The sequence below is a fragment of the Sphingosinicella microcystinivorans genome (assembly GCF_003634215.1).
GTDB classification, from domain to species: domain Bacteria; phylum Pseudomonadota; class Alphaproteobacteria; order Sphingomonadales; family Sphingomonadaceae; genus Sphingosinicella; species Sphingosinicella microcystinivorans.
The window spans coordinates 283,347-341,017 of record NZ_RBWX01000010.1; the positions used below are offsets into that span (position 1 = coordinate 283,347).

Here is a 57,671-nt window from a genome sequence, read left to right on the forward strand (position 1 = left end):
AGCGCCCCAAAAACGCGATGCAGAGCGGCAAGGCGCGCACGCAGGAATGGGTGCTGGAGTTCGAGCGGGCAGACCCGCAGCGCCCCGATCCGCTCACCGGCTGGGCAGGCTCCGCCGACACGCGCCGCCAACTGACGCTGCGCTTCGACAGCGCAGAAGCCGCCAAGGCTTATGCCGAGCGCGAGGGTTTCGCCTACACGGTGCTGCCCCCGCGTACGCACCGCCTGAAAATCCAGACGTACGCCGACAATTTCAAATAGCGCGCATTTGCGCTAAGGCCCCTCGCGGGCGCCCGTAGCTCAGTTGGATAGAGCACGAGCCTTCTAAGCTTGGGGTCGCAGGTTCGAATCCTGCCGGGCGCGCCATGATTTCGGAAGGTATTCCGCATGAATCACAAGCGCGGCAGGCCCAGAAACCGTCGTGCGGGCTGCAAGATGTGCAAGCCCTGGAAGGTCAACGGCTATCGCACCGAGTGCCGTGACGGGGAAAAATTCAGCGACCACAGGCGTCGCACGCGTGCGGGCGACGCAACGCGCGGCGAATAGCGTCTCCCAGCGGCTAGTTTGACCTCTCGCGCGAATTGTCGCGACGGTCCCGTCGATCACCCCAATCACCGCGATCACGGTTGGGCCGGGTCATACGCGGGCTTTCGCGATCCCGATCGGCGTGTACGCGTCGATCCCGATCCCGATCCCGATCCCGATCACGCCATTTCTGACGATCGGATCGATCCCACTTTCCATCATGGCGATCGCGATGACCCGCGTAACGGTCGCGCTGGCGCTCTATCCAGTAATCGCGTTGCCGCGTGTTCCAGCGATGGCGTTTTCCGGCGCGGTCGAACACGTAGTAGCCGTTGCCGGGGTAGTAATAGCCATCGTACCAGCCATACCCGTAGCGGGGATAATCATAGCCGTAGCGGTCGTAGTAGCCGCCGTGACCCACCGAAACACCCGCGCTGCCGTAACCATCGTACATGCAGCCGCCGAGGGCGACTGCCGATAGCAGCACAAGTGCGCTCGTTACGCCTCTTCGAATAGTATTCATGGCCTTCTCCTGCAGTACAGTGGGCCATGAAGCGCCTGAACCCTAGGTGAAGCCGCGCGCCAAAAAAGACGCCGGCTCCATTCAGGAGGCCGGCGTTCAGGTGTTGCATTGGGGTCAATGCACTGAGCCTGAACGCCTATTGGAGGAAATGTTTCCGCCGCCTCAGATGGTGAGGCAGAGGTACTTCATCTCGATATATTCATCGATGCCGTAGCGCGAGCCTTCGCGGCCTAGGCCGGACTGCTTGACGCCGCCGAAGGGTGCGACCTCCGTGGAGAGGATGCCCGAGTTGACGCAGACCATGCCCGACTCGATCGCCTCCGCCACGCGCCAGACGCGCGAGAGGTTGTTCGAGAAGAAATAAGCGGCGAGGCCGAACTCGCTGTCGTTCGCCATCGCGATGGCGTCCTCTTCGGTTTCGAAGCGGATGACAGGGGCGAGCGGCCCGAAGGTCTCTTCGTGTGCGACAAGCATGTCCTGCGTGACGTTCGCGAGCACGGTCGGCTCGAAGAAGGAGCCCCCGAGCGCGTGGCGCTTGCCGCCGGCGAGAATCTTCGCGCCCTTGCCGGTGGCGTCGGCGATGTGCTCCTCGACCTTCTCGACAGCGGCTTCGTTGATGAGCGGTCCCTGTTCGGTGCCGTCTTCAAGCCCGCTACCGACCTTGAGCTTCGCAGCGGCGGCGGCGAGCTTCTGTACGAATTCATCGTAAACGCCCGCCTGCACGTAGAGACGGTTTGTGCAGACGCAGGTCTGGCCCGAGTTGCGGTATTTAGAGGCGATGGCGCCGACAACGGCCGCGTCCACGTCCGCATCATCAAACACGATGAAGGGCGCATTGCCGCCAAGTTCAAGGCTGAGCTTCTTGATGGTCTCCGCCGACTGTTTCATCAGCAGGCGGCCGATCTCCGTTGACCCCGTGAACGACAGCTTGCGGACGATGGGGTTGGAGGTGAGTTCGCCGCCGATCGCGGATGCCTTGCCGGTCAGCACGTTGAAGACGCCCTTTGGAAGTCCCGCCTCCTCAGCCAGTACGGCGAGCGCGAAGGCGGAGTAAGGGGTTTCGGTGGCGGGCTTCAGCACGATCGGGCAGCCGGCGGCGAGCGCCGGGCCGGCCTTGCGCGTGATCATCGCGTTCGGGAAGTTCCAAGGCGTGATCGCGGCGGCCACACCGATCGGCTGTTTCAGCACCACGATGCGCTTGTCCGCCATATGGCCGGGGATGACGTCGCCGTAGAGGCGCTTTCCTTCCTCGGCGAACCATTCAATGAACGCGGCGCCGTAGGCGATCTCGCCGCGTGATTCGGCAAGGCTTTTGCCCTGCTCAAGCGTGAGGAGGCGGGCGAGTTCCTCCTGATTGGCCATGATGAGCTCGTACCAGCGGCGAAGGATGCTCGCGCGCTCCTTCGCCGTCTTGGCGCGCCATGCAGGCCATGCCCGGTTTGCGGCCTCGACGGCGCGCTTCGCTTCGGCGGCGCCACAGTTCGGAACGGTGCCGAGAACCTCGCCGGTGGCCGGATTCGTGACCTCTATCGTTTCCCCGCTGTCTGCCTTCACCCATTCCCCGTCGATGTAACAGGCTTCGCGAAGCAGCGGCGAACGGGTCATGGAGGCTCTCCTTTTACAGGGCTTTCAGTTTCGGCATGGCCAAATCGAGCGAACGGCGGATGATGTCAACCAGATCGTCGATTTGCTGGCGCGAGATGATGAGCGGCGGCGACATGACGATGGTGTCGCGAATGCCGCGCACCATCAGGCCGTTGTCGATGCAGAAGTCACGCACGACCGGGCCGGCATTGCCTTCCTTGCCACCGAAACGCGCGGCAGTTTTCTTGTCGGCAACGATCTCAACCGCGCCGAGCAGGCCGATCGAGCGCGTTTCGCCAACGAGCGGATGCTCTTCCAGACGCTTCAGCGCGGCGTTCAGATAAGGGCCGACATCGTCGCGAACCTTGCCGACGAGGTTTTCACGCTCGATGATCTCGATGTTGCGCAGCGCCACGGCAGCGCAGACCGGGTGGCCGGAATAGGTAAAACCGTGGACGAAATCGCCACCGGTTTTGAGCACTTCGACAACGTCCGAGGAGACGGCGACGGCCGAGATCGGGAGATAGCCCGATGAGAGTCCTTTGGCCATCGGGACGAGATCGGGTGTGAAGCCGAGCGTCTGGTGACCGAACCATTCGCCGGTGCGCCCGAAGCCGCAGATCACCTCGTCGGCGACGAGCAGGATGCCGTATTTGCGGCAGATGCGCTCGACCTCCTGCCAATAGCCTTCGGGGGGGATGATGACGCCGCCTGCGCCCTGCACCGGCTCGCCGACGAACGCGGCGACGTTTTCGGGGCCGACTTGCAGGATGCGGTCCTCAATCGCCTGCGCGCAGAGCTTGCCGAATTCGCGGGGCTCCATATCGCGGCCCTCGCCGAACCAGTACGGCTGGCGGACATGCTCGATGCCGGGGATGGGGAGATCGCCCTGCGCGTGCATCGCCTTCATGCCGCCGAGACTGACGCCCGCAACCGTCGAGCCGTGATAGGCGTTCCAGCGGCTGATGAAGATCTTGCGGTTCGGCTCGCCCTTCACCTTCCAGTAGTGGCGCACCATGCGGAACACGGTGTCGTTCGCTTCGGAGCCCGAGGCGTTGAAGAACACGTGCTGGAGCTTGCCGCCGGTTAGGCCGGCAATCTTCGCGGCGAGTTCAACGGTGGGCGGCGTCGCTGTCTTGAAGAAGGTGTTGTAAAAGGGAAGCTCGCGCATCTGCTCGGCGGCGACGTCCGCAAGCTCTTCGCGGCCATAGCCGATGTTGACGCACCAGAGTCCCGCCATGCCGTCGAGGATGCGGTTGCCGTCGCCGTCCGTGATGTAGCACCCCTCTGCGTGCGTCACGATGCGGCTGCCGCCCATGTCCTCTATCAGCTTGTAATCCTGCTGCGCCGGGAGGTGATGCGCGACGTCGAGACGGCGCAGGGCGGGAATGTCGTAGTTTTTGCGGACGGCGGTCATGCTGTTCCCCTGAGAGTCTGGCCAAGGAGTTTGAAGAAAGTCTGGCTGTCCGGGTTCGATTCCGGGTGCCATTCGGGATGCCACTGGACGGCGACGACGGACGAATTGCCGATGGTCGCCGAGTAAGCCTCGACGAGCCCGTCCGGCGCGGTCGCTTCGGCGGTGAGGCCGTCCGCGAGGCGTCCAATACCCTGATAATGAACGGAGTTCACATCGAGCGACGGCGTATCGTAAGTGCGCGCGAGGATGCCGCCGGGGACGAGATCGACGCGGTGGCCATGATCGAACATCGCGTCAAACGAAACGCCGTCGGGTGAATGGTGGCGGATGAGATCGTCGCTCGCGGAGGTGTCGCGGCGCAGCGTGCCGCCCAGCGCGACATTGATCTCCTGGAAGCCGCGGCAAATGCCGAACACAGGGCGCCCGCGGCCGATCATCGCGTCCACCATCGACAGCGCGATCTCGTCGCGACCGGGATCGAACGGTCCATCGCCGGCATCCTCCGCATAGCGGTGGCCTTCGACGTTGGAGGGGCTGCCGGTGAGCAGCACGCCGTCGAGACGCGGGGCGACCTCGGCGGCGGTCATCAGATCGGGCAATGACGGGATCAGCAGCGCGGCAACATCGGCATAGTGCATCGCCGCGCGCACGTAGCGCTCCATGACGGCCTGCGCGGGCTCGGTGCCCACGGCGCGCTGACAGCAGATGATGCCAAGAACGGGACGAGTGGTGGTCATACCTAGTGCTTTATCATGACATGCCGCGTCGCGAGATAGTGTTCGAGGCTGTAAACCGAAAGATCGGAACCGTAACCCGAGGCCTTCACGCCGCCGTGCGGCATTTCGGTGGCGTTCACCGAGTGCGTGTTGATCCACGTGACGCCATATTGCAGGCGCGCCGCGAACGCCGCGGCCTTGCCGACATCGCGCGTCCATACCGAGGAGGCGAGGCCGTATTCGCTGTCGTTCGCCCAGTCGAGCGCCTGCGCGTCCTCATCGAAGCGCGTGACCGAGACGACCGGGCCGAACACCTCTTTCTGCACGATCTCGTCGCTGTTCTTCGCGCCCGCGATGAGCGTCGGCTGATAGAAGAAGCCGGGGCCGTCGGGCGCCGCGCCGCCGGTGACGACCTCCGCATCCGTATCGGCGGCGGCGCGGGCGACGAAGCCGTCCACGCGGTCGCGCTGGCGGGCGGTGATGAGCGGGCCGAGCGCGGTGCCGGGCGCAGACGGGTCACCCATCGGGATCGCCTCGACGGCGCTTTGCAGTTCGGCGATCAGACGGTCGTGGATGCTCGCATGGGCATAGACGCGGCAGGCGGCGGTGCAGTCCTGACCAGCATTGTAGTAGCCGCCTTCCGCGATAGCCTCGACGGCGGCGGCAATGTCCGCATCCGCCAGCACGATCACTGGGGCCTTGCCGCCGAGTTCGAAATGCGTGCGCTTGATGGTCGGCGCGACGGCTTCCATGATCTTCCGGCCCGTTGCGACATCGCCTGTAAGCGACACCATCCGCACGCGCGGATGTGCGACGAGGCGCGCGCCGACGTTCGGCCCGTTGCCGGTCACGACATTGACAACGCCCGCCGGCAGAAACTCGGCGCACACTTCGGCGAGCCGCAGCGCGGTCAGCGGCGTGTGCTCGGAGGGTTTGAGCACGACCGTGTTGCCTGCGGCGATGGCGGGCGCGATCTTCCACGAGGCCATCATCAGCGGATAGTTCCACGGCGCGATGCCGACGACGACGCCAATGGGATCGCGGCGGATCATCGAGGTGTGGCCGGGCTTGTATTCCGCCGCCGCCTGACCGGGGATGGCGCGCGCTGCGCCCGCATAGAAACGGAACACGTCGATGGTGTTGCCCACATCGACCGCCCGCGCCGTGCCGATCGGCTTGCCGCAATTGCGCATCTCAAGCTCGGCAAATTCATCCGCCAGCGCCTCGATCCGGTCGGCGATACGGAGCATCCTCAGCGAGCGTTCCTTGGGTGACATTGCCGACCAGACCGCGAAACCACGCTCGGCGGAGGCAATGGCGGCATCGACCTGCGCCCGGCTTGCACTGTTCAGCGTGGCGAGCGTGGCGCCTGTCGCCGGATTGAAAACCGGCTCGTGCGCGTCTTCGCCGTCGAGGGCGTGTCCGTCGATAAACTGGCTGCTCCGGTCGGTCATGAGGGATCGGCTTTCCGCGTGAGAGATCGACTGGACGATAGGGGGTGGGGCTGCCTCATCGGAAATACGAAATGATACATGCTATCTATCGGTTTTCCCGATAGCCTAGGTGGCGTGGACAAATTTGAGCCAATATCTGGCTGTCGCGATATGAACCATTCCAAGGAAGCTGTTGGTTAGTTGATCGTAGCGCGTGGCAATGGCCCGGTTGACCTTCAGGTGGCCGAACATTCGCTCGATGCGGTTGCGCTGCCTGTAGATCGATCGGTCATGTTCGATCTTCATGCGGCGGTTTGATCTGCCGGGAATGACAGCCTTGATATTCCGTTCGACAAGGTCGGCGCGGATGGCATCAGCACATAGCCTTTATCGGCAAGCAAAGCATTCAGCATGCGCTCTGGCAGAGCAATTAGGGGGTCATAAGCTTTGCAATCTGCCGCCTCGCCGACCGTCAGATGGAAGGCGAGCGGTCGTCCGAGGGCATCGGCTAAGCAATGAAGTTTACTGGTGAACCCGCCCCGCGAGCGGCCAAGAGCGCGTCGATGAGTCCTCCTTTTCCGCCCGCTGCAGAGACGTGGGCGCGAACGGCTCTACTGTCGATGCTGTAGTGACCGCTGTCCGCCATGACCTCGGCAAGCGTCACTGCGACGGTCTTCCAGACCCCGGCTTCACTCCATCGCCGGCACCGACGATAGATGCTGTTCCAACTGCCGTATTTGGGCGGCACGTCGCGCCATGGAGCGCCGCAGCGAAGCCGCCATAAGATGCCATTTACGATTGCTCGGTTCTGCTCGGGCGGCCTGCCTCGACCACTGTTCTCAGGCTCTATGGGCAACAAGCCCTTCAGAACACGCCATTCCGCTTCGGTGAGATCGCCCCTGCTCAAGCCTGCCTCCAAAAAGCAGCCTTGAATCAATCCTTGCCATGCACGTCAATCGGATTTGAACTACAAAGCCATCAGAAACCCAGCGAGAGAATAACATTGGATATTCGGCCCTTATCCGACGACGAGGAAGTCTACAGGCAAGACGCTCTGGCCCTCGCCGCGCATTACCTTGATAGTGCCACCCCTTTGCCGATTGAGAAGGTGCAGGAACTCTATCAGGTCGTAGCGGAAAACTTCCGGCACTACGACAAGGCGCAGATCGCAGTCGGTATCGCGTTTGGCGAGACTATCGCAGAGAAGACAGGCTGGCAGTGGGTTCGGATCACCGATGAATATGGAGCTGAAACATCGTTATCTCCACCTGGCTACACGATCGCCTGCCACCCTATCAGCATGATCCAAAAGAGGATCGCTGACAACGAACAGGTTGATCTCGCCGAACTGCGCGACGAAACGATCAATGTCATCGAGCGTCGTATCGAAGAGGGCATGGCCGGAACACGAAAAACCTAACGTTTCTCAACATTTGCGCAGTAGCGAATTTGTCCACGCCGCCTAGCGATAATCCTCGCGCGCGATTATTCTGGCTCGCATCCCTGCGAGCCACGCTTTCGCTTCGGGCAGGCCGGGGACCTTGGGGCCGGTGTTTATCGGGACTGTCCGCCCAGTCTTTTCTTTCCCCACGGGCGGCGAATAGACCCACACTATGCCGCCACTGTCTGAAGCGGCCTGTTCATACAGACGTTTCGCCTTGCGATAACTTTGTGGAACGCCGAGCCCTGCTTCAAAGCGTTTTCCAAGCGCGAGTTGGGCATATTTGTCTCCCGCCATCGCGCGCCTGGCTTCTTCCTGGACCAAGGGCGATGCCGCCCCCGGTTGCAGCCTGATACCGGCATAGGGATCAACGGCACAGCCTACGAGCAGAGCCCCGACAACGATGGAAAGATGGTGGCGTTGCAGGACTGCGCGCCGGTTCAGGATAGCAGCACCACCGGGCTCGATCCGTGCCACGAAAGCCAGACCTTGTCGTCCCACGTGAAATCTTCCTGATCGTAGCGCGAGAGATTCGGACGGGAGACGCGGATAACGCGGCCCGAATCGAGCTTCACCTCGTAGATCGTGATGTCGCCGAGATAGGACATGCCGCGGATCTGGCCGTGGGCAATGTTGTCGCCTTCCGGGCATTCGGGGGCGGAGGGCTTGCCCTTTGCTTCGGGGATCATGGCGATCTTTTCGGGGCGGAGCGCGACGTGGATATTCGCGTCGTGGGGGCCGGTGACGCCGTGGTTCAAATAGATACGGCCGATCTCCGGGGAGTCGACGACAGCCCTGTCAGGCTCATCTACCACCAGTCGGCCGTCGAACAGGTTCACCGATCCGATGAAGTCCGCCACAAAGCGGTTCGTGGGAAATTCGTAGAGGTCGGACGGAGTAGCGAGCTGGGCGACGAGCCCCCTGTTGATGACGGCGATACGGCCCGCCATCGACAGCGCCTCGTCCTGATCGTGCGTCACCGTGACGAAGGTGATGCCGACCTGTTCCTGAAGATCGGCAAGCTCGAACTGCATCGCGGCACGGAGCTTCGCGTCGAGCGCGGAGAGCGGCTCGTCGAGCAGCAGCACCTTCGGGCGCATGACGAGCGAGCGTGCAAGCGCGACGCGCTGGCGCTGGCCGCCCGAAAGCTGATCGGGGCGGCGCGCGCCGAAGCCGTCGAGCTTCACGAGCGCAAGTGCTTCCTCGACGCGCGATTTAATCTCGGACGAGGGGACGCGCGCGATGCGCAGGCCGTAGCCGACATTCTCCGTCACCGTCATGTGAGGGAACACGGCGTAGGACTGAAACACCATGTTCACCGGGCGCTTGTTCGGCGGTACGTGCGCCATGTCCTGCCCGTCGATGATGATGCGGCCTTCGGTCGGCACTTCGAAGCCGGCGATCATCCTGAGCAGCGTGGTCTTGCCGCAGCCGGACGGGCCGAGCAGCACGAAGAACTCGCCGGGCATGATATCGAGCGAGACATTGTCCACCGCCGCCACCGCACCGAAGCGCTTGGTGATGTTCTGGATGCTGATGATGGGCTGTTTTGGTGCGGTCGCCATGGTGATCAGTGGCCTTGCGGGGTTCCGCCCATCCGGCTTTGCACCTTCAGGGCTATGGTCGTGAGAATGACGGTGAGGGCGATGAGCAGCGCCGAGGCCGCATTCACCTCAGGCGTCACCGAGAAGCGAACCATCGAATAGACCTTCACAGGGAAGGTGATGGTGTTCGGGCCGCTGGTGAAGAAGGTGATGACGAAGTCGTCGAGGCTGAGCGTGAAGGCGAGCAGCGCGCCGGCAACGAGACCCGGCTTCATGTGCGGCAGCAGCACATCGCGGAACGCCTGCCATTCGGTAGCGCCGAGGTCTTTCGCGGCTTCCTCTTCCTCGCGGTTGAAGCTGGTGAGGCGCGAGCGCACCACCATCGTCACGAACGGAAAGCAGAAGGTGATGTGCGCGATGATGATAGCGCCGAGGCTGAAGGGCCACGGCAGGTCTGTGGGGAAACCGATCTTCGCGAAGAACACCAGCATCGCCACACCCATGCAGATTTCCGGCACGACGATCGGCAATGCCATCGCTCCTTCGGTCGCGGTCTTGCCGGGGAAGCGGAAGCGCCAGAGCATTACGGCGGCAAGCGCGCCGATGACGACGCTGACAATCGTGCTGATGAAGGCGATGGTGAGCGAGTTGCCCATCGCGATCATGAGCGAGTCGTTGTCGAGCGCCTTCTTGTAATAGTCGAGCGTGAAGCCGCGCCACACGATGTTGCGCTTGCTGTCGTTGAAGCTGAACGCGACGAGCGTGATGAGTGGCGCGTAGAGGAAGAACAGCACGAGACCGACCCACGCGCGCATCCACAGACGCTTCGTGTATTCGAGTGGGGCGAGCGGAACGCGCGGTTTGAAAAGGCTCATTGGCGGCGCTCCGCCTGGCGCGATTTCATGGCCTGGAACGCGATGGCGATGAAGGTTGCGTACATCAGAAGGAAGGAGAGGGCCGCGCCGAACGGCCAGTCGTTGGCGCGCTTGAACTGACGCTCGATGACGTTGGCGATCATTTGGCTATCGGTGCCGCCGAGGAGGTCCGGGGTCAAATACGCGCCGAGCGCGGGCACGAACGTGATGATGATGCCCGAGATGATGCCCGGCGCGGCGAGCGGCGCGACGATGCTGAGCAGCGTGCGGAGGTGCCCGGCGCCAAGATCGAGGCTCGCTTCGATGAGCGACTTGTCGAGCCGGTCGAGCGCCGCGTAGAGCGGCAGCACCATGAAGGGCAGGTGAACGTAGACGAGGCCGAGCACGACCGCGAAATTATTGTAGAGGAGCGGGAGCGGCTCGAATTGCCCGAGCGGCTGGAGACCGGCGAAGGTCATGAGGCCGCTCCAATTGTCCCACATCCAGCCGATGGTCTGGTTGGCGTAACCTTCCTTCCGCAGCACCGCCATCAGCGCATAGGTACGGATGAGGAGGTTCGTCCAGAACGGCAGCATGATCGCGAGCAGCAGCCACGGGCGCCATTTCGGGGTTGCGAAGACAATGGCAAGCGCGACCGGGAAACCGACGACGAGGCAGATGATTGTGGTGAGCGCGGCGACGCCGACCGATTTCACGAAAATGCCCAGATAGAGGGGTTCGAGCGCCCGCGCATAGTTCGCGAACGTGCCGCTGATATCGATTTCGGTGAGGCCGACGTTGGTGCCGAAACTGTAAAGCCAGACGAGGCCTAGGGGGACGATGAAAAACAGGACCAGCCAGAGGATGGGCGCGCTCGCGATGCTCGCGAACAGCGCCCGGTTCAGCTTCCAGTCCTGCATCTCGCGCCCCCCTCGCGCTTCTATCCGCTAGGCCGCGCGAACGCGGGTGAAAGCTTCCTCGAAGATCGGCTGCATCTTGCCGTCATACGCAGCGTATTCGCACTTCGCGAGCGCTTCGGCAGGCGGGAAAATGACGGGGTTGTTCTTGTAATCGTCCGGCATCAGCGCCTTCGCCGCGTCATTCGGCGTTGGGTAGAGGATGTATTCGCTGATCTTCTTTCCGGCCTCGGCATCGAGCAGGTAGTTGATGAATGCATGCGCGTTCTGCGGATGCGGCGCGCCCTTGGGGATGCACAGCGTATCCGAATTGAGCTGACTGCCTTCCTTCGGAAGCACGAAGTCGATGTCGTCGTCCTCGGCCATGATCTGCGCGATGTCGCCGTTGTATTCGAGAACGAGATCGACCTCTCCCGACAGTAGAAGATCCTGGCCGTTGTCCTCGTGGAACGCCTTGATGTTCGGCTTCTGCTTGATGAGCATCGCTTCGATCTTCTGCACCAGTTCCGGGGTGATCCCGTTCACTGAATGGCCGAGATACTTGGCGGAAAGGCGGAACATGTCGCCGGCTTCCGACAGCACGGCGATCCGGCCCTTGTACTTGTCCGAATCGAACAGCCACTTCCAGCTGTCCGGCACGCCGTCCACCTTCGATTTGCGATAGCCGATGCCGAGCGTGAGCCATGTGTAGGGCATCGAGAACTTGCGGCCCGGATCGTAGGCGACATCCTTGAAGTCGGCGCCGATGTTCTTGAAATTCGGAATCTTGGCGTGATCCAGCGGCATCAGCATGTCTGCCTGCACCATGCGCTCCACGAAGTCGTTCGAGGGCACGATGACGTCGAAGCCGGGGTTGCCCGCGCGCAGCTTCGCGAAGAGTTCGTCGTTGGTGGCGAAGAGGCTCATGTTGACCTCGATGCCCGACGTATCCTTGAAATCGTCGAGCGTGGTTTCGCCGATGTACGTGTCCCAGTTGTAGAAGTTGAGCTTGGCCTCTTCACCGGTGGAGGACTTGGCGCCCTCCTTCTTCTCGCAACCGGCGAGCGCCCCGGTGAATGTGATGCCGATGGCAGCGGCGCCGAGCCCTTGCAGAAGCGAGCGGCGGCCGATGCGTTTGCGGATGCTGTCGAAGCTGTTCATGGTCCCTGTCTCCCGTTCGTCGCCCGCCAGCGATCATCCCCGGACTTCAACGCTCTGACGGCGCTCGGCGGATGCTAACGCAGCCGCGCATGGCCGCAAGCCCCTCAGTCTCCCGAGGGTCATCAAAACCTTCTACCGCCATGCGTGCAAATGCATTATGCAAACCGTGAGGTATCGAAAAAATCGATGGCAGAGATGAACATCACGTTCCGGCAGATCCGCTATTTCATAGCCGTTGCGGAGGCGCGCTCGGTATCCGGCGGGTCAAGCGCTGTCGGTATTTCGCAATCCGCGGTGACCGATGCGATCCGCACGCTGGAGGCGGAAACCGGCGTCATGTTGTTCCACCGCCACGCCAAGGGCGTGACGCTGACGCGCGAGGGGCACCAGTTCCTGCGCCACGCCCGATCGATCATCGATGCGATCGCCGACATGCAGGGCGGGGTCGGGCGCGAGCAGGATCTGACCGCAGGCAGCGTGCGCGTGGGCGTCACGCCGGTCGTCACGGGTTATTTCCTCTCGGACCTGCTCTCGCGCTTCCGGCGGATGTTTCCGCGTATCGAGGTGCAACTTGTCGAGGAACGCCGCGACTACATCGAGCACCTGCTCATCAACGGCGAACTTGATCTTGCCGTGCTGATGGTGAGCAACCTCGAGGAACGCAGCGCGATCGACCACGAGGTGCTGCTCCGCTCCGAATGCCGCGCATGGGTGGCACCATCGCACCCGCTCTCGGACGTGGACGGACTCAGCCTCGCCGACCTTGAAAACGAACCGGTGATCGCGCTGACGCTCGACGAACTCGAAGGGTTGATCGACGGCATCTGGTCCAAGTTCGATCATCCGCCACGCGTCGCCTATCGTACCTCCTCCATGGAAGGCGTGCGCAGCCTTGTGGGCACGGGGGCGGGGATCACCCTGCTTCCCGATCTCGTCTACCGGCCGTGGAGCCTGGAAGGCGACAGGATCATCGCGAAGCGCACGCGCGAGAGCCTGCCCACCGTGGACATCGGCATCGCCTGGCGCCGCCTGACGCGGCACAGCGAGGCCGCGACGCTGTTCATGGAGACGGTGCACGAACACCGGCGGTAGATTCAGGAAGGCCGCTTCGCGATCCAGATGATGTGGCGGGCGCCGCGGCGTTCGCCGTTGGTGCGGACGACGGTTTCTTCCACCTCGAAGTTCGCCTTGATGAGCCGGTTCTTGAATGCGTGGTCCGGCGCTGCGGACCAGACGGCAAGCACGCCGCCGGGGCGGAGCGCCTCGCGGGCGGCGATCAGGCCCTTTCGGCTGTAGAGTCGGTCGTTGTCCGGGTGGGTGAGGCCATCGGGGCCGTTGTCGACGTCGAGCAGGATCGCATCGTAATGTGATCGTACGTCACCGATCAGGTCCGCGACATCCTCCACGGCGACCGTGGCGCGGGGATCGTCGAGGCAGCCGTCGAAGATGTGCGCCATCGGCCCGCGCGCCCATGCCACGACCGACGGCACGAGCTCGGCGACTGTAACCGAGGCATCTGCCGGAAGTTTGGCGAGTGCGGCCCTCAGCGTGAAGCCCATGCCAAGGCCGCCGATCAGCATTCGCGGCTGCTGGCGCGGCAGGATCTTGCCGCACGACAAGCCCGCCAGCGATTCTTCTGAGCCTTTGAGACGGCTGTTCATCAGCTCGTTTGCGCCGAGCATGATGGAGAACTCCGTGCCGCGCTGGATCAGACGAAGCTCGCCGCCACCGGGTATCTTCGCGGTGTCAATCAGGACGCGAGGAAGCACGCGTTGACGATCAGCGCTTTACGCGCTGTTTCCGGGCGGCGTAGCGCGCATCGCGTGCGGCTTTCTTTTCAGCCTCGGTAAGAACGGGTGCTGCTGCGGCAGCAGTCAGTGCGGCTTCGCGCTTCTGCGCTTCCCGCTCGGCTTTGGCGGCTGCCTCGGCAGCGCGGCGCGCGGCGCGTTCTTCCGCCTCGGCGGCTTCGCGAGCAAGACGCGCGGCCTTGCGCTCTGCGAGCGCCGCCTCATCAACCGGAGGCTTGGCCTTCAACTTTTCGAGGGCTTTTTGTTTCGCCTGTTTAGCGAGGGCGGCGCGATCCTGGAAACTTGGAACCTTGAACGACGTCATATTGGGTGAAGCTCTATCCACTGTTGGGTTGAACGATCGGGCGGGCATCCGCTGGGGACACCCGCCCGAATACGCGTCAGGCGACCTGGAGGTTGACTGCCGAGGTCTTGCCGCGCTGGTCGGTTTCCAGCTCGTAAGAAACGCGCTGGTCCTTGTCGAGCGTGCGAAGCCCGGCCTTTTCGACTGCGGAGATATGGACAAACGCATCGTTTCCGCCCGTTTCCGGCGCGATGAAGCCATAACCCTTGTCTGCATTGAAGAATTTTACGGTTCCGGTGATCATATGGGTATCCTTTGGCCCAATGTTTGACGGGAACGCATCAACAGCGATGCTTCCCGGCTTCTGTAAGGCTAGGCAGGGACAAAAGAGACCGAATCTCGGCCCGATATCCGTCGCTCGCGACGTCAGCGGGTGGAGCTATAACCCAAAATCAACGGAAGCGCAAAACGTGCGCCTTTTCAGGCGTTGCGCAAGTACCAGTCGTAGTCGAGCTCTGTGACCTCGCCGTAGAAACGCGCCATCTCCGTACGCTTCACGATGGTGTAGTTCTTGACGAAGCGCTGCCCGAGATAATCGTTCATCAGCGGTGAGGCTTCGAAGGCGTCGTTTGCCGCGAACCAGTTGTTCGGAAGCTTCACGCCCGCGCTCGCCTCGTCCTCATAGCCGTTGCCGACGACGGCGGGGCCGGGGTCGATGCGGTTCGTGATGCCGTGGTGCATCGCGGCGAGGACGGTGGCAACGGCGAGGTAAGGGTTGGCGTCGGCGCCGCAGACCCGGTGCTCGACGTGGCGCGAGGCCGGGGAGCCGGCCGGGATGCGCAGCGAAACCGTGCGGTTGTTGACGCCCCATGTTGGCGCGACCGGCGCGTAGCTGTTCGCCTTGAAGCGGCGGTAGCTGTTGGCATTCGGCGCGAAGATCGCCATCGATTCGCCGAGTGCGGCCTTCATGCCGCCGATGGCATGGCGCAGGATCGGCGCGCCTTCAGGGTCTTCGCTGGCAAAGGCATTGTTGCCGCTTTCATCCGCCATCGAGATATGGAGGTGCATCCCGTTGCCCGCCTCGTGCGCGAAGGGTTTTGCCATGAAGGTGGCTTCGAGGCCGTGCTTGACTGCCACGCCCTTCACGAGCCGCTTGTACATCACGGCGTCGTCGGTCGCGCGCAGCGCATCGGGCTTGTGGCGCAGCGTCAGTTCGAACTGGCCGGGTGCGTACTCGGAAATCGCGGATTCGAGGGGGATGTTCTGGGCATCGCACGCCGCATAGAGATCGTCGAAGAACGGCTTGAAATCTTCGAGCTCGCGCAGGCCGTAGACCTGATTGTCGCCCGAGCGATGCGGTGTCAGCAGACCCTTCGCGGGTGCGGGCTTGCCGCTGGAAAGGTCGAGCAGGAAGAATTCGAGCTCGACCGCGACGACCGGCGTAAGCCCATCCGCCGCCAGTCGATCGATGACGCTGCCGAGAACGTGGCGCGGATCGAGATCGTTGGGTGTACCGTCGAGTTCATAGAAGCTGGTGAGGAACTGCCCCGCGTTTTCGCCGAGCCAGGGCGCGCGGACGAGCGTGCCGGGGATGGGCTTAACATAGCGGTCGGCGTCCCCGTCTTCCCAGACGAGGCCGGTTTCCTCTGTGTCGCGGCCCGTGATGTCGACGACGACGGCCGAGCCGGGCAGGAAACGGCCCGATTCATAAACGGCGATCACCTCGTGCTGGCGCAGGCGCTTGCCGCGCGGAACGCCGCACATATTGGTGAAGATGATGTCGACAGCGTCGATATCGGGGTTGGCCGCGAAGAAAGCGTGTGCTTCCGAAACGTCGGCGATCTTGTTCGATGAGAGAGGCGGCTTGGTCATGGGTTCATTCCATAAGGCTTGAAAGACATTCGCCCAAGATGTTGCCGAGACGGGCGACCTGATCTTCGGTCGTCGCCGGGCAAACGAGCGTCATGTTGTGGAAGGGCGCGATGAGCACGCCCCGGTTGATGAGATAGAGGTGGAGCGCGCGTTCGAGATCGCCCTGCATGGCGGCGCGCGCCTCTGTGCCGTTTCGCGGCGGTGTTCCGGTACAGATGAACTCGCCGCGGGCGCCGACGTGCGTGACGTGCCAATCGAGATTATGCGCGACGATTGCGGCGCGCAGCGTTTCGGCGAGGCGGTCAGCAAGTGGCAGCATGTGCGCGTAGGCAGCCGGGGTCATCACCTCGGCAAGCGCGGCGCGCATCGCAGCTAGCGCGAGTGCGTTGGCGCTGAGCGTGGTGCCGATGCCGGAATGGCCGCTTTCGTTTGCGGCGCGGGCGCGCTCCATGCGCTCGGCGACCTCAGCGGAAAAGCCGTAGACCGCGCAGGGCACACCACCGGCAACGGGTTTGCCGAGGACGAACAGGTCGGGCAGGGGCCCATGCGTTCCCGTCCAGCCGCCGGGGCCGGTGGAAATCGTGTGCGTCTCGTCGAAGACCAGCAGCGTGCCATGACGGTGCGTGAGGTCGCGGAGTGCTTCGAGGTAGCCAGGATCGGGAAGCACCATGCCGACATTGGTGAGCGCAGGCTCGGTGAGCACGCACGCGACGTCGCCAGGTGCGAGTGCGGCTTCGAGGGCGGCGAGATCGTTGAACTCGATGACGCGCGTGTGCTCGCGCATGTCATAGACCTGCCCGACGAGGCTGCGGCGGAGCTCTGGCACGCCATGTCGGAGATCGACGAACGCGTCATCGACCGCGCCGTGATAGCAACCGTTGAAGACGAGGGTCTTGTCGCGTCCCGTGATGCCCCGGCACCAACGGATGACGGCGCGGTTCGCTTCGCTGGCGGTGGAGGTGGTTTGCCAGAACGGAAGACCGAAGCGCTCCGCGAGCAGGTCTCCAACCGCGACGGCGTCTTCGGTCGGTAGCATGAAGGTGAGGCCGTGCGCGCCCTGCTGTGCGATTGCACGGGCGACAGGCGCCGGGGAGTGGCCGAACATCGAGCCGGTGTCGCCGAGGCAGAAGTCGTCGTACACATGGCCATCGACATCCCACAGCCGCGAACCCTCCGCCCGTGCGGCGAAAAGCGGGAAGGGGGTGCCCCAATCGAGCATCCAGTGGAAAGGCACACCGCGATGCCAGTGCCGTGCGGCATCCCTGGCGAGCGCGGCCGAGCGCGGGTTGGCGCTGGTGAAGCGCGCGGTCTCGTCCGCGATCATGCGCGCGATGGCGGTGGGCGCGATCACAGCCGGTCCCTCAGCGCGTACCACAGCATTCCGGCGACATAGAGCGGGTGGCGCAGCAGCGGACCGCCGGGGAACGGCTTCACGGGAAGCGACGCGAACAGGTCGAAGCGCTCAGCGGTGCCGCGCATCGCCTCCGTGATGAGTTCACCCGCGAGCGTGGTGAGCAGCACGCCGTGGCCCGAATAGCCGTGTGCATAGAAGATGTTGCCCTTGCGGCCGAAGTGCGGGAGGCGGTTCATGGTGACGCCCACGAGTCCGCCCCAGGCATAATCGATGCCGATGCCTTTCACGCCGGGAAACGCGGCCTCCATGTAAGGCCGAACGAATCCCGCGACGTCGCGGGGCGGGCGCGGCGTATATTTCTCGCCGCCGCCGAAGATCAGGCGATTGTCCGCGGAGAGGCGGTAATAATTGAGGACGAAGCGGCTTTCGGAAATTGCGGCGCCTGAAGGGATGAGCGCACGTGCGCGCTCCTCGCCGAGCGGCTGCGTCGCGATATTATAGTTCGCGACGGGCATCGTGTAGCGGCCGAGGTCGGCGTCGATCTCGCCCATGAAGGCATCGCAGGCGAGGACCACATAGCGCGCGGATACGCTGCCCTGCGCTGTCGCGACACTGGGGCGATCGCCGCCCGTGACGCGGACGACGGGCGAGCCTTCGTGGAGCCGGACACCCGCCGCGCGCGCGGCTTCGGCTAGGCCGAGCGCATAGTTCAAGGGATGGAGATGGCCGCCTGCCGAATCGTAGATGCCGCCGTGATAGCCCTTCGCGGAAACGATCCCGCCGGTCTGCTCAGGGCGCACAAGCTGCGCGCCGTCGTAGCCCATCAAATAGTCGAGACATTCAAGCTCGCGCTCCATGGCGGCGAAGTCGGCGGGTTTGCAGGCGGCGGTGAAGTGGCCGTGACGGAGATCGCAGGCGATGTTGTGCCGGGCAATGCGATCATGCACGCGGTTCCGGGCCGTATTGGCCACCGTGAAAAGGCGCTGGGCGGCTTCCTGGCCGAAGCGCTCGACGAGATCGGTCGCGGACCAGCGGAAGCCGGGGATCATCTGGCCGCCGTTTCGTCCCGAAGCGCCCCAACCGATACGGTGCGCCTCGATCAGGGTGACGGCGTAGCCGGCTTCAGCGGCAGAGAGCGCGGCGGAGAGGCCGGTGTAGCCGCCGCCGACGACGCATACGTCTGCGGCCACGCTGCCGACGAGCGGCGGCTGCGCCCGGAAGGCGTTTGCGGTCGCGGCGTAATAGGACGGCGCGTGCGGCTCGGCCAAGATCAGACCCTCAAGAGGAGGTGTTCGCGCTCCCAGGAACTGATCACCGACTGATACGCAAAGAGCTCGGATTCCTTGATCGCATAGAACACGTCGAAGAAATCCTCGCCGAGATGGTTGCGGACGGCCTTGCAGTGGCTGAAGCGATCGAGCGCGCTTTCGAGCGTGCGCGGCAGGGTGCGCGCACGGTTGTAGGCGCTGCCCTGCAGGCTTTTGGGCGGCTGCATCCGCTCCGTCATGCCGACATAGCCGCAGATGAGGGAGGCGGCGATGGCGAGGTAAGGGTTCGAATCCGCGCCGGGCAGACGGTTTTCGATGCGCCGGTTCTTCGCATCCGACACCGGGATGCGCAGGCCGCAGGAGCGATTGTCGCTGCCCCACTGCACGTTGATCGGCGCGTCGCTATCCGGCCGCATCCGGCGGAACGAATTGACGTTCGGCGCGAACATCGGCGTAATCTGCGGCAGCAGGCGGACGAGCCCGGCGATGTAGCTGCGGAAGAGCGCGCTGTCGCGGCCCTGCGGCGTGGTGAACAGGTTGCGGCCCGTATCGCTATCGAGCAGCGACTGGTGGATGTGCATCGAGCTGCCGGGCTGGTCCGACATCGGCTTGGCGAGGAAGGTGGCGTAAACGCCGTGCTCCAGCGCGACGTGCCGGACGATGCGCTTGAAGAGCAGCACCTGATCTGCAAGCGCAAGCGGATCGCCGTGCACGAAATTGATCTCGAGCTGCGCGGCGCCGGACTCGTGGATCATCGTGTCGATGTTGAGCTCGGCTTTCTCGCAGAAGTCGTAGATGTGCTCGATAATGTCCTCGAACTCGCCGAGTGCTTCGAGCCCATAGGGCTGGCTTGCGGTTTCCGAGCGGCCCGAGCGGCCTGCGGGGGGCGTCAGCGGAAAGTCGGAATCGAGGTTCTTCGAGACGAGATAGAATTCCAGTTCCGGTGCGATCACCGGCTTCCAGCCGCGCCTTTCATAAAGGTGCAGCACCTTCTTCAGGATCATGCGCGGCGCGATGGCGAGCGGCTTGCCCTCCCGCGTGTAAGCGTCCGCGATCACATAAGCGGTCGGGGTCTTGAAGCCGGGGGCTTCGCGGATCGTCGATGGATCAGGCACCATCACCATATCGGGGTCGTAGTCCGGGATGATCGAGTTGATCGTATCCGGATATTCGCCGGTGACGGTGACCGTGTAGACGCTGCCGGGAATGCGGAGCGTCTGGTCCGTAAGCGATTTCAAAAACTTGCCGGCGGGCAAGACCTTGCCGCGCTGAATGCCGTTCATATCGGGGACGATGCACTCGACCTCGCTGATACCGCGTTCGTTGATCCAGTTGGTAATTTCGGCTGACATGATCGGATAAACCCCCGTCTGGCCTCCATACTGCGCGGGCGTCAGGCACTTGGCCAGAGGGATTTGCTGGAGCAGGGGGTATCGGTTTTTCCGATAGGGCGGTGGGAGCCGAACGCCTCTTATTGACGGCTTGACCAGAAACGCGGGGCTCAGCAGGTTCACGCGCATGTCAACTGCTCCGAACCTGGCGGAACGCGCCGAACGTGCCCGCACTTTCCTGAAAACGCATCCCGGCAATGCCGATGCCCTGCGCGCACTCGGCGCCGCGCTTCGCGGCATGGGGGAGGCGGGGGCCGCTGAGAAAGCCGAACTCGGCGCGATCCAGGCATCGACGCGCGACCCCGTGCTTGTCGAAGCCGCTGCGGCGCTGCTCGACAATAATATCCCGATCGCCGAACGCATCCTCCGCGCGCGACTGAAGGAAAAGCCAACGGACGTTGCGGCGATCCGCATGATGGCGGAGATTGCCGGGCGGCTGGGGCGCTACGGCGATGCCGAAAAGCTTCTGCGTCGCGCGCTGGAACTGGCGCCCGCGTTCGTGGCGGCGCGCGCCAACCTTGCAACCGTGCTCTACCGGCAAAACAATCCCGCCGATGCCGTTGCGGAACTCGACAGGTTGCTGGCGGGCGACCCCGACAACGCCGCGCACCGCAACCTGAAGGCGGCGGCGCTGGGTCGGATCGGCGGCTATGAGGAAGCGATCGCGCTCTATGAATCGGTGCTTGCGAGCCACCCGGCGCAGCCGCGCGTGTGGATGAGCTATGGCCACGTGCTGAAAACCGTGGGCCGCCAGGCGGATTCGATTGCCGCTTACCGCAAGGCGATCGAACGTGCGCCAGGGCTTGGCGAGGTGTGGTGGAGCCTTGCCAACCTCAAGACCGTGCACTTCACGGATGCCGACATCGCGGCGATGCAGGGTGCGCTGGAGGACGGCGGCATCAGCGAGGATGACCGTTTTCATCTGCATTTCGCACTCGGCAAGGCGCTGGAGGATGCGAAAGATCACGAAGGCTCGTTCGGCCATTATCTGAAGGGCAACGCGCTTCGGAAAGCGATGCTCGACTACGATTCCAGTGAAATCACGAGCCTCGTTCACAGCGCGGCGGCGCTGATGGATGCGGCGTTCTTCGCTGCGCGCGAGGGACAGGGCCATTCGGCACCCGACCCAATCTTCATCCTTGGTATGCCGCGTGCGGGTTCGACGCTGATCGAGCAGATTCTCTCGTCGCACCCGATGATCGAGGGGACGCAGGAACTGCCCGACATCGCGGCGATGGCGCGTCGGCTCGGCGGCCGAAAGGGGCGCGATGAGGAGGCCGGCTATCCAGCGTGCCTTGAGGAGCTTTCTGCCGATGCATTCGCCGAACTCGGCGCCGAATATCTGGAGCGGACGCGCATCCACCGAAAGTCCGATCGGCCGCTGTTCATCGACAAGATGCCGAACAACTGGGCGCACATCGGCTTCATTCACCTGATCCTTCCGAATGCGAAGATCATCGACGCCCGTCGACATCCGATCGGCTGCTGCTTCTCCAACTTCAAGCAGCATTTCGCGCGGGGGCAGGGGTTCAGCTACGACCTGTCGGACGTCAGCCGCTACTACTCCGATTACGTGGCGATGATGGCCGTGAACGACGAAGCGCTTCCGGGGCGTGTGCACCGCGTGTTCTATGAGGACATGGTTGAGAATACCGAGGCCGAAGTGCGGCGGCTGCTGGACTATGTGGGTGTTCCATTCGATGCTGCGTGCCTGCGCTTTTTCGAAAACGAGCGGGCGGTGCGCACGGCCAGTTCCGAACAGGTGCGACGTCCGATCAACCGGGACGGCATGGAACAATGGCAGGCGTTCGAGCCCTGGCTTGAAACTTTGAAGGCCAGCCTCGGCCCCGTCCTCGATGCCTATCCGAAGGTGCCGCCGCTCGCTTCGCTGTTGCAATAATGTGACGCACAGCGCGCAATATGACATCTGTATAACAAAGCCGCGCAACCCGAATTGACCGCAGTTTCACGCGCCGCCAATCTTTGCCTGGGACAGCAATAGCTGAATAGGGGGATACGGGTGCAACTGCGAAATCATGCGAGGATCAAGGCAGCGCTAGCGAGTGGTGTTCTGCTCGGTTCAACGATGCTGACGGCGCCGGCTCTTGCCCAGGAGGCGCAAGATGCAATCGGCGACACCATCATCATCACCGCGCAGAAGCGCGAAGAAAATCTGCAGGATGTTCCGATCGCGGTCGTCGCGCTCGGCACACAGAAACTCCAGCAGCTTCAGGTGCAGGACTTCGACGATTACGCGCGCTACCTGCCGAGTTTGTCTTACCAGTCGCTCGGGCCGGGGTCTGCGAACGTCTATTTCCGCGGCGTCGCATCGGGTGAAAACGCCAACCATTCAACCTCGCTGCCATCGGTCGGTATGTACCTCGATGAACAGCCGATCACGACCATCCAGGGCAATCTCGACATCCACATCTACGACATCGCACGTGTCGAAGCGCTCGCGGGTCCGCAAGGTACGCTTTACGGCGCATCGAGCCAGGCCGGCACGGTGAAGATCGTGACCAACCGCCCGGACACGAGCGGCTTCTACGGCGCCGTCGATGCCGAGGTGAACACGGTTGCGCACGGTGAGGAAGGTTATGTCCTTGAAGGCTTCATCAACGCGCCGCTTTCCAGCAACGCGGCGATCCGTGTCGTCGGCTGGTACGACAAGGACGGCGGCTACATCGATAATATTCCCGGTTCCCTGACCTTCCCGACATCCGGCATCACCTTCGACAACACGCCGTATGTCGAGGACGATTACAACGACGTCGAGACCTACGGCGGCCGTGTCGCGCTTGAGATCGATCTCAACGAGAACTGGACCGTTCTGCCGACGGTGATGGGGCAGAAGCAGAAGAGCTATGGCTCGTTCGCCCAGGAAGCCGGACTCGGCGAACTTCAGGTGCAGCAGTTCAATCCTGAACGCTACAACGACCGCTGGTTCCAGGCCGCGCTCACCATCGAAGGCAAGATCGGCAGCTGGGATCTGACCTATGCCGGCGCCTACATGAAGCGCAAGATCAACAGCCAATCCGACTATGTCGACTACGCGTATTTCTATGATGCGCTCTACGAGGCCGGCGGCTCGTTTTACGATAATGATGGTGAGCTGGTGAATCCGAACCAGTATATCGTCGGCATCGATCGTTTTAAGAAACAAAGCCACGAACTGCGCATCGCATCTCCGGCCGATAAGCCGCTGCGGTTCATCGGCGGCGTGTTCTACCAGCGTCAGTCGCACAACATCGAACAGAACTACATTATCGATAATATCGCGGACGCCATCACCGTGCCGGGCACGGACAGCGATATCTGGCTGACCAAGCAGCTGCGCATCGACCGCGACTACGCGGCGTTCGGCGAACTTTCCTACGACCTCACGGAGAAGCTGACGCTGAGCGGCGGTATCCGCGTTTACAAATACAAGAACTCGCTGGAAGGCTTCTTCGGATACAGTGACGGCTTCAGCAGTCGTACGGGCGTCGCGGCGTGTTTCCGGGATAGCGGCGGTGCGTTGCTTCCACCCACGATCGATGGCAGCCCTTGCACCAACCTCGACAAGACAACGTCGGACACGGACTTCATCCATAAGCTGAACGCGACCTACAAGCTCACCGACGACGCGCTCGTTTACGCGACATGGTCGCGCGGTTTCCGGCCGGGCGGCGTCAACCGGCGCGGCACGCTGCCGCCATACGGGGCGGACGAACTCGACAACTACGAGCTTGGCTGGAAGACGACGTGGGCGGGCGGTGCGTTCCGCTGGAACGGCGCTGTCTATTACGAGAAATGGACCAACATCCAGCTCTCGTTCCTTGGCGCCAATGGTCTCACCGAGGTGCGCAACGCCGGCGATGCGCGCATCTGGGGTATCGAAAGCGATATCTTCATCCGCGCATCGGAAGGCCTGACCTTCAACGCCGGCTTCAGCTACAACGACGCGCAAATCACCAAGGACTTCTGTCTGATCGCCAACCCGCAGTTCGATTGTACGCTGCCGGGGCCGGAAGACGAGGATAATGCGTTGTTGGCACCTTCCGGCACGCGTCTCCCCGTTTCGGCGAAGTTCAAGGGCAATGCCTTCGCGCGCTACGAATTCCCGGTCGGGGAGCTGGAGGCACATTTCCAGGGCGGCCTCGTTTACGAGGGCAAGCGCACCAGCGATCTTCGTCTTTACGAGCGCGGCATCGTCGGTTCACTTCCGTCCTACACGACGGTGGACGTCAGCGCCGGGGTGACCAACGGATCGTGGTCGGTGGAACTCTATGCCCGCAACCTGTTCGACTCGCGCGGGCAGGTGACGCGCACGATCCAGTGCGGCGAGAGCGTTTGCGGCGACCCGGACGGCGTGACGGATATCGGCGGCAAATTCTATACGGTGGTGACGACACCGCGGACCATCGGTCTCAAGGTCGGTACCAAGTTCTGATACTGGGCGGCGGGGTCCAGGCATGAACCACAAGGCCCCCGCCGTTCCTCCCCTCGGTTTCTGGATGGCGCTCGCGCTGGTCATGGGCAACATGATCGGCTCGGGCGTGTTCATGCTGCCCGCGAGCCTCGCCCCCTTCGGCTGGAATGCCATGTTCGGATGGGTGCTGACCATCGGTGGCGCGCTCTGCCTGGCCTATGTGTTTGCGGCGATGGCGCGCGAGATGCCGCACGCGGGCGGGCCGCACGGGTTTGTGGAAGCGGCGTTCGGGCATCTGCCTGCGTTCCTCATCAGCTGGTCCTACATTATTTCGATCCTGGTCGGCGTCGCGGCGCTGGCGACGGGCGGTGTCAGCTACCTCACAGCGTTTTCTCCGAGAATCGCGGCGACGCCCGGTGCGCCGGCCCTGCTTGCGGTGTCGCTGCTCTGGGGGCTTATCCTGCTGAATGTACGCGGCGCTCGGGCGGCAGGACGGTTCCAGCTGCTGACCCTCGGGCTCAAGCTGCTGCCGCTTGCCGTGATCGTGGGGATCGCGACCGTGGCTTTTCTGGGCGGGGGACAGCCTGCAACGCCCTATGTGCCCGAGACGATCTCGATGACTGCAATCAACGCGACCGCGGCGCTGACGCTGTGGGCTATGCTCGGTTTCGAATCCGCCTGCGTGCCGCAAGACAAGGTTGACCGGCCGCAGACTACGATCCCGCGCGCCACCATGGTGGGCACGCTTATCGCTGGGCTGATCTACTTCGCGGTCTGCACGGCGGTGATCATGCTGATGCCGGCCGGTGCGGTGGCAAATTCGAACGCGCCGCTTGCGGATGTGATCGCCGGCTACTGGGGGACGGGTGCCGGACTGGCCGTGGCGCTGTTCGCGGCGGTGAGCGCGATCGGCGCGATCAACGGCTGGATTCTCGTCGCCGGCGAATATCCGCTCGCCATGGCGCGGAAAGGCGATTTTCCCCACCTCTTCCGCAAGGTGAACGCGCGCGGCACGCCGGTTCGCGGGCTCCTGATCGGCGGCGCGCTGATCACGGTGCTGGTGCTTTCCAACTACACGCGCACGATGGCGGGACTGTTCACGTTCATGGCGCTGCTCTCAACATCCGCGACGCTGGTGCTCTATTTTGCGGGCGCCGCTGCGGCGGTCCGTCTGATGCTGAAACGCCAGATGACGATCACGCCGCTGCTCGCCATTTTGACGCCTCTCGGGCTCATTTATGCGATTTGGGCGTTTCAGGGCGCGGGCGCCGAAGCGAACGGCTGGGCGCTCGTACTGCTGATCGCCGGGCTTCCCGTCTATCTACTCGTGCGCCGTCAAAAAGCAGCGGTGAGGCGAGATGAGGGCGCGACAAAAGGTTAACACGCCGATATAGGAGCCTCGCTAGTTTGGGAGGGCAAAGTTGGCACGCGCGCAGTTTCAAAGACTGGATCCCGATTTCCGACGCCAAAGTCTGATCGACGCGACCGCACATTGCCTCGCCCGCTACGGTATCGGCGGCACCTCAGTCCGAACGATCTGTGCGGTGGCGGGGGTTTCGGCCGGTCTTTTGCGCCACTACTTCGCCGGAATCGACGAGCTGATCGCAGAGACCTACGCGGACGTTGGCGACCGGCTGGTGGCGAATATGATCGCCGCGGCGGACAAGGCGGGGCCTGATCCGCGCGAGCAGCTTCGCGCCTTCGTGATGGCAAGCTTCAAGCCGCCGGTCGCGGACCCGGACCAGTTGGCAACGTGGCTCGCGTTCTGGAGTCTCATCAAGAGCGACCCGCGCATCCGCGAACTCCACACTGAAAACTACGCCAGCCACCGAACGCCCGTGGAAAGAATGGTCCGGGAAATCCTGGGGCCGGAGGCGAGCCATGTGGACGTTCGGCTGACGGCGGTTGGCGTGACGGCGCTGGTGGATGGTCTCTGGCTTGAAATCTGCCTCGATTCGTCGACCTTCACGCCCGAGGAGGCCGCGCGCATTGCCGACAAGTGGCTGAACACATTGGTCGGCGATCCGCTGAAAGTGCTTGCCGACTGACGAGGCGGCTTCTTACACCTGTAAAACAGGTGGGAGATTCTTCGAATGCTGAAAACCGGAACTTCGTTCGTCCTCGCGGCCTTGCTGGCGGCTGCCCCGACGCTTGCCGCAACTCCTGCGCAGGTTGACGGCGCCAAGGCCATGCTCGGCAAGTCGATCGCCTTTCCGACCGTGGCCGGGCGCGGGCAGGTGCCGGTGTACGCGGCTTATCTGGCGAGCGAGCTGAAGAGCGCAGGTTTCAAGGACGGCGAAATCAGCATCGAGCCGCTTGGCGAGACGGCCTCGTTGATCCTGACGTGGAAGGGTGCGGGCAAGAAGAAGCCGATCGTGCTCAACGCGCACATGGATGTGGTGGAGGCGAAACGCGAAGACTGGGAACGTGACCCGTTCGTGATGGCCGAGGAGGGCGGATACCTCTTTGGGCGCGGCATCAGCGACAACAAGTTCGACGTGGTGATGCTGGTGCAGACGCTGATGAACCTGAAGCGCGAGGGTTTCAAACCGTCCCGCGACATCGTGCTGCTCCTCACCGGCGACGAGGAAACTGCGCAGAAGACGGCGGCGGCCATCGCGCCCCGCTACAAGGACGCGGCGATGGTGCTGAACGGCGATGGCGGCGGCGGAACGCTGGGTGCCGACGGTAAGCCGCTCTATTACACGATGCAGACGGCCGAGAAGACCTATGCCGACTACAAGCTGACCGTGACCGATCCGGGCGGCCATTCGAGCGCGCCGCGCGCGGAGAATGCGATCCTCATGCTGGGCGCTGCGCTGAAGCGGATCGCCGATGCTCCGTTCCCGCCCGAAACCAGCGAGACGACACGCGCCTATTTCGCTTCATCGGCGAAACGGACGCCGGGGGAGGCGGGCGACGCGATGGCGCGCTTCGCGGCCGACCCGAACGATGCTGCCGCGGCCGATATCCTCGCGAAATACCCGGAGCATATCGGCCAGACTCGAACGACCTGTGTGCCAACCATGATCAATGGTGGCCACGCCGAAAACGCGCTGCCGCAACGTGCGGTCGCCAACATCAACTGCCGGATATTCCCCGGCACGCCGCCTGAAGCCGTGCGCCAGCGGCTGCAGCAGCTTGCCGGCGACAAAGTGGTGGTGACGCTGCCAGAGCCGTTCCCGCAAAGCTCCACCTCACCGCTGCTGCCCGAGTTGGACGCTGCGCTGCGCAAGGCTGTCGACGGCCGCGCGAAGGGGCTTTCGATCATCCCGAGCATGTCGGCGGGCACGACCGACAGCCTGTTCTTCCGCGCCTCCGGCATCCCAAGCTACGGGGTTTCGGGCCTGTTCATGAAGCCGGATGACGAATACGCCCACGGTCTCAATGAACGTGTTCCGGTGGATGCGATCGGTCCGGCGCTCGATCATTACCGGACTTTGATCAGCATATTGGCGCGCTGAGCAGATTTTCCATCGCGCAAATGCGGATTCGTATTATTGGGGATGGCAAGCACTCGATAAGATTTGCATTGTATATCGGCGCCGGTTTCGAGAGCTTAAGGGAACGCAATGTCAACCATATCGCCATTGGCGGACCGCGCGTTTTCACTATACCTCGATACTTGGCGGTTCATCGCTGCGATCACGGTCGTCATCGCGCATATGAACATGGACGGCTTCGATTTTCCGCTTAAGACACCAAACGCCTTTTCGCACGAAGCGGTGATTGTCTTCTTTGTTCTTTCGGGTCTGGTGATTGCACACAGCACCTTCGAAGGCGGGCGGGACTGGAAGGCCTATCTTTTCGCCCGAGCAAGTCGCCTCTACGCGGTCGTGCTGCCGGCTATCGCCCTAAGTCTCGCCTGCGCTGCGCTGGTGGGCAAAGGCTGGACGGCCTGGGATCTCGTTTCGAGTCTGCTCTTTTTGAATGAAGTGTGGCTGAATCCGGCCAAACTGCCGCTTAACGGACCCTTCTGGTCCCTATGTTTCGAAGCCTTCTATTATACCCTCTTCGGTATATGGATTTTCGCGAAAGGCCCGGCACGTTACGTGGCTTTCGCAATCGTGGCGGTCGCTGCGGGACCCGCTATCCTGGCGCTTTCTCCGGCTTGGCTGTGTGGTGTCTGGCTTTACTACAATGCCCACAAGATATCGCTGCGTGGCAACTACGCTGTCGCCATCATCAGTCTTGGACTTATTTTCGTGATCGTTCTGAGCGGTGCCACGATGACGATTCGTGCGTGGATGTTCGATTTGACGCCTTACTGGTACGTCATGCGCCAGGCCACGCGCATCGTGACCGATATTATCATTGCGGGTCTCTTTACGGTTCACCTGCTTGCCGTACGGAACATCGTTCCTGAAATTCTGACCCGGTATGCATCGACGGTGCGCTATCTTGCGGGAGGAACGTTCACGATCTACCTCTTCCACCGGCCGATCATGCAGGCATTCGACAAGCCCGGCTACGGCCCACTGGCGTCGATTGCCACCTTCGTGGCGATCGTCGGCTTTTGCCTCCTCATATCGGGATCGCTCGAGAAGAAGCGGACCAGAATCCTTCGAGAACGATTGCCGCGGATAAGCTTCGCTTAGAGCTTCCCACCGCGCACAATCCAAACACGGGCGGTTTTGTCTGTCACGGAAACCGGCTACAGACTCGTTATGCAATCTGTGCTTTCCATTTCCGGCCTTTCGAAGACCTATTCGGGCGGCTTCACCGCGTTGAAGTCTGTCGATCTTGAAATCAGGAAGGGCGAGATTTTCGCGCTGCTCGGGCCAAACGGCGCGGGCAAGACGACGCTGATCTCCATCGTCTGCGGGATCGTGGTGCCCACGACGGGCACGGTGATCGCCGATGGGCACGATATTCAGCGCGAGTACCGCGCCGCGCGGATGAAGATCGGGCTGGTGCCACAGGAGCTGCACACCGACGCCTTCGAAACCGTGTGGGCGACGGTGAACCTGAGCCGGGGCATGTTCGGGCGCGCGCCGGACCCGGCGCTGATCGAGCAGATCCTGAAAGACCTGTCGCTGTGGGACAAGCGCAATTCGAAGATCATGGAGCTTTCGGGCGGTATGAAACGGCGCGTGATGATCGCGAAGGCGCTCAGCCACGAGCCGGAAATCCTGTTCCTCGATGAGCCGACGGCGGGTGTTGACGTGGAGCTCAGGCGTGACATGTGGAACCTCGTGCGCGGGCTTCGCGAACGCGGCGTCACCATCATCCTCACCACGCACTACATCGAGGAGGCCGAGGAGATGGCCGACCGTGTGGGCGTGATCAACAAGGGCGAGCTGATCCTGGTGGAAGACAAGGCGGCGCTGATGAAAAAGCTCGGCCGGAAGACGCTGACGCTGAACCTCACCGAACCGCTTGCCGCGCTTCCGCCGGAGCTTGGCGAGTGGAGCCTGAAGCTGAAGGCGGAGGGCAACGAGATCGAATACGAATTCGATGCCAACGCAGAGCGTACAGGCGTGCCGTCGCTACTGAGGCGGATGAGCGACATCGGGCTCGGCTTCAAGGATCTGAACACCGAGCAGAGCTCGCTGGAGGATATTTTCGTCGGCCTTGTGAGCGCTCGGTCCGAAACGCATGGCCAGGAGACACGGTCGTGATCTTCAACCGCCACGCCGTCTGGGCGATCTACAAGTTCGAGCTGGCGCGTTTCCGGCGCACGGTCTGGACGAGCCTGATCACCCCCGTGATCACGACGACGCTTTACTTCATCGTGTTCGGCTCGGCGATCGGCTCGCGGATGCAGGAGGTCGGCACGGTGCCTTACGGCGCGTTCATCGTGCCGGGGCTGATGCTGCTGACCATGCTGACCGAGAGCATCTCCAACGCGTCGTTCGGCATCTACATGCCGAAATGGACGGGAACGATCTACGAGCTGCTCTCCGCGCCGATCTCCGCGTTCGAGACCGTGCTCGCCTATGTGGGCGCTGCGGCCACGAAGTCGGTGATCCTCGGCCTCGTGATCTTCGCAACAGCGAACCTCTTCGTCGACATCGATATCGTGCATCCGCTCTGGATGATCCTGTTCATGGTCCTGCTTGCCGTGACGTTCTGCCTGTTCGGCTTCATCATCGGCATCTGGGCGAAGAACTTCGAGCAGCTGCAGATCATTCCGCTGCTCGTTGTGATGCCGCTGACGTTCCTCGGCGGCGCCTTTTATTCGATCGACATGCTTCCCGCCGCGTGGCGCACGGCAACGCTGTTCAACCCGATCGTCTATCTGATGAGCGGCTTCCGCTGGAGCTTCTTCGGCGCGGGCGATGTGAGCGTCGAACTCAGCCTTGCCGCGATGTTCGGTTTCCTGACGCTGTGCCTCGCCGTCGTCTGGTGGATCTTCCGGACGGGTTACCGGCTGAAGAACTGAGCGAGGGGTTTCCGCGGCCTGCGCGTGCGCGGGCGTGCGAGCAGCAGGTACATCACCGGCGTGACGATGCGGCTGAGCAGCGTCGAGGAGATGAGCCCGCCGATGATCACCCACGCGAGCGGGGAATAGAGCGCCGACCCGCCGAGCGCGAGGGGCATCAGGCCACCGATCGCTGTCACCGAGGTGAGCAGCACCGGCAGGAAGCGGATCTCGCCCGCTTGCTCGATCGCCTCGCGGAGGCCGAGGCCGCGCGCGCGAAGCTGTGACGTGAAATCGACGAGCAGGATCGAGTTCTTGATCTCGATACCGATGAGCGCGACGAAGCCGATGATGCCCATGTAACTCATCGGATAGCCGGTGAGCAGCAGCGCGATGATGCCGCCGAACATGCCGAGCGGGATGACGCCAGCGACCACGGCGACCTCGCGGAAACGCCCGAATTCGGCAACGAGAACGGCCATGATGCTGAACACCGCGAGGAGCAGGATGCTGCCGATGCCATCGAAGCTCTGCGCGCTTGCTTCCGCTTCGCCTCCGATGCCGAGCGCATAGCCCTGCGGCAGCGTGAGGCTTTGCAGGCGCTCCACCACATCCTTGTTGACGCGGGACGTGAGATAGCCTGCCTGAGTCCACGCGGTGACGGTGATGTTCCGTTCAAGCTGGTAGCGATCGATTCGCGGCGGCACGCTTTTGAGGTTCGGCTCGGCGACCTCGGCGAGCGGAATGGCGTTGCCATCGCTCGTGGTGACATAGACGGATTGCAGCGCCGATACCGGCTGCCGCTCACCCATGGGAAGGCGGACGACGACGGGGTAGGTGTCGCCCTCGTCGTCGCGGAAGCTTGCGGCGCGTTCGCCCGCGATGGCGAGGCGCAGCGCACGCCGGGGCTCACCGGGCGGTACACCGAGCAGTGCCGCCTTGTCCGCATCAAGCCCGAGATCGAGATCGACACGATCCACGGCGAGCGGGTTGTCGATGTCGCGCGTGCCCGGCGTAGCGCGGATGATCTTAGCGACCTCTCCGGCGATCATTTTCAGGACGCTGTTGTCCGGTCCGCTGATGCGGATGGCGATGGGGGCGTCGATCGGCGGGCCGTTTTCGAACTTGCGGACCGTGATGCGGGCATCGGGATCGGTGCTGAATACGCCGCGCAGGCGATCGAGCATCTCGTCGCTTTTCCCGGCAGTCCATTCCTTGAGCACGACGAACACCGCACCCTTGCGCGTTTCCTCGGTGAGTGACCGCACGTTGTAATAGACCTGCGGATTGCCCGCCCCGCTGTTTTCCATGAACGCGGAGACGCTGCCTTCCTTCGCGACCTCGGCGGCCACGCGGCGCACGACGCGGTCGGTCTGGGCGACGCTCGTACCTTCGGGCGTTTCGACTTCAACCATGAAATAGGGCGCGTCCGACGCGGGGAAGAGCTGCCAGCCCGCGACGGGGATGAGGCCGAGCGCGCCGATGCACAGCGCCATCGAAAGCGCGAGCGTGCGCTGCGGCTTTTCGAGCGCATAGTGCAGAACTGGACCGTAAAGCCCGTGAATGCCGCGGGTGAGCGACTTCAGGATCGCATTACCCTCTGGATCGTCGTCCCGGTGCAGAACGCGGCTGGCGAGAAACGGGATGATGGTGAGCGAAACGACAAGTGATGCGCCGACCGTGTAGATGACGGCAAGCGGCAGCGACCGTGTGAATTCACCTGCGCCGCCGGGCAGGAAAACCAATGGCAGGAAGGCGAACAGCAGCACGCCCGTCGAGCCAAACACGGCGGCGGTGATTTCCTTCGTGCCCGAAAGCGCGGCGGCGGTGCGATCCGCACCCATGCGCAGGTGGCGGGAGATGTTCTCCGTCACCACGATCGAGTCGTCCACGATCAGGCCGAGCGCGAGGATGAAGCCCGAAACGGAAAGCTGGTTCAGCGAAAAGTTGAACACGTGCAGCAGCAGCACGCCGGTCGCGAGGCTGAGCGGGATCGAGATCATCACGATCAGCGAGGCACGGGGGCCGAGCGGCAGCAGCGTGATGAGGACGAGGCCAAGCGCGATGCCGAAATCTCGCGCCAGCGTATCGAGCCGGTTGCGGATGTCGCGCGACTGGTCGAAGCCCAGTTCGAGTTTGATGTCGGGCGGAAGCTGGCTGCGCGCCACGGCGAGTGCCGTTTCGATTTCCTTGCGGATGCCGAGGACGTTGCCGTTTTCCTTTTGCATCGCTGTGACGAACACGGCGCGCTTGCCGTTGAAGCGCGTGATGTGTGTGTGTTCGGCGGTGGACCAATCCACCTCCGCCACATCGCCCACACGCACCAGTGTCCCGTCTTCGGCGCGGATGGGCACCGCACGAATCTCCGCAAGGCCGCGATAGGCGCCGCCCGCGTCGACGTTCAGACGGTGCTCGCCTGAATGCACGGCGCCCGCGGGCAGATCGACGCCGCCGCTTTGAAGCGCGGTGACGAGCGACGATGGGGGAATCCGGAGTTCTGCAAGGCGTCCGCTGTCGATGGCGATGCGAACCTCAGGGTTCGGCAGGCCGTAAATCTCGGTGGAGCGGATGCCGTCGACACGCGAGAGCCGCTCGGAAAGGTCGGTCGCGTACTTTTCCATGCGCCGCCACGAAGCGGTTTCGCTGACGAGCGCGAGTTGCACGACGGCGGCGTCGCTGGTGCGGACCTTGAGGTATTGGAGTGACGCAAGACCGGAGGGCAGGCGATCGCGAATGGCGCCGATTTCCCTTACCACTTCGTCGAAATGCTGCTCCGGGTCGCCGCCCCATTCGAACTCGGCCGTGATGACCGAAGCACCGTCCTTTGAGGTGGAATCGACGTCGACGATGCCGTCGAGGCCCTTGATCACCTCCTCGATCGGCTTTGCGACCGTTTCCTCCATATCCTGCGCATCGGCGCCCGGCTGCGAGGCGACGACGAGGACGACGGGGATCGGCAGGTGTGGATCGACGGCGCGCGGAATGTTGAGGAAGGCGTAGATCCCGAGCGCGGCAAGCAGCGTGAAGAGGACGAGCGTCAGCTGCCAGCGGCTGACGGCAAGGGTGGCGAGGTTCATGTGCCGGAAACGGTTGCCGTGACGCGGCTGCCGTCGGCGAGCTGGCTGATCCCGGTGATGGCGATTCGTTCCCCGGCCTTGAGGCCGGCGAGAACGGCGACGCCCCGATCATTCATGGCGCCGGTGACGATGCGGCGAGGCTTCACGCGCTTGCCGTCGGCATCCAGTACGTAGACGAACGCCTCTCCGGCGCGCGCCGCGAACACGGCGCTGCTCGGCACGAGCATCGTTTCCGGACCGCCGCCGCTAATGGAAAGCGTCGCATGGCCGATCTGGCCCGAACGCAGTGCCGGATCGGGCGGCAGTGCGAGTTCGACAGCGAATGTGCCGGTACGGTCGTCGGCACGGCCCGCGACCTCTATGATACGAGCGGCGCGGGGGGCGGGGCCAAGCGCCGCAATGTCGATGGGAACGCTGCCGGTGCGGATGATGCCCGCGGCCTGGATATCGGTGATAGGCACGCGCAGCACGAAGCCGTCGCGATTGTCGCCAAAGCTGATGACCGGCGTTCCGGCGTTCACGACTTGGTTCACCTCCGCGAAGCGGCGAAGGATATGGCCGTCCGCGGGTGCCGTGATGCGGGCGGTGCTCGCAGCGAACTGTGCGGACGTGGTCGCGGCCGCGGCGGCGCGGTACGCGGCTTCGGCGCTATCGAGCCGGGCACGGGTGAGCCAGCCCTTGGCGAAAAGATCGCGGGCGCGGGTGAGATCGGCCTGCGCACGTGTCCGCTCGGCGGCGGCGGCGGCAAGATCGGCGCCGACGGTCGTGGTGTCGAGCGCCGCGAGGAGCTGGCCCTTCCGCACACGGTCACCCTCTTCGACAGCGATGGTGGCGATGCGTCCGGGTGTCGTGAAGCCGAGATCGATTTCACGGCGCAGCCGCACGGTTCCTACGGCGCGAAAGGTGTCGGCAGCCTCAACTGGGCGGGCTTCGGCTACCCGAATCGGCACAGGCGCGGCCTCGGATGGTTTCGCCGCCTCATCCCCCGACGAACATGCGACGAGGGCAAGGAAGAAGGCCGCTGCGATGGGCCGAACGGATTTCATAGCGGCTGATCCACTTCCGAGTCGTACTCAGACGCAATACTGAACAGGTGATTCTAAGGGAAGATAGTCCCTAAAAAACTTAAACGATACGCTTCCGCGTCAATGTGTTGCGGACGTTTGATTGCTAGCGCGCTGCGCTTGGCGCTTCGGCGAGCGTATCGGGAACGAGTTCGACGCTTCGAAGTGCGCTGCGGCCAAATTCGTCTTCGGCTGCTTTCTGGATCGCGCCCGAGGTGGTGCTGCGCGAGGCGACCTTGATGCCGCGTTCCCCGAGGACGGCGGCAACGGCGGCGGCACGATCCTCGGCGAGCTTGTCACGCGCCTCACCGCTGTCGGCCTCGCCGCTCGCGACGCGGCCGTTGACGAGCACCGTGGTGATTCCCCAGCGCTTCAGTGCCCATGCGGCATCGACCACGGCCTCCATGCCCTTCGGCGACAGCGCGGCGGAATCTTCATCGAACGGTATGAGCGGCAGTTGGCCGACCGGCGGGATCACCATCACCGTCCAGCCCGGATGACGGATCGCGACGCGCGTTTCGAGTGCGCGCCAGGCGGGAAGGCGGATGCCGGGCATCGCTTCTGCTGTCATCGATGCGTAGCGGCGGGCGAGATCGACGTTGACGGCAGACGGCGACTGCGCACCGAGAATCGCGAGTTCGGCGGCGACCTGCTGTGCATCGGCTTCGGTCGCCTTGCGCAGCGATTCGCCTTGCGCCCGCTTTGCAGCTTCCAGCTCGCGCTGCTCGCGTTCCTTCAGGGTCGCGTCGCTGTCGACGAGGACTTGGGCGAGGTTGATCGCAATGGGTTCTTCGAGACGCGCACGCAGGCGTGCGCTGATCTGCTGATCGGCATCGTAGCGGCGTTTCGGCGTCTGCACCGTGGCGCGGGCGACGATCGGCTCGGCGGAAAAATCCATTTCGAGTTGCGATATGCGCGAGTCCGGCCCGAAGTAGGCCGAGATTGCTTCGCGCGTAAGACGGCTCGCGAGCGCTTCCCATGCGATCTGGTGCAGCGAGAGCAGCAGCGGCACGGACAGTATGGCGAAAATCCCCAAGATGCCGATGGTCTGGATGCGGGTGGAGCGGTCCGACATTGCGGTGCCGAAGCCGTACATCTTGGCCATCACCGCAGCGCTCAGCGCGATGGCGAGCAGATTGGTCATGAACAGGCCGAGCGCGCCGAAGAACACCAGGCCGTTCAGTGTCGCAAGGCCGTAGCCGACAACGGCGAGCGGCGGCATAAGGGCTGTAGCGATGGCAACGCCGACGATCGTTTCGCCGCGTCCGCGGATGACGGCATAGGCGCCCGCGAGCGCCGAGAAGATCGCGACCAGAAGGTCGAAGAAGTTCGGCCGCGTCCGCGCAAGGATTTCGGGCGTGACCGCCTGCAGCGGCGACAGGTAGACGACGAGGGCGCAGAAGCCGACGGCCGCGGCGACGCCGATTCCCAGTGTCGTCAGCGCAAGCCGCGCTTCGGCGAGGTTGAAGCGCGCAAGGCTGAAGCCAAGCGCCATGATCGGGCCCATGAGCGGCGAGATCAGCATCGCACCGATCACCACCGCAGGCGACGAAAGCAGCAGGCCGAGCACGGCGATGCCCGCCGACATGATGAGCATGAAGCCGAAGCGGGCGGACCAGTGCGCCTCGCCATCCAGCTTCGCGGCGACCTCCATATGATTGACGGAGCGCACCACCCAACGCCGCCAATAGGCGCGCTGGCGGCGCCACAACGTCGATGCCTGATGAAGCGTGGTGTCGATGCGGGCCTTCAGCCCTTTTCGCGTCGTGCTATCCAAATCCTCTACTCAACAGCCAGGCCGCGACCCCGATGACGATGACCGAAACGCCCACCCCCATCCGTGCATAATCGGAGAACCGATACCCTCCCGGCCCCATGACGAGCAAGTTGTTCTGGTGCCCGATGGGTGTGAGGAAGTCCGAGGATGCGCCGATCAGCACCATGATGAGGCCCGCATCGGGCGAGAAGCCCATGTATTCGGACATCTGGATTGCAAGCGGCCCCATGATGATCGCCGTCGCCACATTGTTGAGCAGCGCGGATAGCAGAAGCGTCGCGGCACCGATCGCTGCGAACGTGGCGAACACGCTGGCGTTGCCGAGCTGGGCACTCAGCCATTCCGAAAGGATGTTCACGGCCCCGGTCGATTCAAGGCTCTGGCCGACAGGGATCATCGCCGCGAGCATGATGACCACCGGCCAGTCGATCGACCGGTAGACTTCCGAAGTCGGAATCAGGCGCGTTGCCGCCAGTATTGCGGCTGCGGCGAAGAATGCGATCGCGGGGGACACGTCAAACCCGACGATGCCGACAATGGCGGCGGTGAATATGGCAACGATCGCGGCGGCGCGGCGCGGCTCGACGGGCGGGGTGTCGAGACGCCCGATCTCCAGAAGGCGGGCGTTCGCAATGAACGCGCCGAGCTGGTCGGCGGGGCCGTGAATGAACAGCTGATCGCCGGGCTGAATCTCCATTTCCGACAACGGCAACCGTTCGTGTGCCGCGCGCGGGCCCGCCGCGACGACGCGGAGCTGCTGGCCGCTCCGCCACGTAACCGCTTCGTGCCGCTGGCCGATGAGGAAGGAGCCGTGCGCCACGGCGGCTCGCACGGTTGTCGCGTCAGGTGCAGGATTGCGGGCGACGGTCGGAAAAGTGCCGGTCGCCTCGGACAGTTCCCAAGGGTCCTTGCGACTGAGGACGAGCACGCGGCGCCTGTCACCGCCGATCGCCTGCGAAAAGCTTTCGAAGCTTGCGAGGGGGCGGCTGCCCGACTTGCGCAGCGCCGCGCGGAGTTCCACCTCGTCCGTTTCTTCGGGGACATCGAGCTCGAAGATGCGCCAGGGGTTCGCGAACGCGCGAACAGGTGCGCGTGTGTCTGGCAGCAGCCGCCAGCCGATCACCGCCATGTAGAGAAGCCCCGCCGCGGCGACGCAGCTTGCCACCGGTGTCATCTGGAAGAAGCTGAACGGCTCTCCCAGCGAATTTTGCCGGATCGACGACAGAATGAGGTTCGCGGGCGTGCCGATCAATGTCGTCATGCCACCGAGGATGGTTGCGAACGCCAGCGGCATCAGCGCAGCGGAGGGAGAGCGCCGCGAATCGATGGCGACCTGCGTGGCGATCGGCATCGTGATGACGAGCGCGGCGATGTTGTTCATGAAGGCAGAGAGGACCGCGCCGACCACCATCACGATGATGAGCCTGATCGGGAAGGGCGCCTGCTCGGGAATCACCCGGCGCGTGAACGCCGCCGCGATACCGCTGAGCTCGACCGCGCGCCCGACTATAAGCACGGCGGCGACCGCGATCACCGCGGGGTCTGAAAAGCCGGCCAGTGCTTCCTTCGGGCTGACAACGCCCACCACCAGCGCGGCGAGCAGCGCGACGACGGCCACGAGGTCGTGCCGAACCTTCTCGCTGATGAAAAGCACCAGCGTTAGCGCGAGGATCGTCGAGCTGACGATTGCCGGGTCGATGGGCAGGCTCAGGAGAGGCGAACGCCAGCAGCGCCGGCGACCTCCTGCACATATTGCCACGCGACGCGGCCCGAGCGCCCGCCGCGCCCGGTCGCCCAGGTGACGGCGGCCTGTGGGTCGATATCGAGTCCGTAGGCACGGCCGTAGGCCTCGACCATCGCCAGATAGGTGGTCTGGTCGCAGGCGTGGAAGCCGAGCGACAGGCCGAAGCGGTCGGCGAGTGCGAGACGGTCGTCGAGCCCGTCGCGGGCGTTGATGCTGTTTGCTAACTCGTTCTCGCGCATTTCGCGCGGCACGATATGGCGGCGGTTCGAGGTGACGTAGAAGCGGCAATTGTCCGGCCGCGCTTCGATGCCGCCTTCGAGAACCGAGCGCAGGCGCCGGTACTGGCGCTCGTCCGTGTCGAAGCTGAGATCGTCGCAGAACAGCACGAAGGCGCCTTCGCGTTTCGCAAGACGCCGCAGCAGCAGCGAAACGTCGGCGATGTCGTCGCGCTCGATCTCGACGAGGGCGATCGCTTCGCCCGCCGCCTGCAGATGTGCGACCGCCGACTTGACGAGGCTCGACTTGCCCATGCCGCGCGAGCCCCACAGCAGGATGTCGTGCGCGGGCAGGCGTTTCGCCAGCCGTTCGGTGTTGCGGAGCAGCGCCGCGCGCTGCGCATCGATGCCCACGTAGCGGTCCAGCGGCTGCGCACTGAGCGTCGCAACGGGGCGCAAAGTGCCATGATCCCAGGCGTAAGCCGGGGCATCGGGCAGCGCCTCTGTGGCGGCCGGCGCGGGCGCAAGCCGTTCCAGCGCGTCCGCGATGCGCGCAAAAAGGCTGATTTCAGGAGATTCGGGCGTTTTCATTGCGTCTCGCTCTTGCATTTGTATAGTCGCGCGCCAAATCGCAGCCACACGCTTTCGAAAGCAAGGGTCTCAATGCTCATTTCTCCAGCCTATGCGCAAGCCGCGGGGGCAGCGCCGGGAGGCGGCGCGGCTTTCCTGAACGCCATCATGCCGTTCCTCCTCATCATCCCCATCTTCTACTTCCTGCTCATCCGTCCGCAACAGCGGCGACTGAAGCAGCACCGCGAGATGATCGCTGCGGTGAAGAAGGGCGACACGGTGGTGACGGCCGGCGGCCTGATCGGCAAGGTCGCGAAGGTGACCGACGACGAGGTCGAGGTAGAGCTTGCAGCCTCCACGAAGGTCCGCGTCGTGAAGTCGACGCTTTCCGAGGTTCGCGCCGTCGGCACTGGCAAACCCGCCAACGACACGGCTGCCTGAAGGTTGAACCTGCGCCATGCTTGAATTCTCCAAGGCGAAGATCTGGTCGATCATCGCCGTACTCGTTGCGGGCTTCATCTTCGCGATCCCCAACGCTTTCCCCGAAGAGCAGGTTCAAGCCTGGCCGAGCTGGGCGCCAAAGAAGCAGATGAACCTCGGCCTCGACCTTCGGGGCGGAAGCCACATCCTGCTCGAAGCGAACGCCGAAGGGCTCGCCCGCGCCAACCTCGACAAGATGGAAGAGGATTCGCTTTCCGAACTGCGCCGCGCGGAAGGCGGTGCGATTGCGGTGGGCGACGTCAGCAACCGTGGCGGGCGCGTGAGCTTCCTCGTGCGCAATGTGGACGATGTAGATCGCGCGGTCGACCTGCTGCGCAACCTCTCCATGCCGATTGGCGTGACCGGACAGCGAAGCTTCAACGTCGAGGTGACGGACGGCAACCGTATCGTCCTCACGCAAACGTCAGCGGGCCGCACGCAGGCGATGGAAAGCGCGATGACGCAGGCGGTGGAGGTGATCCGCCGCCGTATCGACGAACTCGGCACGCGCGAGCCGACGATCATCCGGCAGGGCAGCCAGCGCATCGTGGTGCAGGTGCCGGGCCTTCAGGATCCTTCCGCGCTCAAGCAGCTACTTGGCAAGACCGCGCAGCTTGAATTCAAGCTCGTCGATATCACTGCCGACCCGGCGGATGTGGCGGCGGGCCGGGCGCCCGCGGGCAGCCAGATACTTCAGATGGCGGATACCGGGCAGCCGATTGCGGTGAAGCGCCGCGCGATCATCACCGGCGACCAGCTGATGGACGCGCAGCAGACCTTGCAGCAGGGCCAGTGGGTCGTCAGCTTCCGCTTCGACAGCGCCGGCGGCCGCCGCTTCGCGCGCACGACGCAGGAGAACGTCGGCAAGCCGTTCGCCATCGTGCTCGATAACCGCGTGATCAGCGCGCCCAACATCAACGAACCCATTCTGGGCGGATCGGGCGTCATTTCGGGCAGCTTCAACGCGGAAAGCTCGAACGAGCTGGCGATCCTGCTGCGCTCCGGCAAGCTGCCGGTGGAGCTGAAGGTCGTCGAGGAGCGCACCGTCGGCCCCGACCTCGGCGCCGACTCGATTCGCGCAGGCACGATCGCCTCGCTGGTCGCGGTGGTCGCGGTTGGCCTGTTCATGTTCCTGACCTACGGACGGTTCGGCGTCTATGCGAACATCGCGCTGGTGTTGAACGTGATCCTGATCCTTGCGGTCATGTCGCTGACCGGCGCAACGATGACGCTGCCGGGCGTGGCCGGCATGGTGCTCACCATCGGTGCTGCGGTCGATGCGAACGTGCTCATCAACGAACGTATCCGGGAAGAGCAACGCAAGGGCAGGGGCGTCCGCTCCGCGGTCGAGAACGGTTTCAAGGAAGCCAGCCGCACGATCTGGGACGCGAACACGATGAACCTCATCGTTGCCGCGGTGATGTTCGCTTTCGGTTCAGGGCCGATCAAGGGCTTTGCCGTGGTTCTCACCATCGGCATCGTCACTTCGGTGTTCACGGCTGTGACCGTGGCGCGCCTCTTCATCGTCAACTGGCTGAACCGTGCGCGGCCGGCCACCATCACGATCTGATCGGACCAGCACATGCGGCTCCTGAAAATCATTCCGGACAACACCAACATCCGCTTCGTGCGGCTGCGTTGGATCGCGTTCGCCGTCACCACCATTTTGACATTGAGCTCGATCGCCCTGCTGGCGACGCGTGGACTTAATCTTGGTGTCGATTTCGTCGGCGGCCTGATGATGGAAGTGAAATTCGAACAGCCCGTGAAGCTGGACGAACTGCGCAACACCGTCGACCGCCTCGACTACGGATCGTCTGCGCTTCAGAACTTCGGCGGCCCCGATACGGTGCTGATCCGTCTGCCGCTGCCGCCCGGAGATGATGCCGCTGTGCAGCGCGTGGTGCAGAAGGTGCAGAACGCAATTCGCGTGAATCACGAGGACGCTTCGTTCCGCCGCGTCGAAACGGTGAGCGGCAAGGTTTCCGGCGAACTGATCCGTAACGGCATCATCGCCATCGTGATCTCCATGGGCGCGATCGCGCTGTTCACGTGGTTCCGATTCGAATGGCATTTCGGCGTCTCTACGATCGTCGCGCTCGTCCACGACGTGACTGTGACGCTCGGCTTCTTTGCGCTGACGCAGCTCGAATTCGATCTCAATATCGTCGCCGCCGTGCTCACGATCATCGGGTATTCGCTGAACGACAAGGTCGTCATCGACGATCGTATTCGCGAAAACCTGCGCAAGTACCGGCAGATGGATATCGGCCCGCTGATCGATCTTTCGGTGAACGAGACGCTGTCGCGCACCTATGCGACGACGATGGCGCTGACGCTGGCTCTCGGCTCGCTGCTGCTCCTGGGCGGCGACGTGCTGTTCGGCTTCACCGCCGCGATGCTGCTCGGCATCGTGATCGGCACCTATTCGTCGGTGTTCGTCTCCTCCTCGCTGCTGATCTCGCTTGGCGTCGGGGCGAACACGTTCGCGCCGATCGAGGGCGGCGCGGCGGAGAAGGTGGGCAGCCGCTAGGCGCCCGTGCCGCTTGAGCTGCAAACCGGCCCGCGCGGCGTTCACCGTATCGATGCGATCCGGGGCGGCAGGTTCGTTGTCGCCGGGGAGCATTGCACGGGAAGCATCCTGATCTGGCCGGGTGGCGTTCAGGCGGCGGCGGACGCGCTTACGTTCGAAGCGTTTGCGCCGCTGCTTGCACTCGATCCGGCGCGGGAGGTGCTGATTGTGGGTACAGGCGCTGTGCTGCGCTGGCCCGATCAGTCGCTGCTGGACGCGCTTGCGGCGAAGGGGGCGGGGGTCGATGTCATGACGTCTCAACTCGCCGCGCGCACTTACAACGTGCTTGCGGGGGAAGGGCGCCTCGTCGGCGCGTTATTGCTGGGCCTCGGGGCCTGATACCAGCGCCAGAAGGTGCGCGTGGAGCGCATTGGTGTTGTTTTTCCAGTCGAAGCGCAGCGACGAAGTGCGCACCGCTTCAGGCAATGGCGGGGCTTCCAGAACGGCGCGGATGGCGTCGGCGAAAACTTCTGGTCTTGCATCATCGATCAGCGTGCCTGCCTCTGCGCTGTCCACGACCTCTGCAGCGGCGCCGACATTCGCGGTGACGACGGGCGTGCCGCTCGCGAGCGCTTCGACCCACACGTTGGCGAGGCCTTCGCTCGACGATGCGTGGACGAATACATCCGCCGCAGCCATCAGTGCAGGCATTTCGGCATGGTGAACGCTACCGAGCAGCCGGACGCGCGCGGAGAGCCCGCGCTCGGCGATCAGGGCTTCGAGTTTTCGTCGCTCGCGCCCTTCGCCCGCTATGAACAGCGTGGCATCCGGCAGCAACTCGGCCGCGCCGATCACGAGCTCGAAGCGCTTCAGCGCCACAAGGTTGCCGACGGCGAGCAACAACGGCCCCGAAACGCCGAGCGATGCCTTCGCGGCCGAGCGCTCCACGGGGTGAAAGCGATCAAGTTCGATGCCCGTGCGGTGCACGCGAATCTTCTCTTCGGGCATGCCGATCGCGACCATATCGGCCTTCAGCGATTCGGAGACGGCGAGCAGCCCGTCCGCCGCATTTGCCGCGTCCACCATCAGGCGCCGGGCGGCAGGCTTCGCGCCCCAAAGGCGGATGTCCGACCCGCGGGCCTTGATGGAGACGGGGATGCCGAATGAGCGGCCCAGCCGCACGGCGGCGGGTCCGTCCGGCCAGAAGAACTCGCAGTCGATGACGTCCGGGCAGAAGCCGTCGGCTATGAGATCAAGGAGGACACGCCTTCCCGCGTGGTACGCAAAAGCCGGGTTGAACCGCCAGCCCACGGCCGGGAGGAGCGGAAAACGCGGCCAGAAAACCGGGATGCCGTTGTGCTCGCCCCGCTTCGGTACGCGGGTGAGCGCGGCATAAGGCCCGATGGGCAGGAACGTGCCGATAGGCGCCAGAACCTTGAGATCGACATCGCTGCGCGCGGCGAGGCGCGTCGTCTGCCGCTCGACGAATCCGCCGAAATTCGGCTGCACGGCGTTGGGGTACAACGAGGAGAAGGTGAGGACGTTCAGCACGGCGAAATGCTGATAGCGTCAGTATCCCGCGCCTGCCAACCCATCAGCGCTTGGCGCACCGTTCGCGACCGGTTAAGGAGTGCCGCATGACAGCTTCGTCCCGTACCGGCCGCACGACCGGCCGTGCCCTCCTGCTCCTCGTTGCCGCCGGCCTCGCGCTATCGGCCTGTGCCGGCAAGAAGGGGCCGAACGTCTCCGATCGCAGCTACATCGCGCGCGACGTCGAGACGCTCTACAACTTCGGCAAGGATACGCTGGACAAGGGCCGCTACAAGCAGGCCGCGCTGATCTTCGACGAGGTGGAGCGCCAGCACCCTTATTCGACATGGGCGCGCCGTGCCCAGCTGATGAGCGGTTTTTCCTATTATCTGGCGAAGGATTACCAGCAGGCGATCCTGTCTTCGCAGCGCTTCCTGTCGCTGCACCCCGGCAACAAGGACGCCGCCTACGCCTATTACCTGATCGCGATCAGCTATTACGAACAGATCGCCAACGTGCAGCGCGATCAGAAGATCACCGATCAGGCGCTCTCCGCGCTCACCGAGGTGACGCGACGCTTCCCTGATTCTCCCTATGCGGCGGATGCGCGGCTGAAGATGGATCTTGCCCGCGATCACCTTGCCGGCAAGGAGATGGAGATCGGTCGCTTCTACCAGCAGCGCCGCCAGTTCATCGCGGCGGCCTCGCGCTTCCGCAACGTCGTCGACAAGTACGACGTGACGAGCCACACGCCGGAAGCGCTGCACCGCCTCGTGGAGGTGTATCTGGCACTTGGCCTTCGCGACGAGGCGCGGAAGACCGCGGCGGCGCTCGGGTACAACTACCCCGGATCGAAGTGGTACGAGCGCAGCTACGCGCTCGTCGAACGCTACACCACCGGCTGAGGCGGCTAGCGTGCTTGCCGCGCTGGAAATCCGCAACGTCGTCCTTATCGAACAGCTTTCGCTCGATTTTGGCGAAGGCCTCGGCGTGCTCACCGGTGAAACCGGCGCAGGCAAATCCATCCTTCTCGACAGCCTCGGCCTCGCGCTCGGCGCGCGCGGTGACACCGGCCTTGTACGCGTCGGCGCAGGGCAGGCGCAGGTGACGGCGGTGTTCAGCGTGGACGAAGGCCACGAGGCGTTCGCGTTGCTCGGCGAGCAGGGCATCGAGACCGAGGGCTGCGAGATCGTGTTGCGGCGCATCGTGCGCAGCGACGGCGGCAGCCGGGCGTTCGTGAACGACCAGTCCGTGAGCGCGCAGCTTCTGCGCGATGTCGGCGGCACGCTCATCGAGATCCACGGCCAGCACGACGAGCGAGGGCTGCTCAATCCCAAGGGACACCGGGCGCTGCTCGACGCCTTCGCCGGGATCGATGCGGGCGCGTGCGGCGAGGCTTACCGCACCTGGCGGGATGCGGAGGCAGTTTTGGCGGCGGCGCGCGAAAGCGTGGAGCGCGACGAGCGGGACCGGGAGTTCCTTGAGCACGCCGTGGCGGAGCTGCGCGCGCTGAGACCCGAACCCGGTGAAGAAGAAACGCTCGCCGCGCGGCGCAGCGACATGCTGAAGGGTCAGAAGCTCGTCGAAGACCTGGACGCGATCAGCGGCGATCTCGACGGCAGCGACGGCGGCCTCGCGCGACTGCGCACGGCGGCGCGCAGATTGGACCGTGTGGCGGGCGAGCATCCGCTGCTCGGCCAGATGCTCGAGGCGCTCGACCGCGCGCTTGTCGAAGCGGGGGAGGCGGAGGATCACCTCCGCGCCGCGCGCGATGCGCTGTGGTTCGACCCTGCCGAGCTTGATGCTTCGGAAAGCCGCCTGTTCGAACTGCGCGGGGTGGCGCGGAAGCACCGCGTGGAGCCGGACCGGCTCGCCGACCTCGCCGCCGAGTTCGAAGCGCGCGCGGCAGCGATCGCGGCGGGCGAGGCCGGCCTCGCGGGGCTGGAGCGCAAGGTCGCGGGTGCGAGGGCTGCGTTCGTCAAGGCTGCCGACGCGCTCGGCGCGGCGCGGCGGGCGGCTGCGGAACGGCTCGATCGCGCGATGGCGGCTGAGCTGCCGCCGCTGAAGCTAGAGGCCGCGAAGTTTCGCACCGTGGTGGAATCGTTGCCCGAGACGCAGTGGTCCGAGGCCGGAACGGACCGCGCCGAGTTCGAGATCTCGACGAACCCCGGCGCGCCGTTCGGGCCGCTGATGAAGATCGCCAGCGGCGGCGAGTTGTCGCGCTTCATGCTGGCGCTGAAGGTGGCGCTTTCGGAAACGCGCGGGCACGGCACGCTCATCTTCGACGAGATCGACCGCGGCGTCGGCGGTGCGACAGCGAGCGCCATCGGCGAGCGGCTCGCGCGGCTTGCCGAGGGCGCGCAGGTGCTGGTCGTGACCCACAGCCCGCAGGTCGCTGCGCGCGGGGCGCAGCAGTTCCGCATCGAGAAGGCGTCGGACGGGAACGCGGCGCGCACCGCCGTCGTTCTGCTGGATGCGGCGGCGCGGCGCGAGGAGATCGCGCGAATGCTATCGGGCGCAGAGGTCACCGACGAGGCGCGCGCGCAGGCGGAAAGATTGTTGGCGTGAAGCGGATTGAAGACCTGACCGAGGCCGAAGCGGCGGCGGAGCTCGAACATCTGGCGGCAGAGATCGCCCGGCACCGGCGCGCCTATTACGAACACGACGATCCCGAAATCAGCGATGCCGCATTCGATGCGCTGGAAAAGCGCAATGAGGCGATCGAGGCGGCGTTCCCGCAGCTTGTGCGTGCCGACAGCCCCTCGCGGAGCGTGGGGGCTGCACCGGCCGGCGCGTTCGCCAAGGTGACGCACGCAAAGCCGATGCTGAGCCTTGAGAACGCATTCAGCGCCGAGGAGGTCGAGGATTTCGTCGGGCGCATCCGGCGCTATCTGAAGCTGGACGCGGAGGAGCCTGTGGCGCTCACCGCCGAACCCAAGATCGACGGGCTGTCCTGCTCGCTGCGCTATGAACGCGGCGTGTTCGTGCAGGCGGCGACGCGCGGCGACGGCAGCGTCGGCGAAGACGTGACGGCGAACGTCCGCACCATCGCCGACATTCCTCAGCGCCTGCCGATCGACACGCCTGTGTTCGAGGTGCGCGGCGAGGTTTACATGTCGAAGGCCGATTTCCTGGCGCTGAATGCGGAGCAGGAACGCACGGGCGGCAAGATCTTCGCCAACCCGCGCAATGCGGCGGCGGGCTCGCTGCGCCAGAAGGATGCCGCGATCACGGAAGCGAGGCCGCTCAAGTTTCTGGCGCATGGGTGGGGCGAGGTGACGGACCTGCCCGCCGACACGCAGATGGCGGTGATGCAGGCGATCGCGGGCTGGGGCATTCCGGTCGATCCGCTGCTGGCACTCGTGGAGGGCGCGGAAGGCGCGCTGGAGCATTATCGGAAGATCGAGCAGGCGCGCGCCGATCTCGGCTACGACATCGACGGCGTCGTTTACAAGGTGAACCGGCTGGATTGGCAGGAGCGGCTGGGCTTTGTCGCGCGCGCGCCGCGCTGGGGCCTCGCGCACAAGTTCCCCGCTGAGCAGGCCGAGACCACGCTCGAAGCCATCGATATCCAGGTGGGGCGCACGGGCAAGTTGACGCCTGTGGGAAGGCTCGTGCCGGTGGGCGTGGGGGGAGTGATCGTTTCGAACGTCACGCTGCACAATGCCGACGAGATCGAGCGGCTGGGCGCGCGACCCGGCGACCGGGTGCGCATCCAACGCGCGGGCGATGTGATCCCGCAGATCGTCGAGAACCTGACGCGCGACGAGGAACGACCGCCGTTCGTGTTCCCCGATCACTGTCCCGAGTGCGGATCGGCGGCAGAGCGGGAGCCGGGGGAGGTCGATTATCGCTGTACGGGCGGGCTGATCTGTCCGGCGCAGCGCGTCGAACGGCTGCGGCACTTCGTGTCGCGGCGTGCGCTCGATATCGAGGGGCTGGGCGAGAAGAGCATTGTCGAGCTGTTTGCCGATGGGCTGCTGCAATCACCGGCGGATATCTTCCGGCTGCATACGCACGCCGAGGCGCTGAAAACGCGCGAGGGGTGGGGCGAGCAGTCGGTCGCGAACCTCGTTGCCGCGATCGATGCGCGGCGGTCGCCGCCGCTTGACCGGTTCCTGAATGCGCTCGGCATCCGGCATGTTGGTGAGGTGACGGCGCGCGATCTGGCGCGGCGCTATTCAAGCTGGGCGGCGTTTCGCGAGATGATCGACCGCGCGCTTGCGCGCAGGGCCGAGCTTTTGCCGGTGGTTGGGGAGACGGAGGACAAGTTCCTTGCGCGCGAGGCCAAAGAGCTTGCGACGATCATTGAAACGCCAGGCGTCGGGTCGGAAGTGGCGCTGGCGCTCGTCGATTTCTTCGCCGAACCGCACAATGCCGAGGCGGTTGCCGATCTGCTGGGCGAGGTTACGCCCGCCGATGTCGTGTTCGAAACGCGGGAATCGCGTGTGAGCGGCAAGACGGTGGTGTTTACCGGCACGCTCGAAGCACTGTCGCGCGACGAGGCGAAAGCGCAGGCGCAGGCGCTCGGCGCCAAGGTCGCCGGGTCGGTATCCGCGAAGACCGATCTGGTCGTCGCCGGGCCGGGCGCGGGCTCGAAGCTCAAGAAGGCGGCTGATCTTGGCATCGAGGTGATCGACGAGGCGGCGTGGCTGGAGATCGTCCGGCAAAGCTGACCCCTGCGGCACGTGCGCGCAGGACACATCCCGTCACATAGATGACGTTTTTTTGTGGACATGGTAAAGACAGTCCGTAACCTGCTGGCGTATCGGCAGAACCGGGGGTCTGTTGAACATGAGAGGCTTGGCCGCCGCCACGACGCATCCTGAGTCAGGTGCGCTCGACGTTACGGCGAACGACTTGTACGGCGAGGGCCGCTGGCCCGAGGTGTTCGCGCGTCTGCGGCGCGACGATCCCGTGCATTTCTGCCCCACCAGCTTTTACGGGCCGTACTGGTCGGTCACGCGCCACGCCGATATCGCGCATGTCGAGGCACTGCCGCAGCTGTTCTCGTCCTCGTGGACGCACGGCGGCATCACCATTCTGCACAACGATCCCGATATCCAGCTGCCGATGTTCATCGCGATGGATCGCCCCGAGCATACGGCGATGCGGCGCACGGTATCGCCCGCGTTCAGCCCGAGCGCGCTCACCGACCATGCCGCCGCGATCCGCGCACGCACGGCGGCGCTGCTCGACAGCCTGCCGGTGGATGAGCCGTTCGACTGGGTGGACCGCGTTTCGACCGAACTCACCACGCAGATGCTGGCGACGCTCTTTGATTTTCCGTGGGAAGATCGCCGCCTGCTCGCGACATGGGCGAACTGGGCGGGCGATTTCCGGGCCGCGGTGAGCCCGGCGCTGCGCCGCAAGCGTCAGCGCGTGCTGCAGCAGATGGTCGATTATTTCGGGCGGCTGTGGATGGAGCGGCGCGACAAGGGGCTGGCGCCGGACCTCTTGTCACGGATGATCCATTCAGACGCGATGTCGAACCTCCGTCCGCAGGAATTCTGCGGCAACCTGATGCTGCTGGTGATCGGCGGCACCGATACGACGCGCAATTCGATGACCGGGCTCGTCGTCGCGCTCGAACAGTTCCCAGAGAACCGGGCGCTGCTGGAGGCTGACCACGGCCTTGTCGTCAATGCCGTGTCGGAGCTGATCCGCTGGCAGACGCCGCTTTCGCACATGCGGCGTACGGCAACGGAAGATACGGAGATCGGCGGCAAGCTCATCCGCAAGGATGACAAGGTCGTGCTGTGGTACAACAGCGCGAACCGAGACGAGGCGGTGTTCACCGATGCCGACCGCTTCGACGTGACGCGCGCCAATGCACGCCGCCACCTGGCGTTCGGCTTCGGCATCCACCGCTGCGTCGGCGCCCGGCTTGCCGAGCTGCAACTCTATATCCTTCTCGAAGAGATGCTGAACCGCGAGATGCGGGTGACGCCCCTCCACGAACCCATGCGGATTCCCTCGCCCTTCGCGAACGGCTACCGCAAGCAGATGGTGACGATCACCCGATCCTAGCGTTTTGGAGCGCGTTACGACGCGCGTCCTTTCCGTCATTCTGTCACGTGCAGGGGTGAGGAAGGGAGGCTTCGCCATGGCGACCAAAGTGGCGGCGGATACGTGCGATCTCGCCGCGATCGACCCGGCAGATTACCACTACTTCACCGAGCAGACATGGCCCGCGATGTTCGCGCGGCTGCGCGCCGAGGATCCGGTGCATTACTGCACCGAAGGGCTCTTCGCGCCCTACTGGTCGGTCACGCGCTACAAGGACATCGTGCATGTCGAGGCGCTGCCCGACATCTATTCCTCTTCGTGGGAATACGGCGGCATCACCGTGCTCGATGCGCTCGATCAGGAACTGAAGTTCCCGATGTTCATTGCGATGGACCGGCCGCAGCATTCAGCCGAGCGCCGCGTGGTTGCGCCGGCCTTCACGCCAAGCGAGATGCAGCGGCTGGCTGGGCCGATCCGGGCGCGGACGGCGGCGCTGCTCGAAGGCCTGCCGGTGGGCGAGACGTTCGACTGGGTCGACCGCGTGTCGATCGAACTCACCACGCAGATGCTCGCCATTCTGTTCGACTTCCCGTGGGAGGACCGCCGGCTGCTCACCAAGTGGTCCGATTGGGCAGGCGACGTGCAGGCGGCGGCCGATCCGGCGATGCGGGAGGAGCGCACGCGCATCCTCTACGAAATGGGCGCCTACTTCCACGGCCTGTGGCAGGCGCGCCTCAATGCGCCGCCCGCGCCCGATCTGCTTTCGATGATGATCCATTCCGAAGCGCTGTCGAAGATGGATGAGCAGGAGTTTATCGGGAACCTTGTCCTGTTGATCGTCGGCGGCAACGACACGACGCGCAACTCGATGACCGGCCTGGTGCGGGTGATGAACGAATTTCCCGCCGAATGGGAAAAGCTGAAGGCGGACCGGAGCCTCATTCCCAATGCCGTCTCCGAACTCATCCGCTGGCAGACGCCGCTTGCGCACATGCGGCGCACGGCGAAGGAGGATACGGAGCTTGGCGGCAAGACCATCCACAAGGGCGACAAGGTGGTGATGTGGTACATTTCCGCCAACCGCGACACGGAGGTTTTCGAAAACCCCAATCGCGTGGATTTCAGTCGGGAAAACGCGCGGCGGCACTTGTCGTTCGGCTACGGCATCCACCGCTGCGTTGGTGCGCGTTTGGCCGAATTGCAGCTCGCGATCCTGTTGGAGGAAATGCTGGCGCGGGGCATGGACGTGGAAGCAGTTGCACAACCGCAGCGCGTGCCGTCGCCCTTCATTCACGGTTACAAAGAACAGATGGTCCAGATCGCCAAGAGTTAACAGGCGTTTAGCGCGAGCTATGCACTGAGTGCATAAGTGATAGGATTTTTCGACGGCTACTCGCCGATGCTGCACTGCATCATATGTCTCCCTGTCGCCACTAGGGGCGGCAACAGGAGGCTTACATGATCTACGCATATGCAAAGGCCGCCACGATGGCGTTCCCGCAGGATGGGCAGACGGTGCAGCCGACCAAGCTTCGTGAAGCGCGCAGCCTTGCTGGTCTTTTCAGCGAGCGCGGCCGCGACATGCAGCTGTTCCACGCCTGGCGCCCGTAACCACGGGCCTCAGGCTTTGAGGAGCCGCAAGGTCGGCCACTCGCCGATGACGGTTCTGGAGACCGGCGCGACCCCGCAATTGCGGTACGCCGCTTCAACCGCTTCGGCCTGACCCGCGAGCAACCCGGCGAGGACTAACGTCCCGCCGGGCGCAAGCGCCGCCGCGATGGACGGCGCCATTTCAATCAGCGGTCCGGCGAGGATATTCGCCACGACAAGATCGAACGGGCCGCGCGCGGCAAGCGCCGCCTCTTCCAGACCATCGGCCACGTAGAGCGCGATTTCGCCCGCGGCCTCCCCGATTTTCACACCGTTGATCTCGACATTCTCGCGCGACACCTTGATCGCGACGGGATCGATGTCACTGGCCGTGCCCTTTGCGCCCGGCCACGTCTTCGCGGCGGCAAGCGCGAGGATCGCCGTGCCGGTCCCGAGATCGAGCACGTTCTCCGGCACGAAATCGAGCGCATCGAGTGTCAACAGGCAGCCGGTCGTCGTTGCGTGCTGGCCGGTGCCGAATGCGAGCCCCGCTTCGATCTGAAGCCCGATGCGGCCCGGCGGCAGCAGTTCCGCGTCCGCTGCCGTGTGGACGAAAAAGCGCCCGGCCTCGACCGGGTCGAGCCCCGCCTGGCTCAGCGTCACCCAGTCCTCGTCCGCCAGTTCGACGAGCGTATGCGCGCCCTTCGCACTCGGCAGCAGCGCCGAGACAGCCTCGATCAGCGCCTGCGGCGGGTGTTCCTCTGTGTAGACATCGAGCTGCCAGTCATCAGGCTTCGATTCATCGGGCTCGCTGGTCATCACCACGGGCGGCGGATCGAAGTCGGCAAGCTCCGGCACGTCTCCGGTGAAGATGTCCGCCTCGGCGCGCTTGCAGGCGAAGGTGAGTTTCCATGTCGTCATACCCGCGGGGAATAGGCCGCGCCGGGTCGGGTTGCAATGTTTCGACGAACGGCTCTTGGCAGCCGCGGACGCTGCCGTCATGCTCTGCCCATAGTGCTCCTGACGAGGCCGAAATCATGAAACTCCGCACGCTTCTGCCACTTCTTTTCGTCGGCGTCGCCGCCTGCGACTCCGCGCCCAAGGCGCCGCCGAAGGCGGATTGGAAGACATTTTCCGACGCCTATATCGAAGCGACGTTCAAGGCCGATCCCTACTTCGCGGTCTATCAGGGGCGGCACGAGTACGACGGGATCCTGCCCGATTGGTCGAAGGCGGGCATAAATGCGGAGATCGCGCGACTGAAGGCGGCGCTTGCCGATGCAGAGGCGATCGACCCCGCCGGCCTCGCCGATGCCGATCGCTTCGAGCGCGACTATCTGATCGCTGTGACGCGCGGCAACCTGTTCTGGCTGGAAACGGCGCGCTGGCCCTATCGCAATCCGGCCTTCTACACCGACGGCGGTCTTGATCCGAACGTCTACGTGGCGCGGCCCTATGCGGCGCCGGACGTGCGCCTGAAGGCGTTCGTGAAATACGCGAATGCGCTCCCGAAGGCCGCCGAGCAGATCAAGGCGAACCTCACCGGGCCGATGCCGCGCACCTACATCGACTACGGCCTCGCGGCGTTCAACGGCTATGCCGATTATTTCGCGAAGGACGTGAAGATGGCCTTCGCGGAAGTGAAGGACGAGGGGCTCCAGAAGGAACTGGGCGCCGCGAGCAGCGCGGGCGCTAAGGCGATGCGCGACCTCGCCGCGTTCATGGAAACCAAGCGAACCGGCCAGACCGAGGACTTCGTGCTGGGGCCGGAGACGTTCGCGGCGATGGTGCGCGAGACGGAGGGCGTCGACATCAGCCTCGATGAGCTGGAACGCATCGGGGAGGCGGACCTGAAGCGCAATCAGGCAGCGCTGAAATCGGCGTGCGACAAGCTCGCGCCGGGCAAGTCCATCGCGGACTGCATGGCGGTCGTGGCGAACGACAAGCCCGCCGATGGCCCGGTCGCGGAGGCGCGGCGCCAGTTGCCAGACCTCAGAGCCTTTTTGGTGAAAGCCGATCTCGTGACCATTCCGGGCACGGAAGAGGCGCTCGTCGAGGAATCGCCGCCGTTCAACCGGCAGAACAGCGCCTACATCGATATTCCGGGGCCGTATGAGAAAGGGCTTCCGTCCGTCTACTACATCTCGCCGCCCGATCCTTCGTGGCCGAAGGATGTGCAGGACGGCTTCGTGCCGGGCAAGCTCGACCTGCTGTTCACCTCGGTGCACGAGGTGTGGCCGGGGCACTTCCTCAACTTCCTGCACGCGAACCGCGCGAAATCGCAGTTCGGCAAGGTGTTCGTCGGCTATGCCTTCGCGGAAGGTTGGGCACATTATACCGAGGAGATGATGTGGGAGGCCGGCCTCAACGACGGCGACCCGGCGACGCACGTCGGCCAGCTTTCGAACGCACTGCTGCGTGACTGCCGCTACCTCTCCGCGATCGGGATGCATGCGCGCGGCATGAGCGTGGAACAGTCCCGCCAGATGTTCCGCGACCAGTGCTATCAGGACGAAGGCAACGCCCGCCAGCAATCGGCGCGCGGCACATACGATCCCGCCTATCTCAACTACACGATGGGCAAGCTGCTGATCCGCAAGCTCCGCGAGAACTGGACGGCATCACGCGGCGGTCGCAAGGCGTGGAAGGCTTTCCACGACGAATTCCTTGGGTATGGTGGGCCGCCGATCCCGCTGGTGCGCAAGGCGATGATGAAGGAGCCGGACGCGAAGGCGGTGTTTTGAGGGAGGGCTACCCCTGCACCTCAACAAAACTGTCGAGCACCCGCTTTTCGCCCGCGTGGTCGAACGCGACTTCAAGCTTGTTGCCCTCGATCCCCTTGATCGTGCCGCCGCCGAACTTCTGGTGGAAGACGCGCATCCCGACGGAGAGGTCGCGGCGCGGGGCGGCGCCGACGGTGACCGAGACGGGCTTCGCCTCGATCTGCGTCGCAGCGCGGGTGGGGCGGCCGTAGGTTTGGGCGCGTTGCCAGCCGGGGCCGTGGCCGCGCTGGGTGGCGCGGCTCACATCGGCGAAGGGGTCGCGCTCGTCGAGCGCGGCACGCCAGAGCGAGGCGCCGCCGGAGAGCGAGGTTTCGGCCTCGATATGCTCGCGCGGCAGTTCGCTGACGAAGCGTGAGGGGATGGACGAGGTCCACTGGCCGTAGATTTGCCGGTTTGCTGCGTGGAGAATCGTGGCCTCCTGCTTCGCGCGGGTGATGCCGACGTAGGCGAGGCGGCGTTCCTCTTCCAGGCTTTTGAGCCCGCCTTCGTCGAGCGAGCGCTGCGAGGGGAAGACACCTTCCTCCCAGCCGACGAGGAAGACGTGATCGAACTCCAGCCCTTTTGCGGCATGAAGCGTCATAATGGTAACCTTGGGCTCATCTCTTGCTTCCTCGTTGTCATTCACGAGGCTGACGTGATCCAAGAACGATTCCATTGAATCAAAATCGCCCATAATGCGTGTCAGTTCGAACAAGTTTTCGACACGCCCTTGCGCCTCGGTGGAACGGTCGGCCTGCCACATTGCGAGATAGCCCGACTCTTCCAGAATGACGCGCGCCAATTCCGGGTGAGGGAGCGTGAGGAGCTGTTCGCGCCAGCGCCGGAAGTTCTCGGATAGTTGCGCGAGCGCCCTGCGGGCGGCGGCGGGGATTTCGTTCGTGCCGGCGATGTCCAACGCGGCGACCGAGAGCGGCGCGCCTGTGGCGGCGGCGAATTGGTGCAGGCGCTGCAGGCTTTTATCGCCGAGGCCGCGCTTGGGCGTGTTGACGATGCGTTCGAAGGCGAGGTCGTCGGCAGGCTGGCTGGTCACGCGGAAGTAGGCGATCATGTCGCGGATTTCGAGACGCGCAAAGAAGCGTGGGCCGCCGATGATGCGGAAAGGGATGCCGACGCGCATGAAGCGTTCCTCGAACGCTGCCATCTGATACTGCGCGCGCACGAGGATGGCGATGTGGTCGGCGGAGACACCCCGGCGCTGGAGGCTTTCGATCTCCTCACCGACGCGGCGGGCCTCTTCGGGGCCATCCCACACGCCGAGCACGCGGACCTTTTCGCCGCTGTCCGCCTCGGTCCACAGCGTCTTGCCGAGCCGATCTGCGTTCTGCGCTATGAGACCTCCCGCCGCGCCAAGGATGTGGCCGGTGGAGCGGTAGTTCTGTTCGAGGCGGATCACCTTCGCGCCTGGGAAATCCTGCTCGAAACGGAGGATGTTGGCGACCTCCGCGCCGCGCCAGGAATAGATCGACTGGTCGTCGTCGCCCACGCAGCAGATGTTCTTGTGCTTCTGCGCGAGCAGGCGAAGCCACAGGTACTGCGAGACGTTGGTGTCCTGATACTCGTCGACGAGGATGTAGCGGAAGCGCGTCTGGTACTGCTCCAGCACGTCGCGGTGCTTGGCGAAGATGGTGAGCATGTGCAGCAGAAGATCGCCGAAATCGGTCGCGTTCAGCTCGACGAGCCGGGCCTGATAGGCGGCGTAGAGCGTGCCGGCCTTACCGTCCGCGAATGCCCAGGTTTCGTCTTTCGGAAGCGTTTCCGGCGTCCAGCCCCGGTTCTTCCACTTGTCGATCAGCCCGGCGAACTGGCGTGCGGGCCACCGCTTCTCGTCGAGATCGGCGGCAGTGATGATCTGCTTCAACAAGCGGATCTGGTCGTCGGTGTCGAGGATCGAAAAGTTCGATTTGAGCCCGACAAGCTCGGCGTGGCGGCGCAGCATCTTCGCGGCGACGGCATGGAAGGTGCCGAGCCAGCCCAGCCCCTCCGACACGTCCCCGATCACGCCGTGCATCCGCTCGCGCATCTCGCGCGCCGCCTTGTTGGTGAACGTGACGGCGAGGATTTCCGAAGGCCAGGCGCGCTGCGTGTAGATGATGTGCGCCAGGCGCGAGGTCAGCGCGCGCGTTTTCCCTGTTCCCGCGCCCGCCAGCATCAGAACGGGGCCTTCCGTCGTCAGCACGGCATCGCGCTGCGGCGCGTTCAGGCCGCTCAGATAGGGCGGTTCATCGCGGGGCGAGCTGGGAACGGATACACTCATCATACGCTGTGATAATCTCTATGGTGTTGTCTTGGCCAGTGTGAAGAACATTTTGTGAACGGAAGTGCAATGCGGAAGACGTGGATCGGGTTCGGCGCAGTGGCGGGAACGGCGGCCGTGGTGGCGGCCGTTCCCTATTTCATAGACTGGAACTGGTTCAAGCCGCAGCTTGTTACGGCCGTGGAAGAAGCGACCGGCTATGATGTGGAGGTGGCTGGAAACATCGGCTTTTCGCTGCTGCCGAGCCCGCGCCTGTCTGCTGAAGGCGTCACCGTAACGGGCTTCGGGCCAAGCCGCGAACCGCTCGTGAAGGCTGAGAAGCTCTCTGCCGCCGTTGCCTTCCTGCCGCTGCTTTCGAAGCGGGCGGAGGTGAAATACATCGCGCTCGAAACGCCCGTCGTGCGCATCATCAACTACGCCGACGGCACCAACAACTGGTCTGACCCGGCGAAGGTGGACACGGGGTCTTCAGGCGGCGAACTCTCGATCGAGGATTTCCGCATCGAGAAGGGCACGTTCATCATGCAGTCGCCCGAGGGCGAGCCGACCCGGGTGGACGATATCGACATGAACGTCGCCATCGCGAGCGCGGCAGGGCCCTACACCGTAGAGGGCTCGCTGCGTTACGGCGCCATGCCGGTGACGCTGAAAGCGGACTACGAACAGGGCGGTCTCAAGCTTGATGCGACGCTCGCAGAGGCCGGAACGATCGCCTTCGCAGGCCGGATCGGGGAGGCGGAAGGGGACGCCGCGACACCCGTTTCGGGCAGGCTGACGCTCAGCGGCGAAAAGCTCGGCGATCTGCTCGCGGCGTTCAGCGGCGAAGACGCTTCCAAGGCGCTTGCCTACGCGAAGCCCTTCGCGTTCAAGGCCGCGATCGAGGGTACGACGGAGCGCCTTCGCTTCGCGGACGTGAGCGGAACCGTCGCGGGATCGAATTTCGGCGGCGCCTTCGATGTGGAGCGCGGCGACAGGACGTCGATCAGCGGACGGGTGGTCGTCGACGCGCTGAATGCGGCGGAGTGGATGTCCGCCGAAAAGAAGGATGAAGACAAAGAGCCATTCGAGCTTCCCGAGACGATCGATGCCGATGTGCTCGTGCGCGTGAACGATGCGCGCTACGACACGATGCAGCTTGGCGCCGTGAACGCGCCGGTGAAACTTGCGAACCGGGTGGTTACGCTTGGCGACACACGGCTCGAGCTTGCGGGCGGCGGAAGCG

Annotated in this window: 50 protein-coding genes, 1 tRNA gene and 1 pseudogene (2 of these 52 cut by a window edge); 24 read left to right on the plus strand and 28 right to left on the minus strand. The window is 64.1% G+C overall.

The window, feature by feature from the left end; genetic code table 11:
• Positions 1-260 carry the 3' portion of an ETC complex I subunit gene (locus tag DFR51_RS15990; RefSeq protein WP_121053032.1) on the plus strand. Its footprint begins 19 nt before the window's first position, so only the last 260 of its 279 coding nucleotides appear in the window; the start codon falls outside the window, past its left edge; it ends in the stop codon at positions 258-260.
• 28 nt (positions 261-288) lie between these two features.
• Positions 289-365 (plus strand) — tRNA-Arg (locus DFR51_RS15995).
• 193 nt (positions 366-558) lie between these two features.
• Here DFR51_RS15995 and DFR51_RS16000 read toward each other — a convergent pair.
• The 8 genes and pseudogenes from DFR51_RS16000 to DFR51_RS19630 all read right to left on the minus strand — a co-directional run bounded on the left by DFR51_RS16000 (position 559) and on the right by DFR51_RS19630 (position 7,134).
• Positions 559-1,047 (minus strand): hypothetical protein, encoded by a 489-nt coding sequence (locus DFR51_RS16000; RefSeq protein WP_121053033.1) that lies wholly within the window; start codon positions 1,045-1,047, stop codon positions 559-561.
• Between the two features lie 162 nt (positions 1,048-1,209).
• Positions 1,210-2,652 carry an NADP-dependent succinate-semialdehyde dehydrogenase gene (gene gabD / locus DFR51_RS16005; RefSeq protein WP_121053035.1) on the minus strand — a complete coding sequence of 481 codons (1,443 nt, stop codon included), beginning with the start codon at positions 2,650-2,652 and terminating at the stop codon, positions 1,210-1,212.
• A gap of 13 nt (positions 2,653-2,665) precedes the next feature.
• Positions 2,666-4,048 carry an aspartate aminotransferase family protein gene (locus tag DFR51_RS16010; RefSeq protein WP_121053037.1) on the minus strand — a complete coding sequence of 461 codons (1,383 nt, stop codon included), beginning with the start codon at positions 4,046-4,048 and terminating at the stop codon, positions 2,666-2,668.
• On the minus strand, positions 4,045-4,785 hold the full coding sequence (locus tag DFR51_RS16015) for a gamma-glutamyl-gamma-aminobutyrate hydrolase family protein (RefSeq protein WP_121053039.1): 741 nt from the start codon (positions 4,783-4,785) through the stop codon (positions 4,045-4,047). The genes DFR51_RS16010 and DFR51_RS16015 overlap by 4 nt, the downstream gene beginning before the upstream one ends.
• Before the next feature lie 2 nt (positions 4,786-4,787).
• The gene (locus DFR51_RS16020) at positions 4,788-6,218 is read right to left on the minus strand and encodes a gamma-aminobutyraldehyde dehydrogenase (protein WP_121053041.1); all 1,431 of its coding nucleotides are present in this window, start codon (positions 6,216-6,218) and stop codon (positions 4,788-4,790) included.
• 105 nt (positions 6,219-6,323) lie between these two features.
• On the minus strand, positions 6,324-6,566 hold the full coding sequence (locus DFR51_RS19205; RefSeq protein ID WP_197723755.1) for a transposase: 243 nt from the start codon (positions 6,564-6,566) through the stop codon (positions 6,324-6,326).
• Positions 6,500-6,688, minus strand: a pseudogene (locus DFR51_RS19625) (hypothetical protein); the annotation flags it as partial. The pseudogene DFR51_RS19625 and the gene DFR51_RS19205, both read right to left, overlap by 67 nt.
• Positions 6,689-6,705: 17 nt before the next feature.
• Positions 6,706-7,134 carry an IS5 family transposase gene (locus DFR51_RS19630; protein ID WP_420853252.1) on the minus strand — a complete coding sequence of 143 codons (429 nt, stop codon included), beginning with the start codon at positions 7,132-7,134 and terminating at the stop codon, positions 6,706-6,708.
• Between the two features lie 66 nt (positions 7,135-7,200).
• Here DFR51_RS19630 and DFR51_RS16030 point away from each other — a divergent pair, with 66 nt between their 5' ends.
• Positions 7,201-7,617, plus strand: coding sequence for a DUF3806 domain-containing protein (locus tag DFR51_RS16030; RefSeq protein ID WP_160119238.1), 417 nt, complete (start codon positions 7,201-7,203; stop codon positions 7,615-7,617).
• 42 nt (positions 7,618-7,659) lie between these two features.
• Here DFR51_RS16030 and DFR51_RS18860 read toward each other — a convergent pair whose 3' ends face one another.
• The 5 genes from DFR51_RS18860 to DFR51_RS16050 are packed head-to-tail and all read right to left on the minus strand — an operon-like array spanning position 7,660 to position 12,093.
• Positions 7,660-8,115, minus strand: a complete 456-nt coding sequence (locus DFR51_RS18860) for an SEL1-like repeat protein (protein WP_126494855.1) — start codon at positions 8,113-8,115, stop codon at positions 7,660-7,662.
• Positions 8,079-9,203, minus strand: a complete 1,125-nt coding sequence (locus DFR51_RS16035) for an ABC transporter ATP-binding protein (protein ID WP_121053045.1) — start codon at positions 9,201-9,203, stop codon at positions 8,079-8,081. Before DFR51_RS16035 ends, DFR51_RS18860 begins: the two co-directional genes overlap by 37 nt.
• 5 nt (positions 9,204-9,208) lie before the next feature.
• Positions 9,209-10,057, minus strand: a complete 849-nt coding sequence (locus DFR51_RS16040; RefSeq protein WP_121053047.1) for an ABC transporter permease — start codon at positions 10,055-10,057, stop codon at positions 9,209-9,211.
• Positions 10,054-10,956 carry an ABC transporter permease gene (locus DFR51_RS16045; protein WP_121053049.1) on the minus strand — a complete coding sequence of 301 codons (903 nt, stop codon included), beginning with the start codon at positions 10,954-10,956 and terminating at the stop codon, positions 10,054-10,056. Before DFR51_RS16045 ends, DFR51_RS16040 begins: the two co-directional genes overlap by 4 nt.
• Before the next feature lie 27 nt (positions 10,957-10,983).
• Complete coding sequence (locus tag DFR51_RS16050; RefSeq protein WP_121053051.1) at positions 10,984-12,093, minus strand: ABC transporter substrate-binding protein; 1,110 nt, start codon at positions 12,091-12,093, stop codon at positions 10,984-10,986.
• Positions 12,094-12,279: 186 nt separating this feature from the next.
• On the opposite strand from DFR51_RS16050, the gene DFR51_RS16055 reads away from it, so the two are divergent.
• Positions 12,280-13,185, plus strand: a complete 906-nt coding sequence (locus DFR51_RS16055; RefSeq protein ID WP_197723630.1) for a LysR family transcriptional regulator — start codon at positions 12,280-12,282, stop codon at positions 13,183-13,185.
• Between the two features lie 2 nt (positions 13,186-13,187).
• On the opposite strand, the gene DFR51_RS16060 is transcribed toward DFR51_RS16055, so the two are convergent.
• The 7 genes from DFR51_RS16060 to DFR51_RS16090 all read right to left on the minus strand — a co-directional run bounded on the left by DFR51_RS16060 (position 13,188) and on the right by DFR51_RS16090 (position 20,030).
• Positions 13,188-13,862, minus strand: coding sequence for a spermidine synthase (locus DFR51_RS16060; RefSeq protein WP_121053053.1), 675 nt, complete (start codon positions 13,860-13,862; stop codon positions 13,188-13,190).
• A gap of 10 nt (positions 13,863-13,872) precedes the next feature.
• A complete protein-coding gene (locus DFR51_RS16065; RefSeq protein ID WP_121053055.1) occupies positions 13,873-14,205 on the minus strand; it encodes a DUF6481 family protein in 333 nt (110 codons plus the stop codon).
• A gap of 76 nt (positions 14,206-14,281) precedes the next feature.
• Positions 14,282-14,488, minus strand: a complete 207-nt coding sequence (locus DFR51_RS16070) for a cold-shock protein (RefSeq protein WP_121053057.1) — start codon at positions 14,486-14,488, stop codon at positions 14,282-14,284.
• Positions 14,489-14,664: 176 nt separating this feature from the next.
• A complete protein-coding gene (locus DFR51_RS16075; RefSeq protein WP_121053059.1) occupies positions 14,665-16,056 on the minus strand; it encodes a glutamine synthetase family protein in 1,392 nt (463 codons plus the stop codon).
• 4 nt (positions 16,057-16,060) lie between these two features.
• On the minus strand, positions 16,061-17,407 hold the full coding sequence (locus tag DFR51_RS16080; RefSeq protein ID WP_121053061.1) for an aspartate aminotransferase family protein: 1,347 nt from the start codon (positions 17,405-17,407) through the stop codon (positions 16,061-16,063).
• Entirely contained in the window at positions 17,404-18,678 is a 1,275-nt protein-coding gene (locus DFR51_RS16085; protein ID WP_121053063.1) for an NAD(P)/FAD-dependent oxidoreductase, read from the minus strand. Before DFR51_RS16085 ends, DFR51_RS16080 begins: the two co-directional genes overlap by 4 nt.
• 2 nt (positions 18,679-18,680) lie before the next feature.
• A complete protein-coding gene (locus tag DFR51_RS16090) occupies positions 18,681-20,030 on the minus strand; it encodes a glutamine synthetase family protein (RefSeq protein ID WP_121053065.1) in 1,350 nt (449 codons plus the stop codon).
• 166 nt (positions 20,031-20,196) lie between these two features.
• Between DFR51_RS16090 and DFR51_RS16095 the strand changes: the two genes are divergently transcribed.
• The 8 genes from DFR51_RS16095 (at position 20,197) to DFR51_RS16130 (ending at position 30,865) form a co-directional block, all read left to right on the plus strand.
• Positions 20,197-21,969 carry a tetratricopeptide repeat-containing sulfotransferase family protein gene (locus DFR51_RS16095; protein WP_121053067.1) on the plus strand — a complete coding sequence of 591 codons (1,773 nt, stop codon included), beginning with the start codon at positions 20,197-20,199 and terminating at the stop codon, positions 21,967-21,969.
• Between the two features lie 186 nt (positions 21,970-22,155).
• Positions 22,156-24,501: a TonB-dependent receptor gene (locus DFR51_RS16100; RefSeq protein WP_121053069.1), complete on the plus strand. Its 2,346-nt coding sequence runs from the start codon at positions 22,156-22,158 to the stop codon at positions 24,499-24,501.
• Between the two features lie 22 nt (positions 24,502-24,523).
• Positions 24,524-25,861 (plus strand): amino acid permease, encoded by a 1,338-nt coding sequence (locus DFR51_RS16105; RefSeq protein ID WP_121053071.1) that lies wholly within the window; start codon positions 24,524-24,526, stop codon positions 25,859-25,861.
• Between the two features lie 40 nt (positions 25,862-25,901).
• A complete protein-coding gene (locus tag DFR51_RS16110; RefSeq protein ID WP_121053073.1) occupies positions 25,902-26,528 on the plus strand; it encodes a TetR family transcriptional regulator C-terminal domain-containing protein in 627 nt (208 codons plus the stop codon).
• A gap of 45 nt (positions 26,529-26,573) precedes the next feature.
• Positions 26,574-27,944: a M20/M25/M40 family metallo-hydrolase gene (locus DFR51_RS16115; RefSeq protein WP_121053075.1), complete on the plus strand. Its 1,371-nt coding sequence runs from the start codon at positions 26,574-26,576 to the stop codon at positions 27,942-27,944.
• A 108-nt stretch (positions 27,945-28,052) separates the two neighbouring features.
• Positions 28,053-29,078: an acyltransferase family protein gene (locus DFR51_RS16120; protein WP_121053077.1), complete on the plus strand. Its 1,026-nt coding sequence runs from the start codon at positions 28,053-28,055 to the stop codon at positions 29,076-29,078.
• A 69-nt stretch (positions 29,079-29,147) separates the two neighbouring features.
• Positions 29,148-30,101 carry an ABC transporter ATP-binding protein gene (locus DFR51_RS16125; RefSeq protein WP_121053079.1) on the plus strand — a complete coding sequence of 318 codons (954 nt, stop codon included), beginning with the start codon at positions 29,148-29,150 and terminating at the stop codon, positions 30,099-30,101.
• The gene (locus DFR51_RS16130; RefSeq protein WP_121053081.1) at positions 30,098-30,865 is read left to right on the plus strand and encodes an ABC transporter permease; all 768 of its coding nucleotides are present in this window, start codon (positions 30,098-30,100) and stop codon (positions 30,863-30,865) included. The genes DFR51_RS16125 and DFR51_RS16130 overlap by 4 nt, the downstream gene beginning before the upstream one ends.
• Here DFR51_RS16130 and DFR51_RS16135 read toward each other — a convergent pair.
• The 5 genes from DFR51_RS16135 to DFR51_RS16155 all read right to left on the minus strand — a co-directional run bounded on the left by DFR51_RS16135 (position 30,847) and on the right by DFR51_RS16155 (position 39,312).
• Positions 30,847-33,921, minus strand: a complete 3,075-nt coding sequence (locus tag DFR51_RS16135; RefSeq protein WP_121053083.1) for an efflux RND transporter permease subunit — start codon at positions 33,919-33,921, stop codon at positions 30,847-30,849. The genes DFR51_RS16130 and DFR51_RS16135 overlap by 19 nt on opposite strands.
• The gene (locus tag DFR51_RS16140) at positions 33,918-34,967 is read right to left on the minus strand and encodes an efflux RND transporter periplasmic adaptor subunit (RefSeq protein ID WP_121053085.1); all 1,050 of its coding nucleotides are present in this window, start codon (positions 34,965-34,967) and stop codon (positions 33,918-33,920) included. The genes DFR51_RS16135 and DFR51_RS16140 overlap by 4 nt, the downstream gene beginning before the upstream one ends.
• 124 nt (positions 34,968-35,091) lie before the next feature.
• Complete coding sequence (locus DFR51_RS16145) at positions 35,092-36,762, minus strand: DUF389 domain-containing protein (RefSeq protein WP_121053087.1); 1,671 nt, start codon at positions 36,760-36,762, stop codon at positions 35,092-35,094.
• The gene (locus DFR51_RS16150) at positions 36,755-38,416 is read right to left on the minus strand and encodes an SLC13 family permease (RefSeq protein WP_243445430.1); all 1,662 of its coding nucleotides are present in this window, start codon (positions 38,414-38,416) and stop codon (positions 36,755-36,757) included. Before DFR51_RS16150 ends, DFR51_RS16145 begins: the two co-directional genes overlap by 8 nt.
• A 53-nt stretch (positions 38,417-38,469) precedes the next feature.
• Positions 38,470-39,312: an ATP-binding protein gene (locus DFR51_RS16155; RefSeq protein WP_121053089.1), complete on the minus strand. Its 843-nt coding sequence runs from the start codon at positions 39,310-39,312 to the stop codon at positions 38,470-38,472.
• 72 nt (positions 39,313-39,384) lie between these two features.
• Here DFR51_RS16155 and yajC point away from each other — a divergent pair, with 72 nt between their 5' ends.
• Genes yajC through DFR51_RS16175 form a run of 4 tightly spaced genes read left to right on the plus strand, consistent with a single transcriptional unit; the run spans position 39,385 to position 42,682 of the window.
• The gene (gene yajC, locus DFR51_RS16160; RefSeq protein WP_121053091.1) at positions 39,385-39,732 is read left to right on the plus strand and encodes a preprotein translocase subunit YajC; all 348 of its coding nucleotides are present in this window, start codon (positions 39,385-39,387) and stop codon (positions 39,730-39,732) included.
• A 16-nt stretch (positions 39,733-39,748) separates the two neighbouring features.
• Positions 39,749-41,341, plus strand: a complete 1,593-nt coding sequence (secD, locus tag DFR51_RS16165; protein WP_121053093.1) for a protein translocase subunit SecD — start codon at positions 39,749-39,751, stop codon at positions 41,339-41,341.
• Between the two features lie 12 nt (positions 41,342-41,353).
• On the plus strand, positions 41,354-42,304 hold the full coding sequence (secF, locus tag DFR51_RS16170; RefSeq protein ID WP_121053095.1) for a protein translocase subunit SecF: 951 nt from the start codon (positions 41,354-41,356) through the stop codon (positions 42,302-42,304).
• A gap of 6 nt (positions 42,305-42,310) precedes the next feature.
• A complete protein-coding gene (locus DFR51_RS16175) occupies positions 42,311-42,682 on the plus strand; it encodes an Mth938-like domain-containing protein (RefSeq protein ID WP_121053097.1) in 372 nt (123 codons plus the stop codon).
• Here DFR51_RS16175 and DFR51_RS16180 read toward each other — a convergent pair.
• Positions 42,659-43,834 carry a glycosyltransferase gene (locus DFR51_RS16180; RefSeq protein ID WP_121053099.1) on the minus strand — a complete coding sequence of 392 codons (1,176 nt, stop codon included), beginning with the start codon at positions 43,832-43,834 and terminating at the stop codon, positions 42,659-42,661. The genes DFR51_RS16175 and DFR51_RS16180 overlap by 24 nt on opposite strands.
• 86 nt (positions 43,835-43,920) lie before the next feature.
• On the opposite strand from DFR51_RS16180, the gene DFR51_RS16185 reads away from it, so the two are divergent.
• The 6 genes from DFR51_RS16185 to DFR51_RS19085 all read left to right on the plus strand — a co-directional run bounded on the left by DFR51_RS16185 (position 43,921) and on the right by DFR51_RS19085 (position 51,433).
• Positions 43,921-44,718: an outer membrane protein assembly factor BamD gene (locus DFR51_RS16185; protein WP_121053100.1), complete on the plus strand. Its 798-nt coding sequence runs from the start codon at positions 43,921-43,923 to the stop codon at positions 44,716-44,718.
• A gap of 10 nt (positions 44,719-44,728) precedes the next feature.
• Positions 44,729-46,381, plus strand: coding sequence for a DNA repair protein RecN (recN, locus tag DFR51_RS16190; RefSeq protein WP_121053102.1), 1,653 nt, complete (start codon positions 44,729-44,731; stop codon positions 46,379-46,381).
• Positions 46,378-48,489: an NAD-dependent DNA ligase LigA gene (ligA, locus tag DFR51_RS16195; protein WP_121053104.1), complete on the plus strand. Its 2,112-nt coding sequence runs from the start codon at positions 46,378-46,380 to the stop codon at positions 48,487-48,489. The genes recN and ligA overlap by 4 nt, the downstream gene beginning before the upstream one ends.
• 118 nt (positions 48,490-48,607) lie before the next feature.
• Positions 48,608-49,843 carry a cytochrome P450 gene (locus DFR51_RS16200; RefSeq protein ID WP_121053106.1) on the plus strand — a complete coding sequence of 412 codons (1,236 nt, stop codon included), beginning with the start codon at positions 48,608-48,610 and terminating at the stop codon, positions 49,841-49,843.
• A gap of 76 nt (positions 49,844-49,919) precedes the next feature.
• Positions 49,920-51,155: a cytochrome P450 gene (locus tag DFR51_RS16205; protein WP_121053108.1), complete on the plus strand. Its 1,236-nt coding sequence runs from the start codon at positions 49,920-49,922 to the stop codon at positions 51,153-51,155.
• A 125-nt stretch (positions 51,156-51,280) separates the two neighbouring features.
• On the plus strand, positions 51,281-51,433 hold the full coding sequence (locus DFR51_RS19085; RefSeq protein WP_160119237.1) for a hypothetical protein: 153 nt from the start codon (positions 51,281-51,283) through the stop codon (positions 51,431-51,433).
• A gap of 9 nt (positions 51,434-51,442) precedes the next feature.
• Here the strand turns inward: DFR51_RS19085 and DFR51_RS16210 are convergent, their stop codons facing one another.
• A complete protein-coding gene (locus DFR51_RS16210; RefSeq protein WP_121053110.1) occupies positions 51,443-52,333 on the minus strand; it encodes a 50S ribosomal protein L11 methyltransferase in 891 nt (296 codons plus the stop codon).
• 116 nt (positions 52,334-52,449) lie between these two features.
• Between DFR51_RS16210 and DFR51_RS16215 the strand changes: the two genes are divergently transcribed.
• Complete coding sequence (locus tag DFR51_RS16215) at positions 52,450-54,156, plus strand: DUF885 domain-containing protein (protein ID WP_121053112.1); 1,707 nt, start codon at positions 52,450-52,452, stop codon at positions 54,154-54,156.
• 7 nt (positions 54,157-54,163) lie between these two features.
• Here the strand turns inward: DFR51_RS16215 and DFR51_RS16220 are convergent, their stop codons facing one another.
• Positions 54,164-56,449: an ATP-dependent helicase gene (locus DFR51_RS16220; protein WP_121053184.1), complete on the minus strand. Its 2,286-nt coding sequence runs from the start codon at positions 56,447-56,449 to the stop codon at positions 54,164-54,166.
• A 69-nt stretch (positions 56,450-56,518) separates the two neighbouring features.
• Between DFR51_RS16220 and DFR51_RS16225 the strand changes: the two genes are divergently transcribed.
• A protein-coding gene (locus tag DFR51_RS16225) for an AsmA family protein (protein WP_121053114.1) crosses the window boundary here: on the plus strand, positions 56,519-57,671 show its 5' end (the start). It continues 1,988 nt past the right edge of the window; 1,153 of the gene's 3,141 nt are visible here — the first part of the coding sequence; its start codon is at positions 56,519-56,521; its stop codon lies off the right edge, out of view.

Bases quoted from the DNA above. Each gene is read 5' to 3' on its own strand.
- DFR51_RS16220 (WP_121053184.1), bottom strand. From the start codon at position 56,449: ATGAGTGTATCCGTTCCCAGCTCGCCCCGCGATGAACCGCCCTATCTG.
- DFR51_RS16040 (WP_121053047.1), bottom strand. From the start codon at position 10,057: ATGAGCCTTTTCAAACCGCGCGTTCCGCTCGCCCCACTCGAATACACG.
- DFR51_RS16135 (WP_121053083.1), bottom strand. From the start codon at position 33,921: ATGAACCTCGCCACCCTTGCCGTCAGCCGCTGGCAGCTGACGCTCGTC.
- DFR51_RS16035 (WP_121053045.1), bottom strand. From the start codon at position 9,203: ATGGCGACCGCACCAAAACAGCCCATCATCAGCATCCAGAACATCACC.
- DFR51_RS16100 (WP_121053069.1), top strand. From the start codon at position 22,156: ATGCTGACGGCGCCGGCTCTTGCCCAGGAGGCGCAAGATGCAATCGGC.
- DFR51_RS16185 (WP_121053100.1), top strand. From the start codon at position 43,921: ATGACAGCTTCGTCCCGTACCGGCCGCACGACCGGCCGTGCCCTCCTG.
- DFR51_RS16210 (WP_121053110.1), bottom strand. From the start codon at position 52,333: ATGACGACATGGAAACTCACCTTCGCCTGCAAGCGCGCCGAGGCGGAC.
- DFR51_RS16155 (WP_121053089.1), bottom strand. From the start codon at position 39,312: ATGAAAACGCCCGAATCTCCTGAAATCAGCCTTTTTGCGCGCATCGCG.
- DFR51_RS16075 (WP_121053059.1), bottom strand. From the start codon at position 16,056: ATGACCAAGCCGCCTCTCTCATCGAACAAGATCGCCGACGTTTCGGAA.
- DFR51_RS16050 (WP_121053051.1), bottom strand. From the start codon at position 12,093: ATGAACAGCTTCGACAGCATCCGCAAACGCATCGGCCGCCGCTCGCTT.
- DFR51_RS16090 (WP_121053065.1), bottom strand. From the start codon at position 20,030: ATGTCAGCCGAAATTACCAACTGGATCAACGAACGCGGTATCAGCGAG.
- DFR51_RS16095 (WP_121053067.1), top strand. From the start codon at position 20,197: ATGTCAACTGCTCCGAACCTGGCGGAACGCGCCGAACGTGCCCGCACT.
- secD (WP_121053093.1), top strand. From the start codon at position 39,749: ATGCTTGAATTCTCCAAGGCGAAGATCTGGTCGATCATCGCCGTACTC.
- DFR51_RS16105 (WP_121053071.1), top strand. From the start codon at position 24,524: ATGAACCACAAGGCCCCCGCCGTTCCTCCCCTCGGTTTCTGGATGGCG.
- DFR51_RS16000 (WP_121053033.1), bottom strand. From the start codon at position 1,047: ATGAATACTATTCGAAGAGGCGTAACGAGCGCACTTGTGCTGCTATCG.
- DFR51_RS16020 (WP_121053041.1), bottom strand. From the start codon at position 6,218: ATGACCGACCGGAGCAGCCAGTTTATCGACGGACACGCCCTCGACGGC.
- DFR51_RS16045 (WP_121053049.1), bottom strand. From the start codon at position 10,956: ATGCAGGACTGGAAGCTGAACCGGGCGCTGTTCGCGAGCATCGCGAGC.
- yajC (WP_121053091.1), top strand. From the start codon at position 39,385: ATGCTCATTTCTCCAGCCTATGCGCAAGCCGCGGGGGCAGCGCCGGGA.
- DFR51_RS16065 (WP_121053055.1), bottom strand. From the start codon at position 14,205: ATGACGTCGTTCAAGGTTCCAAGTTTCCAGGATCGCGCCGCCCTCGCT.
- DFR51_RS16215 (WP_121053112.1), top strand. From the start codon at position 52,450: ATGAAACTCCGCACGCTTCTGCCACTTCTTTTCGTCGGCGTCGCCGCC.
- DFR51_RS16070 (WP_121053057.1), bottom strand. From the start codon at position 14,488: ATGATCACCGGAACCGTAAAATTCTTCAATGCAGACAAGGGTTATGGC.
- DFR51_RS16140 (WP_121053085.1), bottom strand. From the start codon at position 34,967: ATGAAATCCGTTCGGCCCATCGCAGCGGCCTTCTTCCTTGCCCTCGTC.
- secF (WP_121053095.1), top strand. From the start codon at position 41,354: ATGCGGCTCCTGAAAATCATTCCGGACAACACCAACATCCGCTTCGTG.
- DFR51_RS16115 (WP_121053075.1), top strand. From the start codon at position 26,574: ATGCTGAAAACCGGAACTTCGTTCGTCCTCGCGGCCTTGCTGGCGGCT.
- DFR51_RS16010 (WP_121053037.1), bottom strand. From the start codon at position 4,048: ATGACCGCCGTCCGCAAAAACTACGACATTCCCGCCCTGCGCCGTCTC.
- gabD (WP_121053035.1), bottom strand. From the start codon at position 2,652: ATGACCCGTTCGCCGCTGCTTCGCGAAGCCTGTTACATCGACGGGGAA.
- DFR51_RS16015 (WP_121053039.1), bottom strand. From the start codon at position 4,785: ATGACCACCACTCGTCCCGTTCTTGGCATCATCTGCTGTCAGCGCGCC.
- DFR51_RS16200 (WP_121053106.1), top strand. From the start codon at position 48,608: ATGAGAGGCTTGGCCGCCGCCACGACGCATCCTGAGTCAGGTGCGCTC.
- DFR51_RS16125 (WP_121053079.1), top strand. From the start codon at position 29,148: ATGCAATCTGTGCTTTCCATTTCCGGCCTTTCGAAGACCTATTCGGGC.
- DFR51_RS16055 (WP_197723630.1), top strand. From the start codon at position 12,280: ATGGCAGAGATGAACATCACGTTCCGGCAGATCCGCTATTTCATAGCC.
- DFR51_RS19085 (WP_160119237.1), top strand. From the start codon at position 51,281: ATGATCTACGCATATGCAAAGGCCGCCACGATGGCGTTCCCGCAGGAT.
- DFR51_RS16120 (WP_121053077.1), top strand. From the start codon at position 28,053: ATGTCAACCATATCGCCATTGGCGGACCGCGCGTTTTCACTATACCTC.
- DFR51_RS16205 (WP_121053108.1), top strand. From the start codon at position 49,920: ATGGCGACCAAAGTGGCGGCGGATACGTGCGATCTCGCCGCGATCGAC.